General features: G+C 37.5%; 48 protein-coding genes and 3 pseudogenes. 16 read left to right on the top strand and 35 right to left on the bottom strand.

Going from position 1 to position 57,309, the window contains the following annotated elements; translation table 11 throughout:
- Positions 1-105: 105 nt before the first annotated feature.
- The 5 genes from ACFIK4_RS02930 to ACFIK4_RS02910 all read right to left on the bottom strand — a co-directional run bounded on the left by ACFIK4_RS02930 (position 106) and on the right by ACFIK4_RS02910 (position 2,047).
- A complete protein-coding gene (locus ACFIK4_RS02930) occupies positions 106-270 on the bottom strand; it encodes a hypothetical protein (protein ID WP_375613522.1) in 165 nt (54 codons plus the stop codon).
- Entirely contained in the window at positions 258-662 is a 405-nt protein-coding gene (locus tag ACFIK4_RS02925; protein ID WP_375674924.1) for a hypothetical protein, read from the bottom strand. Before ACFIK4_RS02925 ends, ACFIK4_RS02930 begins: the two co-directional genes overlap by 13 nt.
- Positions 659-1,096 carry a hypothetical protein gene (locus ACFIK4_RS02920; RefSeq protein WP_375629745.1) on the bottom strand — a complete coding sequence of 146 codons (438 nt, stop codon included), beginning with the start codon at positions 1,094-1,096 and terminating at the stop codon, positions 659-661. The genes ACFIK4_RS02925 and ACFIK4_RS02920 overlap by 4 nt, the downstream gene beginning before the upstream one ends.
- Positions 1,097-1,178: 82 nt before the next feature.
- Complete coding sequence (locus ACFIK4_RS02915) at positions 1,179-1,667, bottom strand: hypothetical protein (protein WP_375629748.1); 489 nt, start codon at positions 1,665-1,667, stop codon at positions 1,179-1,181.
- 212 nt (positions 1,668-1,879) lie between these two features.
- A complete protein-coding gene (locus ACFIK4_RS02910) occupies positions 1,880-2,047 on the bottom strand; it encodes a hypothetical protein (protein WP_375629751.1) in 168 nt (55 codons plus the stop codon).
- Positions 2,048-2,129: 82 nt separating this feature from the next.
- Between ACFIK4_RS02910 and ACFIK4_RS02905 the strand changes: the two are divergent.
- The 3 genes and pseudogenes from ACFIK4_RS02905 to ACFIK4_RS02895 form a co-directional block, all read left to right on the top strand.
- Positions 2,130-2,567 (top strand): annotated as a pseudogene (locus tag ACFIK4_RS02905) (DUF488 family protein).
- 103 nt (positions 2,568-2,670) lie between these two features.
- Positions 2,671-2,850: a hypothetical protein gene (locus tag ACFIK4_RS02900; protein WP_375674922.1), complete on the top strand. Its 180-nt coding sequence runs from the start codon at positions 2,671-2,673 to the stop codon at positions 2,848-2,850.
- A 125-nt stretch (positions 2,851-2,975) separates the two neighbouring features.
- A pseudogene (locus ACFIK4_RS02895) lies at positions 2,976-3,934 on the top strand (tyrosine-type recombinase/integrase); the annotation flags it as partial.
- A gap of 57 nt (positions 3,935-3,991) precedes the next feature.
- On the opposite strand, the gene ACFIK4_RS02890 reads toward ACFIK4_RS02895, so the two are convergent.
- The 6 genes and pseudogenes from ACFIK4_RS02890 to ACFIK4_RS02865 form a co-directional block, all read right to left on the bottom strand.
- Positions 3,992-4,291: a HigA family addiction module antitoxin gene (locus ACFIK4_RS02890; RefSeq protein WP_375629753.1), complete on the bottom strand. Its 300-nt coding sequence runs from the start codon at positions 4,289-4,291 to the stop codon at positions 3,992-3,994.
- A 17-nt stretch (positions 4,292-4,308) separates the two neighbouring features.
- Positions 4,309-4,589 (bottom strand): annotated as a pseudogene (locus ACFIK4_RS02885) (type II toxin-antitoxin system RelE/ParE family toxin).
- Between the two features lie 204 nt (positions 4,590-4,793).
- Positions 4,794-5,429, bottom strand: coding sequence for a ribonuclease HII (locus tag ACFIK4_RS02880; protein ID WP_375629754.1), 636 nt, complete (start codon positions 5,427-5,429; stop codon positions 4,794-4,796).
- 199 nt (positions 5,430-5,628) lie between these two features.
- Positions 5,629-6,537, bottom strand: a complete 909-nt coding sequence (locus tag ACFIK4_RS02875) for a 4-(cytidine 5'-diphospho)-2-C-methyl-D-erythritol kinase (RefSeq protein ID WP_375629755.1) — start codon at positions 6,535-6,537, stop codon at positions 5,629-5,631.
- A 237-nt stretch (positions 6,538-6,774) separates the two neighbouring features.
- Positions 6,775-7,623: a S49 family peptidase gene (locus tag ACFIK4_RS02870; RefSeq protein ID WP_375612095.1), complete on the bottom strand. Its 849-nt coding sequence runs from the start codon at positions 7,621-7,623 to the stop codon at positions 6,775-6,777.
- Between the two features lie 191 nt (positions 7,624-7,814).
- Positions 7,815-8,603 carry a tRNA1(Val) (adenine(37)-N6)-methyltransferase gene (locus ACFIK4_RS02865; RefSeq protein WP_375629758.1) on the bottom strand — a complete coding sequence of 263 codons (789 nt, stop codon included), beginning with the start codon at positions 8,601-8,603 and terminating at the stop codon, positions 7,815-7,817.
- A gap of 179 nt (positions 8,604-8,782) precedes the next feature.
- On the opposite strand from ACFIK4_RS02865, the gene ACFIK4_RS02860 reads away from it, so the two are divergent.
- The 4 genes from ACFIK4_RS02860 (at position 8,783) to glyS (ending at position 14,904) form a co-directional block, all read left to right on the top strand.
- Positions 8,783-9,859: a polyprenyl synthetase family protein gene (locus ACFIK4_RS02860; protein ID WP_375629760.1), complete on the top strand. Its 1,077-nt coding sequence runs from the start codon at positions 8,783-8,785 to the stop codon at positions 9,857-9,859.
- Between the two features lie 95 nt (positions 9,860-9,954).
- Positions 9,955-11,649 carry a tetratricopeptide repeat protein gene (locus tag ACFIK4_RS02855; protein WP_375612092.1) on the top strand — a complete coding sequence of 565 codons (1,695 nt, stop codon included), beginning with the start codon at positions 9,955-9,957 and terminating at the stop codon, positions 11,647-11,649.
- A 91-nt stretch (positions 11,650-11,740) separates the two neighbouring features.
- Entirely contained in the window at positions 11,741-12,682 is a 942-nt protein-coding gene (locus ACFIK4_RS02850) for a glycine--tRNA ligase subunit alpha (RefSeq protein ID WP_375606430.1), read from the top strand.
- The gene (gene glyS, locus ACFIK4_RS02845; protein ID WP_375638042.1) at positions 12,682-14,904 is read left to right on the top strand and encodes a glycine--tRNA ligase subunit beta; all 2,223 of its coding nucleotides are present in this window, start codon (positions 12,682-12,684) and stop codon (positions 14,902-14,904) included. The genes ACFIK4_RS02850 and glyS overlap by 1 nt, the downstream gene beginning before the upstream one ends.
- 124 nt (positions 14,905-15,028) lie before the next feature.
- On the opposite strand, the gene ACFIK4_RS02840 is transcribed toward glyS, so the two are convergent.
- The 8 genes from ACFIK4_RS02840 to ACFIK4_RS02805 form a co-directional block, all read right to left on the bottom strand.
- Positions 15,029-15,523, bottom strand: a complete 495-nt coding sequence (locus ACFIK4_RS02840) for a F0F1 ATP synthase subunit B (RefSeq protein WP_375638039.1) — start codon at positions 15,521-15,523, stop codon at positions 15,029-15,031.
- A gap of 11 nt (positions 15,524-15,534) precedes the next feature.
- Positions 15,535-16,101: a F0F1 ATP synthase subunit B gene (locus ACFIK4_RS02835; protein ID WP_375612089.1), complete on the bottom strand. Its 567-nt coding sequence runs from the start codon at positions 16,099-16,101 to the stop codon at positions 15,535-15,537.
- Between the two features lie 143 nt (positions 16,102-16,244).
- Entirely contained in the window at positions 16,245-16,475 is a 231-nt protein-coding gene (locus ACFIK4_RS02830; RefSeq protein ID WP_005773968.1) for a F0F1 ATP synthase subunit C, read from the bottom strand.
- A gap of 54 nt (positions 16,476-16,529) precedes the next feature.
- A complete protein-coding gene (locus ACFIK4_RS02825) occupies positions 16,530-17,288 on the bottom strand; it encodes a F0F1 ATP synthase subunit A (RefSeq protein WP_375612111.1) in 759 nt (252 codons plus the stop codon).
- A gap of 7 nt (positions 17,289-17,295) precedes the next feature.
- On the bottom strand, positions 17,296-17,730 hold the full coding sequence (locus ACFIK4_RS02820; protein WP_375612110.1) for an AtpZ/AtpI family protein: 435 nt from the start codon (positions 17,728-17,730) through the stop codon (positions 17,296-17,298).
- A 1,090-nt stretch (positions 17,731-18,820) separates the two neighbouring features.
- Positions 18,821-20,245, bottom strand: coding sequence for a ribosome biogenesis GTPase Der (gene der, locus ACFIK4_RS02815; RefSeq protein ID WP_375674916.1), 1,425 nt, complete (start codon positions 20,243-20,245; stop codon positions 18,821-18,823).
- Between the two features lie 4 nt (positions 20,246-20,249).
- A complete protein-coding gene (locus tag ACFIK4_RS02810; protein ID WP_375612087.1) occupies positions 20,250-20,921 on the bottom strand; it encodes a tetratricopeptide repeat protein in 672 nt (223 codons plus the stop codon).
- Positions 20,922-21,494: 573 nt separating this feature from the next.
- Positions 21,495-23,267 carry an SLC13 family permease gene (locus tag ACFIK4_RS02805; RefSeq protein WP_375613534.1) on the bottom strand — a complete coding sequence of 591 codons (1,773 nt, stop codon included), beginning with the start codon at positions 23,265-23,267 and terminating at the stop codon, positions 21,495-21,497.
- Positions 23,268-23,621: 354 nt separating this feature from the next.
- Here ACFIK4_RS02805 and ACFIK4_RS02800 point away from each other — a divergent pair, with 354 nt between their 5' ends.
- On the top strand, positions 23,622-25,328 hold the full coding sequence (locus ACFIK4_RS02800) for a hypothetical protein (RefSeq protein ID WP_375668505.1): 1,707 nt from the start codon (positions 23,622-23,624) through the stop codon (positions 25,326-25,328).
- Positions 25,329-25,474: 146 nt separating this feature from the next.
- Positions 25,475-26,833 carry a Na+/H+ antiporter NhaA gene (nhaA, locus tag ACFIK4_RS02795; protein WP_375613536.1) on the top strand — a complete coding sequence of 453 codons (1,359 nt, stop codon included), beginning with the start codon at positions 25,475-25,477 and terminating at the stop codon, positions 26,831-26,833.
- 2,628 nt (positions 26,834-29,461) lie between these two features.
- Here the strand turns inward: nhaA and ACFIK4_RS02790 are convergent.
- Complete coding sequence (locus ACFIK4_RS02790; protein ID WP_375638031.1) at positions 29,462-30,718, bottom strand: aspartate kinase; 1,257 nt, start codon at positions 30,716-30,718, stop codon at positions 29,462-29,464.
- 188 nt (positions 30,719-30,906) lie between these two features.
- Here ACFIK4_RS02790 and ubiG point away from each other — a divergent pair, with 188 nt between their 5' ends.
- Positions 30,907-31,650, top strand: a complete 744-nt coding sequence (ubiG, locus tag ACFIK4_RS02785) for a bifunctional 2-polyprenyl-6-hydroxyphenol methylase/3-demethylubiquinol 3-O-methyltransferase UbiG (RefSeq protein WP_375668504.1) — start codon at positions 30,907-30,909, stop codon at positions 31,648-31,650.
- Positions 31,651-31,670: 20 nt separating this feature from the next.
- Here the strand turns inward: ubiG and grxC are convergent, their stop codons facing one another.
- Both grxC and ACFIK4_RS02775 read right to left on the bottom strand, forming a co-directional pair.
- Positions 31,671-31,925, bottom strand: a complete 255-nt coding sequence (gene grxC / locus ACFIK4_RS02780) for a glutaredoxin 3 (RefSeq protein WP_375612081.1) — start codon at positions 31,923-31,925, stop codon at positions 31,671-31,673.
- Positions 31,926-31,972: 47 nt separating this feature from the next.
- Positions 31,973-32,758 (bottom strand): ComF family protein, encoded by a 786-nt coding sequence (locus ACFIK4_RS02775; RefSeq protein WP_375668503.1) that lies wholly within the window; start codon positions 32,756-32,758, stop codon positions 31,973-31,975.
- A 195-nt stretch (positions 32,759-32,953) separates the two neighbouring features.
- On the opposite strand from ACFIK4_RS02775, the gene ACFIK4_RS02770 reads away from it, so the two are divergent.
- Positions 32,954-33,832: a methyltransferase gene (locus ACFIK4_RS02770; protein ID WP_375613540.1), complete on the top strand. Its 879-nt coding sequence runs from the start codon at positions 32,954-32,956 to the stop codon at positions 33,830-33,832.
- 7 nt (positions 33,833-33,839) lie between these two features.
- Here ACFIK4_RS02770 and ACFIK4_RS02765 read toward each other — a convergent pair whose 3' ends face one another.
- Positions 33,840-35,195, bottom strand: a complete 1,356-nt coding sequence (locus tag ACFIK4_RS02765) for an L-cystine transporter (protein WP_375612078.1) — start codon at positions 35,193-35,195, stop codon at positions 33,840-33,842.
- A 962-nt stretch (positions 35,196-36,157) separates the two neighbouring features.
- Between ACFIK4_RS02765 and ACFIK4_RS02760 the strand changes: the two genes are divergently transcribed.
- Positions 36,158-36,448, top strand: a complete 291-nt coding sequence (locus ACFIK4_RS02760) for a type ISP restriction/modification enzyme (RefSeq protein WP_375674927.1) — start codon at positions 36,158-36,160, stop codon at positions 36,446-36,448.
- Between the two features lie 1,123 nt (positions 36,449-37,571).
- Here the strand turns inward: ACFIK4_RS02760 and ACFIK4_RS02755 are convergent.
- Complete coding sequence (locus ACFIK4_RS02755; RefSeq protein WP_375612076.1) at positions 37,572-38,945, bottom strand: glutamate--cysteine ligase; 1,374 nt, start codon at positions 38,943-38,945, stop codon at positions 37,572-37,574.
- A 68-nt stretch (positions 38,946-39,013) separates the two neighbouring features.
- On the bottom strand, positions 39,014-39,757 hold the full coding sequence (locus ACFIK4_RS02750) for a 16S rRNA (uracil(1498)-N(3))-methyltransferase (RefSeq protein ID WP_375612075.1): 744 nt from the start codon (positions 39,755-39,757) through the stop codon (positions 39,014-39,016).
- Between the two features lie 235 nt (positions 39,758-39,992).
- Here ACFIK4_RS02750 and ACFIK4_RS02745 point away from each other — a divergent pair, with 235 nt between their 5' ends.
- The gene (locus ACFIK4_RS02745) at positions 39,993-40,136 is read left to right on the top strand and encodes a hypothetical protein (RefSeq protein ID WP_273790383.1); all 144 of its coding nucleotides are present in this window, start codon (positions 39,993-39,995) and stop codon (positions 40,134-40,136) included.
- A gap of 315 nt (positions 40,137-40,451) precedes the next feature.
- On the opposite strand, the gene ACFIK4_RS02740 is transcribed toward ACFIK4_RS02745, so the two are convergent.
- Entirely contained in the window at positions 40,452-42,332 is a 1,881-nt protein-coding gene (locus ACFIK4_RS02740) for an AsmA family protein (RefSeq protein WP_375638023.1), read from the bottom strand.
- A 316-nt stretch (positions 42,333-42,648) separates the two neighbouring features.
- On the opposite strand from ACFIK4_RS02740, the gene folD reads away from it, so the two are divergent.
- Positions 42,649-43,548, top strand: a complete 900-nt coding sequence (gene folD / locus ACFIK4_RS02735) for a bifunctional methylenetetrahydrofolate dehydrogenase/methenyltetrahydrofolate cyclohydrolase FolD (RefSeq protein ID WP_375629801.1) — start codon at positions 42,649-42,651, stop codon at positions 43,546-43,548.
- Between the two features lie 66 nt (positions 43,549-43,614).
- On the opposite strand, the gene edd is transcribed toward folD, so the two are convergent.
- The 7 genes from edd to ACFIK4_RS02700 all read right to left on the bottom strand — a co-directional run bounded on the left by edd (position 43,615) and on the right by ACFIK4_RS02700 (position 52,026).
- Positions 43,615-45,438: a phosphogluconate dehydratase gene (edd, locus tag ACFIK4_RS02730; RefSeq protein WP_375638021.1), complete on the bottom strand. Its 1,824-nt coding sequence runs from the start codon at positions 45,436-45,438 to the stop codon at positions 43,615-43,617.
- A 55-nt stretch (positions 45,439-45,493) separates the two neighbouring features.
- Positions 45,494-46,246: a 6-phosphogluconolactonase gene (pgl, locus tag ACFIK4_RS02725; protein ID WP_375612071.1), complete on the bottom strand. Its 753-nt coding sequence runs from the start codon at positions 46,244-46,246 to the stop codon at positions 45,494-45,496.
- Between the two features lie 10 nt (positions 46,247-46,256).
- A complete protein-coding gene (zwf, locus tag ACFIK4_RS02720; protein ID WP_375616358.1) occupies positions 46,257-47,729 on the bottom strand; it encodes a glucose-6-phosphate dehydrogenase in 1,473 nt (490 codons plus the stop codon).
- Positions 47,730-47,849: 120 nt separating this feature from the next.
- Entirely contained in the window at positions 47,850-49,133 is a 1,284-nt protein-coding gene (locus tag ACFIK4_RS02715) for an NAD(P)/FAD-dependent oxidoreductase (protein WP_375668517.1), read from the bottom strand.
- Positions 49,134-49,144: 11 nt separating this feature from the next.
- The gene (locus tag ACFIK4_RS02710) at positions 49,145-50,572 is read right to left on the bottom strand and encodes a glutamine synthetase family protein (protein WP_273790377.1); all 1,428 of its coding nucleotides are present in this window, start codon (positions 50,570-50,572) and stop codon (positions 49,145-49,147) included.
- A gap of 455 nt (positions 50,573-51,027) precedes the next feature.
- Entirely contained in the window at positions 51,028-51,264 is a 237-nt protein-coding gene (locus ACFIK4_RS02705) for a class I SAM-dependent methyltransferase (RefSeq protein WP_375668516.1), read from the bottom strand.
- A 414-nt stretch (positions 51,265-51,678) separates the two neighbouring features.
- Positions 51,679-52,026 carry a hypothetical protein gene (locus ACFIK4_RS02700; RefSeq protein ID WP_375668515.1) on the bottom strand — a complete coding sequence of 116 codons (348 nt, stop codon included), beginning with the start codon at positions 52,024-52,026 and terminating at the stop codon, positions 51,679-51,681.
- Positions 52,027-52,494: 468 nt separating this feature from the next.
- On the opposite strand from ACFIK4_RS02700, the gene ACFIK4_RS02695 reads away from it, so the two are divergent.
- The gene (locus ACFIK4_RS02695; RefSeq protein ID WP_375674909.1) at positions 52,495-53,916 is read left to right on the top strand and encodes a coproporphyrinogen-III oxidase family protein; all 1,422 of its coding nucleotides are present in this window, start codon (positions 52,495-52,497) and stop codon (positions 53,914-53,916) included.
- Between the two features lie 10 nt (positions 53,917-53,926).
- Positions 53,927-55,147: an MFS transporter gene (locus ACFIK4_RS02690; protein WP_375674907.1), complete on the top strand. Its 1,221-nt coding sequence runs from the start codon at positions 53,927-53,929 to the stop codon at positions 55,145-55,147.
- A gap of 952 nt (positions 55,148-56,099) precedes the next feature.
- Here the strand turns inward: ACFIK4_RS02690 and ACFIK4_RS02685 are convergent.
- Complete coding sequence (locus ACFIK4_RS02685; RefSeq protein WP_375674905.1) at positions 56,100-56,510, bottom strand: hypothetical protein; 411 nt, start codon at positions 56,508-56,510, stop codon at positions 56,100-56,102.
- Between the two features lie 457 nt (positions 56,511-56,967).
- Positions 56,968-57,120 (bottom strand): hypothetical protein, encoded by a 153-nt coding sequence (locus ACFIK4_RS02680; protein ID WP_375613550.1) that lies wholly within the window; start codon positions 57,118-57,120, stop codon positions 56,968-56,970.
- Positions 57,121-57,309: the final 189 nt, after the last annotated feature.

The following is a 57,309-nucleotide window of genomic DNA, read 5'->3' as shown; positions in this document are numbered from 1 at the left end:
GAAAGTGAGGGAATTGAGTTAACACATCCAGTGATACTTAACAGAGCTATACAACTCAACAGTTTTAAGATTTTCTTCATTATTCCCCTCTTTTAATGGATTTATTTACGATAAAAAGCTCATAAGCCTGTTGATATTTTCTGTCATCGCTTCATTAAAACAACGGTGAACAATATTGAGATGATTGGTTGAGGAAATAATCCCGCCATTCCAAGCGAAGGCAAGGATGGCGGATTGTTGATCATCACAAGAAAGACTTAAGGTTTGCATTCAGGTGCATTTTTATATTTTTTACAATAAGGGCTGTTTAAGCGCTTCTTGACACTGCGCTGTGATATGATAGCACCTGGACGACAAATGGGCAAGTTTTCGGCTTTATGATTTCCACACCAGCCTCCCCCCACATCATATTTATAGCGAAATCCTGCTTGAAGCATGCAAGCATCAATGGTTGCATTTGCATTGTAGCTGAGCTTTCTGCTTTCTGGATCCTTATCATAAGGAGTTGGCATACCACATTCTAATAATGCTTTTGCTACCTCTGTAAAATCTGCTCCTGGCTTCTTCCATGCCCCTATAGAAGATGAGGGAGTTTTAGTAAACTGGCACCCAGCTATACTCAATAGAGTTATCGCACTTAATAATTTTAAGGTTTGTTTCATTTTTTGCTCCATGAATTAATTGAATCAATTTGTATACGGTGAGATGAACCATAATCATGTCTACATGCTCGATCCGCATTTGCATAACAAACATGAGGGCTGGGATAACTAAATAGTACTTTCTTTGCCTCTTTAACTGCGTTACTACCAAAGGGTCTCTGGTAAAAAGTAGCGGGATTTCCACCAAATACTACACCAACAAAATCATCTGTATGGTTTTCCAAGCCGACAGTGGTTTGCTTGCCATCCTTTAAGATATATAACGTATCTGCCATGTCTTGAGTATTATAAGCTGGACCAAAGAAATTAACCATTGTTTCCTTTGCTATACCGAGAACACCATGCTTTACTAAATTATATGATCCATTTCCTGCTGTTATGGTACCACGACTATGGGCATCATCATGCAATCCTGTATTGCCATAAAGATACATTATATCCTGGAATTTCTTGGTTGAATTGGTCAATCCAAAAAAAAAAATCTACCTTCCAGAAACTTCTGAAAAATCGCTATCCCTACTTCCACTTCCCAGTCTTCAGCTTCTGGGAAGTATGTAAAATAAAGGGGACCATGATCATTGTCAGCAAACTGGACAGTATAACGCGCAGCATCATCTGGTGAGGTAAAATACCATTGTAAAACATATGAACCTTGCCATCAGAACCTTTTTGTAAATGTTTTTCTTCTTCTGGTGTTAAATAGTGATACAGAGGTATTTTTCTTCCATAGCTGTCTTTTATATAGTTTCCATTTTTATCTGTTGCATAGAGGACATTGCCATTTTCATCATGCTCAACCTCACCCTCAGGATATTTTTTGACATAGGCGATTTTATAAATTTTATCAAAGTATCCCAATCCTTCATCCGATAAATCATTGATCATATCTACGCGATTATGCACTACCCCCTCAAGCGGTGCGACATCTAGCTGTCCTACTGCTTGGTGGGCTGCTGCGGTGTTACGGTTGAGAGAGCCAATGATTTGTCCAGCATCTTGCCCCATCGCCGTCTGTCCAGTTATATCAGTAAGGATGATACTCCCATCACTGATAGCAGATTTGGTTTCCCCTTCTGCTCCATCCTTGGCTTTGCCGTGATTTAAAACATTTTTGGCAATGTTCTTTATCGTGTCATTCCCAGAAAGACTAAACCCTTGGCTGCTGGCTTGAGCATGCGCACTGTTGGTGATATCACTGGTACTGATACTTCCTGTGGTCAGGCTGTTTTTTCTGCCGAGGCTGTGCTTTCAATAATACCTCCGGTCAAAGTTGTTTTATCTTTAACAGTGATATCAAAACCGCCATCACCAGCTTTAACCCCTGTTTGCTCCACAACGCTGTGATAATCACTGGAGGATTTATCCTTTTGGAAAGAGGCGCTCATAGAGCCCCCACCTATTTACTAAGGAAATAAACGTGTGTAACATCAAACATATTATCATACAGCCTGCTAAAGATGAGAGCTTTTGTTTTTTACCATTGGCTATGAAAGAAAATCCTTTGAGGACTATTTCAATCAACTTATCAAAAATAATATTAAACTTTTGTATGATATTCGTAAAAATCCAATAAGCAGAAAATACGGATTTTCAAAAAGACAATTAGAGAAAGTTGTAAACAACATTGATATTGAATATATGGCATATGCCTGAACTTGGAATTGCCTCTGAAAAACGAAGAAATTTGAAAACACAAAAGATTATGATCGCCTTTTTGAAGATTATCAAAATACAACTCTCAAGGATAATTCTTGTGCAATAAACAAATTATATCAAATTTTTTTAAACAAAAAGCGCGTTGCAATCACCTGTTTTGAAGCTAATGTATGCATGTGTCATAGAGGACAACTCGCATTAGCTCTCATTCCGTTGCCTGATTGGAAATATGAAATTAAGCACATCTAAAAAAATAAATTTGCATATTTTTAAAAAATGGGAGTGCCCATATGCCTCCCAGCGCCCTACCCATTCCTAATAACTTTTAAGTGATGCATGATTCACGCTACGGGTGAATTCTGCGCAAATCAAGGAAAAGAAATATGAACTGACTAATGAAACAATTGAGGTTGGTGGATACATTACACTTTACTGCATCCGTGATTTGAGAGACTTTGGAGATGTAAAGGCAGGTGATCTTGGCGCTTTTATACAAAAAAAAGACAATCTAAGTCATGATGGCAATTGCTGAATAAGTGATGATGCAAAAGTCTATGGTTATGCCAAAGTTTTTGGGGATGCACAAGTTTTCGGTGGTACATTTATTAGTGGAAAAGCTAAAATTTATGACAGTCCATTGATTTCCATCAGAGCAAATATACGCTGGCTATTAAACAAGCGCAAAATGGCATCTCCAAGAAAATAAACAGACTTACAAAAGGCTCTTTCGATTGGTTATTGCATCAGTATTTACAAAGCATGCAATGGCATAATCAATTAGAATCTACTAAAAAGTTAAATATCGAATTCTGAACAATGTTTCTAAAAATATTGCTGATCGTGCACATAAAAGCATAGAAAAACACCACATCCTTGACGCCGTAGACAGAAGGCGAGCTACTCTCGCAGCGGCAAAATATTTTTTGACCTCTTTAAACGATCTCTTTAATTGGGCGGTTGATAATGCCCTTTTAAATAGANATTTTTTGACCTCTTTAAACGATCTCTTTAATTGGGCGGTTGATAATGCCCTTTTAAATAGAAATCCTGCCTTTAATATAAAAGCACCAAAATCTTTAAACAGTGGGGGATTACTGCCATGGCTAGAAGAGGACATAGACAAATATTATCACCATTGGTCACATGGTACACATGAACGCGTCTGGATTGATGTTCTTCTTTATACAGGCTTGCGTCGTGGTGATGCCGTTCGTATCGGCTGGAAAGACGTCAAAGATAATATCATTTATCTCAAAACAGAAAAGAGCCAATTTAAAACAGGTGTTTTTCTTCCTATTTTACCAGAACTAGAGGAAACCCTTAAAATTGGTCCCATAGGTGATCAAACATTCATTTGTGGTAAAGGTGGAAATAAGCTTGTCAAAGAAAGTTTTGGCAACCTCTTTCGTGAAGCATGTAATGCGGCGGGTATTAAAAAATCAGCGCACCGATTGCGAAAATTAGCAGCAAAACGTGCTGCCAATGCTGGTGCTACGGTTTCACAAATGAAAGCGCTTTTTGGCTGGAGCGAAGATAAAATGGCATCCCTTTGTACCAAAACAGCCGATAGAAAACGACTTGCAACAGAAGCAATCAAAAAGCTACAAAAAAGTTAGAGCAATGGGCGGCAGCTAAAAAAACAAACCAAAGCACCATCAAAATTATTAACGAAATCAAAGCGGCGTTTGAGGTGTATCAAAAACAAGAAGAGAAATAGGTGGTTGTGCCTGTTGCTTTGTTTGCCATAAATTATAGTTTGTTTGCATATCCAACCAAAATTTTGCTTTACTAAAACCAGCTAATTCTAATTTAATAGCAAGCTCGGTACTTATAGAAGCATGTCCGTTAATCACTCTTGATAAAGAAGCTCTTGTCATATGGAGATGATCAGCTAATTTTTGTATTGTTATCCCCATTTCTTCTAAGAAAGCTACTTTCAGAACTTCACTCGGATGTGCGGGGTTATGCGTCATTTTTTTCATTCCTCTCATCAATGGTAATCTTGATAATCAACAAGCTCCACATCTGTTCCTATAAAGCGAAAAGTAACACGCCAATTTCCATTCATCCATATAGAATAGTACCCTGTAAGTTCACCTTTAAGAGGGTGTATTTTAAAGGCAGGCGCTCTCAACATTTCAGGCGTAGTAGCACTTGTTAAAGCCGTTAAGATAACGCATAATTTTTTAAGTGATCTGGTCAAATAGCTTTTGTGGAACCTGTTGTATAAAATAATTTTAAGCCCTTATATTTAAAACTCACAATTGCCATTACCGCCCCTTGTCGTATATCATTGCTATACGGTTAATAACAAATAAGAGTTAAGCCCATGTTAGAAATATCTGATTCTATATCTGGAAAAATAGATAGGAATAAGTGATAAAAAGCTTCAAAAAGGTTAGGGATAGACACTCAAAAAACATAATAGAATCAATGAATTATAAAACCCTTTACTCTTGTAGTAAATCACTGATTTTAATTACCTTTTTTACACTCTTTTAGTGGTGCAAAACTATAACGATGTAATCCTATAACTGGTCCATATTTATCAAGAGCTGTACGATGCGCTAGCGTTGCATAACCTACATGCTTCTCTAAACCATACCCTTTATAAACTTGTCCTGTACATTCCATCATCCGATCACGCGTTACTTTCGCAATAATAGATGCGGCTGCAATTGAAACTGAACGCTGATCGCCCTTAATCAATGCCATTGCAGGACAGGACAACTCAGAAGGAATATCACGCCCATCAACAAGGACATAGTGGGCTGGAATGGCTAATCCTATAATACAGCGACGCATTGCTTCTAACGTTGCTTTTCTAATATTAGATTGATCAATTGTACGAGCACAAAGACTGGCGACTGAAACCGCTAATGCACTTTGCAAAATTTCATGATAAAGTCTATTTCGTTGGAAAAAAGAAAGTTTTTTTGAATCATTTAACCCATTAGGAATACGATCTCTATCCAAGATAACGGCTGCTGTTACCACAGGTCCAGCGAGAGGCCCCCGTCCTACTTCATCAACACCTGCTATATGAAAAAAACCCTGTTTTTGCAAATCCAATTCGCACGAAAAATTTGGTTGAAGCGGCAAATTAAACATCTTTGATACATCACAAATACAACAAACATACATCTATTTCTGTAGCCTGATCATTTTTTGCAAGCATTACAGTTTTAAATGGCTCTTCAAACATTCCACGAATTCTTGCACAAAAAATAAAAAAACACATTTCTTTGGTTACCCTCTTTTATTATGTATAATAAAATCATGATAAAATAAAAGCTTTTATATTTATTTATCAAATATTTCCTAAAGTCATGATAGGTTTTACAAACCAATTTGGGTACATTGATTTGATAAAAAGAGCTGCTTGTTGCGCCGTTTGTTTATTTTTAAAAATGCCAAAGCAAGTTGCTCCCGTTCCAGACATACGGGAAAAAAGAGCCCCACATTCATCTAATATAGATAACACTTCAGCTAACTGAGGTGCTATTTTTAATGCAGGAGAAAAAAGATCATTACGCGTTTCTTGTAAAACTTCAACTAATGAATCAACACTCTTTAAAGCGTCTGTATTAATTTTTAAAGAAGGATTATGACGCTTCTCTAACGCTTTAAAAACAGCTTGTGTTGAAATCTCTTGTCCATGATTAACCAATACCATTGCTAATGAACAAGCTTCTTTTAGTCGTATCATCTCTTGACCAATTCCTTTAACCAAAAGCGGCTGCTGATACTCTAATGCACAAAGGCACATGGGAACATCAGCACCAAGAACTAAGCTCATTTTTGCTAATTCTTCGTAAGAGCAATCAAGATTCCACTGCCGACGCAACATGCTGATAACCCCAGCTGCATCACCTGAGCCACCACCAATGCCTGAAGCAACAGGTAATGTTTTTACAAGCCGAAAAAAAGCAGGTTGAGCACATTCCGGAAAAGTCTTATGCATAAAGTCCCTTGCGCGAATAACCAAATTGTCTAAATGAGAAACAAGCCCTTTTGCAAACGACCCCGTCAAAACAAACTGATTATTTTCACAAGGTGCATAGTGTAGACAATCACCGCTAAGACTAAAATAAACCAAACTCTCTATTAAATGATACCCGTCAGCACGTTGCCCTACAACATGTAGAGCTAAATTCAATTTAATAGGTGTAAATAAATAGGAATGTCTTTGGAACGAAGTTTGTACATTTGATATCATATGACGTAATATTCACTTACATAGGGTTCTTTTAAAAATTTCCCCCTTTTACCCATACTTTTAGCACGAGCCCTATAAACAGCTTGGAATATTCTTAATCGTTTTCTAAAAAACAATAAATATAAAGAGTTCTCATACAAAATAAACGACATGTTCTCATTCGTATCATTTCAAGCCTTTTTTCTTCTAGTATCTGTTTTTAGATAAAAATCTCTCTGGCTTGAATGATCCTTTCCATCACAAACCATAACGCTGCCAAAGAGCTCGCTCTTCTGCTGCCATCAATGCACTATCAACGACTGTATAGACCGTATGTGCCGTCACTCCTGAAGGCGTTTTAGGTCCTAAAAAACTTTTTGGAGGCATAATAAGTCGAAGTTTTGCATCATTACCAAAGCGCTCCTTAATAACAGAACGTACATCATTCAATCCATCAACCAGACCAAGCCCAACGCTTTGTTTTCCACTCCAAAACATTCCTGTAAAGAGATTCGAATCATCTGATAATTTTTCAGCACGCCGTTCTTTAACCAAATCGATAAAAGTTTGATGCACTTCAAGTTGGAGAGATTTCAAATGCTCAATATCCGCCTTTTTTTCTGGCTGAAATGGATCTAATGTAACTTTGTTCTTTCCTGCTGTGTATACACGCCGTTCGATACCAATTTTCTTCAAAAGTTCCGGAAAACCAAAGGAAGCTGAAACCACTCCAATGGAACCAACAATTGAAGAAGGATCTGCAAAAATTTCATCCCCTGCACAAGCAATCATATAACCACCAGATGCTGCAATATCTTCAATAAACACAAGAACCTTTTTATTTTTTTCTTCTGCCAAGTCACGAATGCGCTTGAAGATAAAACGCGATTGTACAGGTGAACCACCAGGAGAATTAATAATAAGTGCAACAACCGGTGACTTTTTGTGTGCGAAAGCCTTCTCTAAAAGATTTGCACACCTACTGAGGGAAAGGGTACGAGATATAGATGCTGATGAATCCATAATTGCTCCTTGAAGGCGCACCACAGGAATTTCAAGTTTATCGGAAGAAAAACGGCGTGGAATAAAACTTTTAATAAAATCCATCAAAACAAAATCTCCTTATAAATTAAGAACAATTAAATAGGCAAGGACAACAAAAAGGAAGAACGCGATACCATCCAAAAATGCCAATCAATCCCCACATTACAACCAGAAATATAATTTCATCCAAAGTCAAACCTCCCTAACAACAAAGTGTAGACTTTAAATAATAAACTAAAAAACACAAGATACTATTAGAAAAGTTCCCACAAGCTTATATATCCATTATTAATTGCATCAACTCGGGGTGAAAAAGTATGGTCATTACCTTCATGTATAACCAATGCCGGTAAAATAGATAAAGCTGCTCTGCTTCCTCGTTTTGCGTAAAATAAAAGACGAATTGCTGCTGTCTTTGCACGTGCATGCACAGGAACGATACAAATACCACCAAAGCGCCCTTCTAAAGCACGCAAAATATCTACTAGTGATTGTGGTCGTGCAATGAGCCCTAAGTATCCACCTGGCTTGACAATCGCTGCTGCACTCCGCAACCAATTATCAAACATCGCTTCAGGCATAACATGTGCTTCAGATTTTTGTTGATCAGGTGTCTTGCGATCAGTGGGATTATTAAAAGGTGGATTCATAATCGCAAAATCAAAGCTATTATCTATCAAACCTGCTTTTATACGGGCATTCCCTTTGAAGGTAACATCTGCTTCTAGCAAACAAATTCGGCTAGCAAATTGTTTATTTTGTTTTAGCATAAGCGTTTTTTGAGCATAAGATATCATAAAAGCCGAACGTTCAACTAAGGTAACATGAACTTTCAGACAACGCGAAGCAACAGCTAACCCTGCAGCTCCAGCACCAGCACCTAAATCAACAACCTTGCCCTTTAAATCACTTGGAACCAAACTAGCTAATAACATCGCATCCATTCCAGAACGATGACCATATTTATGGGGTTGAACCAAATAAAATTTCCCGCGGTGAAAACTGTCAATTGTTTCACCACTCTGATTCGCTGCTTTATCCATTTAAAAGCCTAATGCTCACCTTTATAAACTGCATTTTTGCCATTCAGCTGCTATTTTAAATTTTTTATTATTTTATAACAATAAGATTACACTCGCTAAAGAACATTTCTTGCCAATAACATTCCAAGCTAACACTTTTAAACGACATCAAAAGCTTGAGTCAAAACCAAACCCCCTTTATGCTAATGAATAAAGTAAATTTTATATATGTCCATTGCAATACTCTAGGAGTAAACACATTGAGTGCAGCTATCAAACCAAAACAAATAAGAAATAATCAAATTTCTCTTCAACCTCTTGTCAATCTTACTCAAAAAGATATGGATTGCGTAAATCAATTTATTCTCTCTATGGCAAAATCAGAGGTTGAGATGATCCCTGAAATTTCTAACCATCTTATTTCATCAGGTGGAAAGCGATTACGCCCAATGATTACGCTCGCTTCTGCTCATATGTTCGGTTATCAAAGTGACGGGCATATAAAACTCGCAACAGCTGTTGAATTTATGCATACAGCAACATTGCTACACGATGATGTGATTGACGAAAGTAATTTACGACGTGGAAAATCTACAGCACGGATGATTTGGGGGAATCAAGCAAGTGTACTTGTTGGTGATTTCCTATTGGGCCAGGCCTTTAAAATGATGGTCGATGTCGGTTCCATAGAAGCGCTCTCTGTCCTAGCCAACGCTGCTGCAATTATTGCTGAAGGAGAAGTTATGCAACTTTCTGCCGCAAAAAATATAAAAACCAGCCCTTCAGAATATCTCAAAATCATCGATGCAAAAACAGCAGCACTTTTTTCAGCAGCCGCTGAAGTAGGACCCATTATTGCTGGCTATGGAAATAAAGAGCGTTCTTCATTACGTGAATATGGAACATCCTTAGGTTTAGCTTTCCAATTAATTGATGATGCACTTGACTATAGCGGTAGTGCTCAAAACTTAGGAAAAAATATAGGGGATGATTTTAGAGAAGGAAAAATCACAATGCCTGTTATTCTCGCATATGAGCGTGGGAATATGGTAGAAAAAGATTTCTGGAAAAAAGCGCTTGAAGATGGCAATAATAATGATGAATCCTTCGCACACGCGCAACACTTAATGGAAAAGTATGATAGTATCACAGATACAATAGAACAAGCACGCATCTATGGAAAATATGCAATTGATGCTCTTGTTCCCATGAATGAAAATCTTGCTTATAATGCTCTCGTTGAGACTGTTGAATTTTGTATTGCGCGCGTAAACTGAATTCTTTGCAAGAATCGCAGTATTTCTCAACAAAATAATGAGATATGATCTATAAACAACACCATCAATTGATTATCTTGAAAAGGATTAGCTCCATGTGCTCTGCAACGGTATCTCGACTTTTTGCCCTCTTTATCGTGGGTATCATGCTGATGCCATCCCTCACCTACAGTAAAATAAGTGCAGCAACTCATACAAGCTCATTTACAGGTGCTTATTTAGCTGGACGGGTTGCAAATCATGAAAATAAAACAGAACTTGCTATCAATTATTTTAAACAAGCACTGGTTTATCAACCTGATAACATTGAAACACAAAAAGAGCTCCTTGAAGCTATGCTCTCGGTCGGAAACTTTAAAGAAGCTGTCCAACAAGCCCAAAAACTCAAAGAGAACGATGTTATAACTCCCTTTGTTTCCTTAACTTTGTCAGTAGAAAGTCTCATCAAAAAAGATTATAAGAATGCCAAGGCTCTTCTGAAATTAAAGGAACTTCCTACGTCCAATAATCCAATACCTGAACTCATCGGCGCTTGGATTACATTTGGATCTGGACAAAAATCTCAGGCAATCGATGATCTTAAGAAACTCAAAGGTCCTGTCTGGTATGATCTTTTTATATCTTATCATCTAGCACTTATGAGCGACCTTGCAGAACGGCCAAAGGATGCAAAAAAATATTTCATTAAAGCACTGAGTAACAAACAGGGAACTCTTATCGCTCCTAATACTTATGAGCGTATTATCATAGCCTATGCCTCATTCCAATTGCGCCATAATATGCGCAACCAAGCTCTTCAAACAATCCAGCATGGCGAACAAATGTTGTCAGGTCGAGAAGTCCTTAAAAATTTTCAAGAAAAAATTGAAAAAAATTCTTTCTTAGAGAGAGTTATTAAAACACCTCAACAAGGAGCAGCCGAGGTATTATATAATTTTGGAACAGCCCTCAACTACAAAAACTCAGGGCGAATTGCACGTATTTTTAAGCAATTATCTTTCGCCTTATACCCTCAAAATGACGCAACACTGTTTCAGCTCGCACACATTTCTGCTAAATTGAACGATCCACATCAAGCAATTAAACTTTATCGCGCTTTATCCCCTAAATCTCCTTATTATAAAGATGGACAACTTCATCTTGCATTCCTTCTTGCCAATAACAACAATTACAAAGAAGCAATAAAATTACTCACATTGTTAAATAAAAAATTTCCCAATGATCGTAATATTTTGATAACGCTCGTTGCTTTTTATATGCAGGACAATAAATTTCTTGAGGCCATTAAAACTCTAGACTACGCTATTACAAAGATAAAAAACTTTCAGCAGGACGATTGGAAACTCTTTTATCAGCGTGGTATTGCTTTTGAACGTTTAAAGCAATGGCCAAAAGCAGAACTTGACTTGCGAAAATCACTTGAATTTTTCCCAAATCAACCGCAGGTTCTTAATTATTTAGCCTATTCCCTTGTGGAACGTGGTGAGAAGCTTGAAGAATCGCTCCGTATGCTACAAAAAGCCTCTGCTTTACAAGCTCACAACAGTCATATTCTCGATTCTTTAGGGTGGGCTTATTATAAACTAAAAGAATATAATAAAGCAGTGCAAATATTAGAAAATGCTGTCAGATTACAACCTGAGGACCCAACACTAAATGATCATTTAGGGGATGCCTATTGGAAAGTTGGGCGTAAACGTGAAGCAATCTTTCAATGGAACCACGCAATTGACGGAAAACCAGAAAATTCTGAACAAATTCAAGAAAAGTTGAAATTTGGTTTGCAATAAACGATGCTTAACCATAAACCACATGAAATAATAAATAGAGAAACTAAAATTACTTTGTTTTTTGTTTAGTTCAATATAAAGAGTATAAAGCGTGAAACTGCCTGAACATCTTAACCCCAAACGTTCTTTTCAGGGACTAATATTAACTTTGCAAAATTATTGGGCACACTATGGGTGTGCAATTTTGCAACCTTACGATATGGAAGTCGGAGCTGGGACTTTTCATCCAGCAACAACATTACGCTCTCTAGGACCACGCCCTTGGAAAGTTGCTTATGTCCAACCCTCTCGACGTCCAACAGATGGCCGATATGGTAAGAATCCAAATCGTTTACAACACTATTATCAATTCCAAGTGCTTCTCAAACCCTCTCCGCTCAATCTACAAGAACTTTATATAAAGTCGCTACAAGCTATCGGGCTTGATACAAAACTGCATGATATTCGCTTTGTTGAAGATGATTGGGAAAGTCCCACTCTTGGTGCTTGGGGGCTTGGATGGGAATGTTGGTGCGATGGAATGGAAGTCTCTCAATTTACTTATTTTCAACAAGTGTGCGGCATTGAATGCGCTCCAGTTTCAGGGGAACTCACATACGGTCTTGAGCGTCTAGCGATGTATATCCAAGGGGTTGATAACGTCTATGACCTTAACTTTAATGGTTTGGAGGGAGAAAACAAAATAAGTTATAGAGATATTTTTTTACAGGCAGAACAGGAATACTCATATTATAACTTCGAATTTGCTGATACAAAACTGCTCCATCAGCACTTTATCGATGCAGAACGCGAATGCAGCGCACTTCTTGATGCTGGAAAACCAAATAAAGAAAATGTATTCCATCGCTGTGTTTTTCCTGCCTATGATCAATGTATTAAAGCGAGCCATATCTTTAATCTTTTGCAAGCACGTGGCGTTATTTCTGTAACCGAACGACAAAATTACATTCTTCGCGTTCGTAATCTCGCGCGCCGTTGTGGGGAAGCCTTTTTACTCACAGAAGCTGGACAAATATATACTGGAGAAGCCTAATGTCTGATCTTCTTCTTGAACTTTTCAGTGAAGAAATCCCCGCACGTATGCAACGAAAAGCTGCTGCTGATCTTAAGAAATCTGTTACAGATCAACTTGTGAATGCTGGATTGATCTATGAAGCTGCTCGTGAATATTGGACACCTCGTCGGCTAACATTGGACATACGCGGACTTTCCACACGCTCCAAAGATGTCCATGAAGAACGCAAAGGTCCCAGTATAAAATCACCACAGCATGTAATTGATGGTTTTCTACGTGCAACAGGATTAAATGATGTTTCTGAAGCGCATATTGGACATGATGATAAAAAAGGGCATTTTTATATTGCTAAAATTGTTAAAAAAGGTCGAGCTGCAGAAGAAATTATTGCCGATATTTTACCGGATATTATCCGCAACTTTCCGTGGCCGAAATCTATGCGTTGGGGAAAAGATTCAGCACAAAGTGGTACTTTGAAGTGGATTAGACCTTTACAAAACATTCTTTGCATCTTCGGACCAGAAATTGGTGAAACACATGTTATTCCGTTTACAATTGGTTCTCTTAAAAGCAATAATTTAACTTATGGTCATCGTTTCTTAAGTGATGGAGAGCCATTTCAAGTGCGCCGCTTTGATGACTATGTTACTCAACTTGAAACCCATAAAGTCATTCTGGATGCCGAAAGACGAAAGAATATTATTTTAGCTGATGCCCAAAATCTCTGCTTTGCAAACGGTTTAGAACTGGTTCAAGATAATCCCCTCCTAGAAGAAGTTGCTGGTCTTGTTGAATGGCCTGTTATCCTGATGGGTGATTTTGACAAATCATTCCTTGATATTCCTCCAGAAATTATTCGCTTGACCATTCGAGCCAATCAAAAATGTTTTGTCACCCGCAAACAAGGAGAAAAAGTAAAACTTTCTCATCATTTTATTCTCGTTTCTAATATTCTTGCAAATGATGAAGGCAAAGAAATTTCGAAAGGAAATAGTAAGGTTGTCCGTGCCCGTCTTTCTGATGCACTTCATTTTTGGCAAACCGATCAGCATGATTTGCCTGATCTTCAACAATTGGAATCTTCTATAAAAAAATTTGAGCTTGATATAAAAAAACCTCTCGATCAAAGAATGGCGCGACTTGATCATTTGAATGTAACCTTTCATGCTAAATTAGGTACACAAGGTAAAAGAGTAGAACGCATTGCTACACTCGCACAAGAAATTGCCCCTTTGATACAAACAGATCCTCTTTTAGCAAAACGTGCAGCCATCCTTGCAAAAGCTGATTTGCAAACAGAAATTGTCGGAGAATTTCCTGAACTACAAGGTGTTATGGGGCAAAAATACGCCCTTCTTCAAGGGGAAGATCCTCGCGTAGCTGTAGCAATCGAAGACCATTATAAACCTCAAGGACCAACAGATCGTCTTCCACAAGAACCACTAGCTATAACCGTTATGCTCGCCGACAAAATTGACATGCTCGTTGGCTTTTGGCTCATTAATGAAAAACCAACGGGCTCAAAAGATCCCTATGCGTTAAGACGAGCAGCATTGGGAATTATTAGGCTTGTACTTTCGCGAGATTGGAAAATCAATCTTATGCCGCTGTTCCAGTTAGCAACGAATCTTTTCTTACAACAAAAAAATAAATATGAAATCTCTCAAAGAGAAAATTCACAATTGCAGAATCTGCTTCCAGAAAAAACAGAATATATTTTATCAGATCTGTTATTCTTTTTTCATGACCGTTTGAAAATCTATCTAAAAGAGGAAGGCGCTCGTTACGATGCCCTTGAAGCCGTTTTAAATAAAGATTCTGATGATTTTTTATTGGTTGCACGTCGTGTCGAATCGCTTATCGCTTTCATCAATACCCACGATGGAATGAACTTTGTAGCCTCTGTAAAACGTACTGCCAATATTCTTGAAAATGAATTTCAAAAAAGCACAACAATAGCGAATGAAATTAATCCTGAGCTCTTTGTCGAGAAAGAAGAAAAGCAGCTCTATCATGCAATCTGTGAAGTAGAAAGAAAGGTTCTTGCTCCCATCAATGCAACAAATTTATCATTTGCACTCAGTGTGCTAGCGCCACTTGGAAAATTGATTGATATATTTTTTGAAAAAGTATTGGTGAATGATAAAAAAACTGATGTTCGTGCTAACCGTCTTGCTCTTCTCAAACGCACTCACATTGTTACACAATCGGTTGCAGACTTCTCAAAACTTGTCATTTAAAATCAAAATACCCTATTAACTGATAAAAACAATGAAGATAATTTTTTCTTTTTTATGACTTTTATTAATTAATATTGAGAAAATTATGCAACCAAAGAGACTGTTCTTTATCTCTCAAATATCATTAATTAAGATATGTTTTCATTTTGATAAATGATTCTTTCTCAAGAGACTCTTTGATAAGTTCATCTGCCTTGTTAGAATCTATTTCCCTTGCAATAAGGGTACCTGCTGTAGAAATTGCCAAATCAATCGCCGATGAAGAAACCATGCGTATTGCATCCGCTTCTGCTTGGGCAATTTTTTGTTCTGCCAATTTATTGCGGTTTTTTACATATTCTTCTGCTTTTGCACGGGCCTCAGCAATAACGGATTCAACTTCATGCTTTGCTGCTGCAATAATTTCTTGCGCATCTTTTTCTGCTTCTGCATGTTTGCGTTGATATTCAGCCAATATTTCCTGTGCCTCTTCACGAAGACGCAGAGCCTCATCCAGTTCATCTTTGATACGTTTCGCGCGCGCATCAAGATGGTGTATAACCCTCTGTGGAATTTGGAAATAGACTAAAAGAGCCAAAAAAAGAACCAACCCAACAAATGCCCAAAAAGTATCAGTCATCTTTGTCTTCCTCAATAATCCGCAGTTTTAACAACTGAACGAACAGCCTCTTTGCTGATATCAACGTCAATCAATTTTTTCACAATTTCAAGAGCTACTTCTTCAGCGATAGAACCAACATTTTGCATCGCTTTATCCCGAATTTTTGCTATCTGTTTTTCAGAATCTGCGAGTTTTTTCTCTAGACTCTCTTCAATTTCTTTCCGTTCAAGTTCTGCCTTTTCTTTTAATTCTTTACTAGCTACCTGCGCTATAGCCTGCGCGTTCAAACGCGCTTCTGCTAATTTCCGCTCATAAGTTTCAACAACAATGTCTGCTTCTTGCTTCATGCGCATTGCCTGATCTAAATCAGATGCGATTCGATCTCGCCGTGTTTCAATAACACCGCCAATACGTGGTACAATTACACGGGAGATAAAAAGATAAAACAGTCCGAAAGAAATTGCCAACCAGAAAAAATGCGAACCAAAATGCACAAAATCAAAAGGCGGAAACACACGATTTGCATGCTCTGCTACCTTTTTAATATGTTCTATCGACGTTTCAGTGTTCTGTGCATAAGCGCTTGAAACAAACATCTTCTTTCATCCTTTAAATAGCTTATTAAAGCCCTCTATAACCGATGATAACTGATAAACATCTCTCTGGCATCTCTCTAGTTAAGAGCCTAAAAGGGTAAATCTTTCCTCATGCAAGAACAGACATACCCTTTTGATAATGATTAAACCCCAAAAAGAAGTAATAAAGCAATGAGCAATGAAAAAATTCCCAAAGCTTCTGTTACAGCAAAACCAAAGACGAGACGTCCAAACTGACTATCTGCTGCTGATGGATTTCGTAATGCACCAGAAAGATAGCTACCAAAAATATTACCAAGTCCTAAAGCTGTTCCAGCCATACCAAAGCAAGCAAGACCAGCGCCAATATATTTTGCTGCAAGCACCATTTCCATGTTATTCTCCTTTAAAGCGAAATTGCATTATTCGACGGAAAACCGCCAGTTCTATTAATGTCCTGGATGAATTGCATCATTAAGATACATACAAGTTAAAACCGTAAAGACGTAAGCCTGAAGAAATGCGACCAAAAACTCAAGAGCAGTAATTGCTACAGTCATAATAAGCGGTAAAATCGAACCACCCACACCTACAATTCCTACCCCAATCATTGAAACAACAAACCCAGAAAACACTTTAAGCGTAATATGACCAGCAAGCATATTCGCAAAAAGACGAAGAGAAAGACTAATTGGACGGGAGAGAAAAGAAATAACCTCAATCATTGTCACCAGAGGTAAAACCACAACAGGAACTCCACTGGGAACGAACAGTTTCAAAAAACTGACCCCATGCTTATAAAAGCCATAACCAATCACCGTCAAAATTACCACCATTGCTAACGAAAACGTGATCATGATTTGAGACGTAACCGTATAAAAATAAGGAAAGAGACCAATAAAGTTAGCAACCAAAATAAAAGTAAACAGAGAAAAAACTAAAGGAAAAAACTGCATTCCCTGCACACCAGATGATTCCCGCAGAGTCGATGCTACAAATTCATATGCCATTTCCGAAAGAGACTGCATCCGCGTTGGAACCAATCCACGACTCGATGATGAAATAAAGAGAAAAATAGAAGTTACAACAACCGTGAGAACTGTAAACAATGATACATTTGTAAACGATAAATCCATATTTCCTATGGAAATCTTAATCAGCCTTAAAACCTCAAACTGATGAATAGGATCTGGAGCGTGCGCTGTCACTTCAACCTCATTTATCGGACCTCTCATTGGCCCCTTTATTTTGTTTATCTTGGCGCAATACGCCTTTTTTTCCTAATTGACTGGAGGAAACATACCCCACAGACCGAAGAATACTCAATACACCAGCAGCAAATCCAAAGAAGAGAAAAAATACCAATCCCCAAGGCCATGAACCTGCTAACTTATCAAACCCCAACCCCAAAACAATACCAACTATAATACTTGCCAGAAACTCACTGGAAAGCTTAATTGCACCTGCCATCCTTCCTTGTGATTTTTCCCGCTTATTCCTATGCTCCCGCTTCTTTAATGCTTGCTTGCGCACTAAAGCTACGCTTAAGTTCCTACTACGACATTCCAAATCCTCTGAATGAAGACACTCTCCTTGCTTTTCCTCTTCAGCCTCCTTACGGCTCATAACGGGTTTCTCGCCCATCGCCATCATTGGCTCCTTAATTAAAAAGCAACGTAAGAATACATTTCATAAAACCGTGTGCATCATATTGTTCCCGAATTTATTCGTCAAGATACTAAAAGAAATCTATCACAAGTTATCGTATAAATTTTATTGCAGAAATAACGTATTTCTCAATTTACATGCTTTCTTAAAAAGATATTCCAAGCACCTAAACCGATTTCACGACAGCACCCGTGAATGTATAACGAAAAGTTCACGTGAATAATATAAAACTCATAGAACAACCATTTTTACACTTAACAAAAGGTGTAAACCAATACCATCTTATTTTCCGACTCCCAATGTTATATCAGTCCTAGTTTTGAAAGAGAACATAGAAAGCTAAAAACAGTATGAGAGCGTTGGTTTTCTCCTTTTATTCGAATAAACTTGCACTTTTTATTTTATGAAAATGAAATAATCAATGGTTTCTATATGATCCTATTCGCAAAGTATTTTATATACGCCATTACAGGCCTCATCACGAAATGAGCTTGAGGGTATTAAGAGAAGGTCCTTTAAATACAAGATATTAATAAATCCAAAATTTCAAATAGATTAAGCCAATAGAACACAATAAAATTTAAATACGATTACCATACTACTTTATACAATTTTAATCCACTTTTATGAATTTCGCTCTTTACAATTGAATATCCGTAGATTCAGCAAATATTTTTGCTTTTTATTCAGACAAACTATCGTAAGCAAAAGCGCTTATTCATAAGCTTTATTTTTATGAAACGATAATCTAATGCTGCTTTTCAAACAAGCATCATAATTACATTCCCCTACCCTCATATTGCATCTATTCTTGCACTTTAATGACCCATTAAGAGGATTATGTACTCTTTCTTAAATACTCCCTATTAAACTCTTCTCATGACATGCAAATAAATGATCTTTATCAAGATGAGAGAACTCTATTCAATAGCGCTCATGATAAATGATTATCAATAAAATTAAAACTTTAGCAAATAAAACTTTTTCTTTTATGAAAAGAACGATCATTTAAAAAACTTATTTTTAAGATTCTTAAGTATAGATTTCATTCACTTAAAAAATTAAAGAGTTATCATTTCTTCTTGGAACGTGTCGCAAAAGGATTATCAGAGGCTCGTAATGATATGCGAACGGGTATACCAGACATATCAAATGTTTCACGTAACCCATTGACAAGATAACGCAAATACGACTGAGGCATACTTTTGGGGCGCGAGCAGGAAATCATAAATCCAGGAGGACGTGTCTTAACCTGTGTGATGTATTTAACCTTAAGTCGACGTCCAGAAACCGCAGGAGGTGGATGATGTGCCACAACAGTTCCAAGCCATTGGTTCAATTTAGCCGTCGAAATGCGACGATTCCATACACGGTGCATCATCATGACATTTTCTATCAGTTTATCAATCCCTTGACCATATTGTCCTGATAAAGGAACAGCTCTCAAACCACGAACTTGAGGAAGAAATCGCGCACATTTTTCATGCAAATCAATCAATGTGGTCTGACTGTTTTCAATAAGGTCCCACTTATTGAAAGCAATAACTGGAACACGCCCTTCACGAATCACAAGATCAGCAATTTGTAAATCCTGCTTTTCAAAAGGTATCGTTGCATCAAAAACAATGACCACCACTTCTGCAAAACGAATAGCACGCAAAGTATCTGCAACAGATAGTTTTTCTAATTTTTCTTGAATTCTCGACTTTCGACGTAAACCTGCAGTATCAAAAAGTTTAATATGACGACCACGCCATTCCCAATCTACAGAAATAGAATCACGCGTGAGTCCTGCTTCTGGTCCTGTTAACAATCGCTCTTGTTTCAACATACTATTGATAAGAGTGGATTTTCCTGTATTGGGACGCCCCGCAATTGCAATCCTAATGGGCTTACTTTCATCGTAAATAAGCTCTTCTTCTTCCAAATCCTTTACATCATCACCAACAGATGCAGGTTGTATCATTCTATCTTCTTCTTTGTTGTTGCCAAAAACATGCTCTGACCCAACAGCATCTATAATTGCATCACGCAGATCACTAAGTCCCAAACCATGTTCAGCCGATATTGGGCATGGCTCCCCCAAACCTAATGACCACGCCTCATACTCTCCTCCTGTTGCCGCTCTTGACTCAGACTTATTGGCAACAAGCACAATTGGCTTTCCTGATTTGCGAACCAATGAAGAAAAATTTAAATCACTTGGTGTTATTCCGCTCTTTGCATCAAATACAAATAAAATAAGATCCGCTTCATCAATTGCAACTTTTGTATGAGAACGCATACGCCCCTCAAGTGTATGATCACCTGCTTCTTCCAGCCCAGCCGTATCAATCACATCAAAACGTAGATCTTGAAGTTTTGCCGCATGAATACGCCGATCACGTGTTACACCAGGCTTATCATCAACCAAAGCCAATTTTTGCCCAACCAAACGATTAAATAGTGTTGACTTCCCAACATTGGGACGACCAACGATAGCAATGGTAAGGCTCATCGATTTATTCCTTATTTGCCTTGCCCTCAGCTTGTATAAGCTCAAGCATCATTCGAGCCCGATCTGTTATTTTTAAACCCAAAGAACCTTCTTCAGAAATTTTCTTAAAATAATAAACCGCCTCATCCATTTTATCCGCCTTATAAGCAGCTAAGCCTAAAGCTTCTCTTGCAGACATACGCATAGGATCGGTATCACTTGCCATATCTTTGATGCGCTTTTCAACATCAGCTAATGTCCCTGTATCAACCAGAATATAAGCCGCCCGAATTTTTGCAACTTTCTGCAAAATCTGCGGTGCTTTCTCATCCGCTGCAACAGAATCAAAGATCTCCACTGACTTAATAATATCACCTTTCTCCATGAGTAAAGAAGCCTCACGTAAACGAGCAAGAAAAGGATACCCCCCAAAATGAGAGGTTTTAACAGTTTCTAATTGCTTTATCGCTTTATCAAAATCACGTGTATCCGCAAGATCAAGACTCTTTACAAATGCATCACCAATATAACCAGCTTTCTTTATTTGTGTATGATGATAAACTTGATAAGCAACTATCATGAATATAAAAAGAACAGCCGCTCCAATAATTGAAAAACCATACCGTCTCCAAAAAGCAAGCGCCTTTTCCTGACGAAATTCTGCATTCACTTCAGCAATAAAACTATCATACGACATATATCATACCTTGAAAAAAGTTACTTCACCTGTGCTTTTACGCATAAATGGATAAAGATGGTAGCCCTAATTAACTAAAAATCTTTAAATTGCTCGTTTATTTATTTTAAATCAACATGTAGCCAATTCAATCAGATTTTTGCAACAGTCTTAATCGAAAATGATGTAAGCACCCTGTTTGTTCACATTACAGCTTTTACATATTATGAAAAATTCACTGCCTTAATATTTATCATGATTGCCTATCATCTCAAGCGAACTTTCTCTCCATTATATAGAGGAATAATCTTTTAAAGTCTTCAACCGCAATCGTTGGTTGTATTGGATTATACAATTATAATAGAAAAACCAATTCTTGAAAAAACTTGAATAAACAGTAAATTTCCATGAATATCTACTAAAACCAAATAGATAAATTTTTATCTGTATCAAAAATACCGAAGCGCCATGATTACAGTGTGGTATAATTCCAAATCTTCAGTTAAAGCTCTTTATATAAAGTATATCCCTTCAACTTATCTTCATACGATTAACAACCTTTTATAATTGATTCTTAAAGTTTCTAAAAATATCCTATTGTAAAGGCCAAACCCACATAAGCATTGGAACAGCAATAATAACGATCAACACCGCCAATGGAGCACCTAAACGTGGATAATCACTAAAACGATATCCTCCTGGCGCCATCACGAGCATATTACTTTGATGTCCAATAGGTGTAAGAAACTCACAGCCCGCACCAATTGCAACAGCCATCAAAAAAGCTTCAGGCTTATAATGAAGGGAATGAGCAAAACTTGACGCAATTGGTGCTACCATCATCACTGTTGCTGCATTATTCAAAAATGGCGTAACCAACATAGCTGTCACCAACATAAGCGCTAAAGCACCGGATGGCGGGAAAAATATTGCCAATTGGCTCAGCCATTGACCAATGAGATCCGTACATCCTGTTTTCTCTAACGCTTCACTCACTGGAATAAGAGCCGCTAATAGCACTAATATTGAGCCATCTAATGCCTGATACAGATCACGCGCGGGCAAAACACGAAAGATCACCATTGCAGCAGCAGCAGAAAAGAAAGAAAAAGCAACTGGAACAATATGAAAAGCTGTAAAAATAATTGCTATAAATAAAACAGCTAAAGAGATGAAACCATGTCGTAAATTTCCAAACACAATATTTCGTTTTGCTAGGGGCAAGCATTTCAATTCTCTTAATAAATTTGGAATAACTGCATCCTGTCCTTGCAAAACAATCACATCTCCAAGATGGAAAATAATATCATCAAGTCTTCCCCGCACCCTTTCATGTTGACGACTTAACGCAAGCAAATTTACATTATAGCGATCAAATAAGGAAAACTCTTTCGCACTAATACCGATAAGAGGTGAATTATGGGTAATGACTGCTTCAATAATATCAATATCACTGTCCTTATCACCTGCAACAATAGTTCGCCCCTTAGAAAACTCTAAACGAGCAGAATTCATCACGCTATCTAACCCTGTATGTGATCCTTCCAGCAAAATAATATCATTTTCAGACAAAACAAAATCTGGTAATGGTGAAATAGATACTTTGTTTCTGATGATTTGAATCACCATAACATCACCACTTGATGGCTTAACCAAATCAACAATATTTTTTCCCACAATCGGTGAATTTATTGGAATATGTACTTCTGCAACATAATTACGAATATCAATGGCATCATCAAATGATACACCTGAACGCACACGCACAGGCAAAAGCCAATAAAAAAGAACCAAATATACAACACCAGCCGTCGCAACAACCGCACCAACTGGTGTAAAATCAAACATAGTAAAAGGTGTTCCTGCTAAACGTTCTTGCATCGCTGAAATAACAACATTGGGAGATGTTCCTATCTGTGTCATAAGCCCCCCCAACAAAGAACCAAAGGCCATGGGCATCAAAAAGACAGAAGGAGAAACCTGAGAACGACGTGCAAACTGAAAAGCTATCGGAAGCATAATCGCCAAAGCACCAATGTTTTTAACAAACATTGATAATACGACAACAGAAAGAACCAAAAACGCTAATTGAAGACGCACCGATTTCACGTCTGGCCATATCCGTTGAATAATAAATTCCATTATACCAGAGCGAGATACAGCCGTACTGACAACAAACACACTCCCCACGATAATAACGATATCATTACTAAAACCGCTAAAAGCTTCCTTCGGACTGACAAGACCAAGGGCACAAGCTATTAATAAAGTACAAATAGCAACAAGATCATAACGAAATCGATCCCAAATAAAAACAACCATCATGAGACCAATGATCGAAAAAGCCATTATTTGATTTTCTGTCATAACACTTACCTCTCCCCATTAAATTATAATGAACAAGAACATATTTTTTATGTTTTAAATATTCCTATAAACAGCAGCAAGATAAAAGCAGACATCGAAATATTTTAGGATAATTTTAAAGTGATAAAAAATTATGATGCGCATAAACTTGCCTCTCCTTATTATGCGTGCTTTTCTATAAAGTGCTGAACCCAAAGAAAATTGATAAAAGTTGATAAAGCTATATTGCAAAAAAGATGAGAATAACTCTAATATAGAGAGTAGATAATTGTTGAAACTGGTACACGCTATATTTAAACCTTTGTCGTTGCTTAAAAGAATTTATCTTCACTCTCAATTCAAAGAGTGATAAAAATGAAAGAAGAAAGAATGGTCAATCTTAATAGTGGGTATCAAAGTAACCTCAGATATTGGCTCACTTGCATTATTGGATTTGTTGCTATCTTGGCAATTATAATTGTTGGTGGATTTTATATTGCAAAACCCTATCTTGACAGTTTTGTAAGAAAAGAAATAGCCCGTCATTCCATAAAAGCCGAAACATCTGAAGTAAGCATTCTAGGTAAAATCAATTTGAAGAATGTGACAATACCTGTTCCAGCTGGTACATCACTTAAAATTGGTGCCATTTCTGCCCGTCCTCCTCTTTCCTTTATTCCCGGAACTTTTACATTTTATAATGTTGATTTAAAGTATAATAATATTCATGTGCAAATTCCCCAAATTTCCCTTCGGAATGTATCCTTAAAAGAAAAAGATAGAACGATAACATCACGTCTTTTACAATCAATGATGCGTATTGAGCTTTCCTCAATTATTGCTCCCAATATACAACTTTCTATAGAAAATAAAAATAACCGAACAGAAACGGTTGAAATCAAGAATTTCCAGCTTTCTGATTTTAGAAATAACCATATCCATTCAGTTAGTATCAAAAATATGGATCTTAAAACGATCGTAGCAAATGGTGCCAAACAGATGCAACTTATGGCTAAAAGTAATACAATAAAAGCCCATGATATCGACATCAACTATGCCTACTCTATCATTTTTGGAAAAAACAATGCTCTCAATCAAGGTAAAACCGTTACTGGCCCCATTTCTTTGAATAATATAAGTGTCGATATTTTTGAAGAAGCAGAAAAAAACAGCTCTTTCTTCCTTGGGCAGTTTAAAACATCTGGTTTAAAGATGAAACCGCTTGAGCAAACTCCTGAAAAATTAATCAAAGCTTATCTTAATGCAAGAAAAGAGAATAATAAAATCGCTGAAAAAGTAGCACAAAATGGTCTTCTTCTAAACATACTGCTCGCCATTACCTCAGCGGATGCCAAAGTTGATAATATCACCGTTGATATACCGCAGTTGAAAGCAACGCTCGAATCATTCCAATTCAAACCAAGTTTGTGGAAACAACCTATCCCTAAAAAGCTTTTTCTTTCTCTCAATAACCTTTCCGTTTTACCTAAAAAAATGAATGAAAAAGACTTAGAGTTCTTCAAAAATCTGAACTTTGAGCGCTTTAATGTTTCAGGAAAAATTGATATTTCTTACGATGAAAAAAAACGTATGCTCTTTCTTGATACAATGTCTTTCAATATGAAAAACGTTGGATCTGGGAACATCTCGGCTAAGGTTATTGATGTTGATGAAAAGCTTTTTTCTGGTCAGAAAAATATAATGATTGCTGCGTCTCAAGACCTTGGCATCAATGAAATTGATATACAATATACGGATGCAGGTTTCATTGATAAGCTTTTTTCTTATCTTGCGCAAAATCTTAATGACAGCCAACATGATCTAAAAAAGGAACTTTATGACGATTTCTATCTAATGATGACGCAGACCCCAAAAATTCTGCTAAAAAATCATGACGAAGCAGAAAAAATTTCAAAATCCTTAGGAGAATTTGCTAAAAATCCACAAACATTGATCGTTAAAATTAAAGCAAAAGATAATAAAGGTCTCGCAATAGTTGATCTCGAATCTGCTCTACAAAATGATCTATCTAAGGCTTTAAGCAAAGTACATCTCACTATTAAAAATGAAGCGTCGCGTTAAACATTTTGTGCTTTAAACATGATGATCTTGTCTATAAATTAAGAACTTTATTCCTCTTTTTTCTTTTGTATGATACAGAAGGTATCATACAAAGTCATTTATACAGAGAGTATAGAATCTAAAATTGACGATGCTTGGAGTTGTTCATGTCTGATTTATCTTCAAATCGCCTGCCTAATCGCGCTTCTCGTGTCACTAATCAAGCGCTTTCTGCTATCGAGCGTTTTCTCCATATTGAAGCTCTTAGTGGTGTTGTTCTTTTATTAGCTGCTGCTGCTGCACTTATTTTTGCCAATTCTAAATATGCTGCTTTCTATGAATCTTTTTGGCATACACCTCTTGGCTTTAATTTGGGTCATTTCACTCTTTCATGGGATTTACATTTCTGGGTTAATGATGCCCTTATGACTATTTTCTTTCTCGTCGCAGGAATGGAAATTCGACGCGAAATTCATGAAGGGGCTCTTGCCGATTTTAAACAAGCAATCTTACCAATTGTTGCTGCAATAGGGGGCGTTTGTGTTCCTGCAATTATTTACTTTATCTTCAATTTTAACGAGGGACATATCCGCGGTTGGGCTGTGCCAACAGCAACAGATATTGCTTTTGCTCTAGGTATTCTTGCTCTTCTAGGGAAAAAAATTCCCTCTAATCTTCATATTATTCTTCTATCATTAGCAATTATTGACGATATTATCGCTGTTCTTATTATTGCTTTTTTCTACTCAACAAACATTGATCCTAGCGGTTTAATGATTGCAGGAGCGGGTATTGCTTTGGTACTATTTTTTCAGTGGATCGGGCTTGCATCAGCATGGCTTTACATTTTACCTGGTGCAATCATTTGGTGGGGTTTAATGGTAACAGGCGTTCACCCATCGCTTGCTGGCGTAATCTTAGGGATGATGACTCCCGTTCTTCCTACCCGTACTCTTGTAGCGCCACTCACCATGCTCAGTAACGCTATGCAAATTCTTCAAGAAAAAAATACAAAAACAGATCTGCATCATATTTCAACAGCATTGAAAAAGATGCGCAAAGGACAACGGGCCATGATCGCCCCAGTAACACGTGTTCAAAAAGCATTGCATCCATGGGTTGCATACGGTATCATGCCAGTTTTTGCCTTCGCAAATGCAGGAGTAAGTTTTGCAAACTTTGATCTTTCTTCTGACAAATCATTCTTGATTGTTTTGGGTGTTGTCATTGGTCTTTTCATCGGTAAGCCTCTTGGTATTATCACTGCCAGTTATATAGCTGTAAAATCAGGGCTATGCCGCCTCCCCCCTCATATGACCTGGACAGGCGTTTTACTCATTGGTTTTTTAGCAGGAATTGGCTTTACAATGTCTATTTTTGTTTCAATGCTCGCTTTTAAAGATATTATTCTGCTTGATGCGGCAAAAATTGGGGTCCTTTGTGGCTCAGGTTTATCTGCCCTTATCGGTCTGGGATATGGATTTATTTATATTAAGCGCAATAAAGGAATTTCTCATAGTTCCTAACAAACTAACTAAAAATACATTTTTATGCAGAACTTTTAAAAAGCGATTTCGCTCATTTGTTGGGTTCGGACGATATTTAATGTAAAAGCTGTTGTCTCGCCTCATCTTTACACTTATGAAGGAGAAAACTAACATCATCATACTATTTACGAGCCTCTAATGTTACAACACCTTTGACTCTTAAGAAGACTTATAAGAGATATTTTTATTCCTTTCTTCAATATTCTTTTACTCATGCACCGGCTCCACTCATGGTGTGCACAAAAATGATTTTAATTGTTTCAATATGAAAGGCTTCGTGGTTTCAGAAAAGCTGCCTTTCGTCGGGACTATTATTCACTATAAAGAAAAAATTAATTATTATAAATCAATATCTTATGTTTAATCATACGAAACAGATAAGAATAAGCAAAATTCAATAATCAGTTAAGTAATTCCATGGTTTATTTTTTTCCAATAAACTACCCTCCTCGTTACTGATTTTATTGCGGTATTCTAAATAACTTTAATTTTTATCTTCTTAAAAGCACATTATTTTTGGATAAAAAATATTTGATTTATCATTATAAATCTTGAATGGAGTCTAGATATCGTATGATTTCCTCATTTCAAATCTGTACATGATGAATCAATCAAGACTATTCTCTTACACGTCACAAGCCGAGGAGAAGTATGGATTATTTGAAGAAAGAAATAAGAATGCTTCATCATATCCATATAAGCGCTGTTCAACAGGAAAACTAAAAATTAAATGATGACGACCAGCTGACACCTTTGATCTAAGTAAAGGAGATGGTGGTCCCCAATAAACTTTACGTTAGCCATCCACAGGCGCCATAATGTGGGGGGGGCGCCCTTGGGGAGAGAGATATTTCTTCAAAACAAGCGCGTAAATTGGCACTATAATAGCGTTTTGTTTTACGTGAAAGGCATATAGATTTAAATAACGCAAATAAACAAAAACGTGAACCAATGTGTAATATCCATTATTTAAAAGATATTGCTGTCAATACCTTTGAAAATTGTAAAGCAGAATTAAAAGGAAGTTGTAAAATGGAAGTTGGTTTTCACTTTTATGGCTTCATCTCACCCAATTAGGTTTTATCTCCATTTCAGAAATTACCCCACCAGGTATACGCAACATCCTTATTCCTATCTGGCATACAAAAACAGGAGTTGCTCGTAGGCCCCTTATCCGTCTCAATATACCATCAAATATGCATCTGCACTGACATTAGATATTGATACAGGTAACAAAAAACAAAAGATTTATTTGGAATAACAACGTCATAACATCACTACTAGATTGACAATGGAGTGGAAAAATATTCCCGTTTTTTATCATCGACACATCGCTTGTCTCACTCCATGAAAGAATTAAACTTGAAGCATGCTTCCACAGGGAGCACTCTAGTTTACGTAATTAACTCGCGGGAAAAAAGAAAATCCTAGTCATTTAGACTATTCTAAAACATATGATTGGTGGAAAAATAGAGCATATATATCGTTGTTCTCCCCTTTTTCCGCTCTTATTTGATATTTATTTTCTTTTTGTTTAAAGAGCACGCTCTATATTTCTTGATATCATAAAATACTCTTCATAGATAATTTAAAAAGCAATATTTCCGAGACTTTCAAATTGTACAACGCCACATAAAATACAAGAAGGGTAAAATAATATGGCTATATTTCTCACAAGAAGAGTTTTGCTTACAAAGACCACCATTTGCAAAATATGTAAACATGATAAGAAACTAGCACGATATACTGAAAAAACGAAAGAATGTATTTCATGTGTGATTGGCAGTATGATACAGAAAATACTTATAATAGAGTAGTTAAGGGAAGAAAGTTAACCTAAAGAACATATGGAGATATCAAAAACTTTGAAAATCTTAATCATAATTCAAAAAAGAGAAATAGACATGAAAAAAATTTAAGTAATAAAATCATAAAAGCAACACACTGTAACATTATCATTAATTTTGATCTATATTTACATGATTTTATGAAAAGTACTTCTGAAGAAGCTATAAACGCATAAGATATAGTAATTTTATAACTTATAGTGCAACATAAATATTATCTATAGAGATATATTTTTTTATTGCCTCGTAATACGGAAAAAATTAAATTTTCAAGATATACGTAAAGTCATAAACAATCATTTGATGACAAACTAAACATCTCTAGAAAATACATCATCAATTCTATTTTGGTAATTCCGTCACTAATCTAATGAGCTCTAATTTCTCTAAGATTTATAATATTAAATCTGTATTGACGGGGCTGTCCCTCATGTAACATGCATCTTTTGAATAAACGCAGTGCATTGTTCCTTAGTTCTATTAAGGCTTATCGTAAAGTCTTCTCCATCTCACTCTATAGGCTCTAAAACGTTTATAGACGGCATATTTTATATCCCTTCTTAAACAGTTTTTTACCCAAACATCTTTCTCTTGTAATGTATAAGTGACCATTTTAAATTCATCATGAACAAGTTTAAAATGAGAGAGTCCTGCTGTATTAAATATTCCATTTAAGTTAAAATATAAATATCCTTAACAAAAATTATTAATATATATTAAAGCTTTACGTTATTGAAACTCTGTTGAAACTAAAAAATACTTATCCCTTATCAAGTGCATAAACAGCATGTAATGTTCTAACCGCAAGTTCAGTGTAAGCACTATCAATCAAAATAGAAATTTTAATTTCTGAGGTCGTAATTGCTTGAATGTTAATACCCTTTTCAGCCAAAGCCTTAAATGCTGTAGCGGCAACACCTGCATGGCTACGCATTCCAATACCAATCACAGATACCTTGGCGAGATCGCTTTCAAACTGGAGAACATCAAATCCAATTTCTTTGCGATTCTTTTCAAGAAGTGTAACGGCTTTTTCTACATCTGATGATGGTACAGTAAAAGTCATATCAGTTTTTGAGCCATCTTCAGAAATATTTTGCACAATCATATCAACATTAATGCTTTCTTCAGCCAAGGGACCAAAAATTGCTGCCGAAATCCCTGGACGATCGGCAAGCCGACGAAGGGAAATTTGTGCTTCATCCTTAGCAAAAGCAATACCAGTAACATTTTGTTGTTCCACAATTTCATCCTCATCGCAAATAAGTGTTCCAGAAGAACTCATTGGATCCTCCATGCCTAACGCATCAGGATCCTCAAAACTTGAACGCACAAAGGTACGAACCTTATGAACCATTGCCAATTCAACAGAACGAACCTGTAAAACCTTTGCACCAAGAGAAGCCATTTCTAGCATTTCTTCAAAAGCTACTTTTGGTAAACGACGCGCTTTCGGCTCTATACGTGGATCCGTTGTATAAACACCATCCACATCCGTATAAATATCACAGCGATCAGCTTGTACAGCAGCGGCTATAGCAACAGCACTTGTATCTGATCCCCCACGCCCTAAGGTAGAAATCCGGTTATCCGGAGATAACCCCTGAAAACCAGCAATAACGGCAACCTGACCTTCCTGAAAACACTCGATTAAAAAAGATCCATCAATATTAGTAATACGTGCACGGCCATGCGCATTGTCTGTATGAATAGGAATTTGCCAACCAAGCCATGAACGTGCATTCACCCCCATTTCTTGAAGTGTCAAAGCCAACAAACCTGACGTAACCTGTTCACCAGAAGCAACCACAACATCATATTCACGAGCATCTCTATGCATAGAGGAAGCACCACTTGTCCACTGAACAAGTTCATTCGTTTTACCAGCCATCGCAGATACGACAACGGCAACCTCATTGCCTGCATCAACCTCTCTTTTGACATGCCTTGCAACATTATGAATACATTCAATGTTTGCTACAGACGTTCCACCAAATTTCATGACAATGCGCGCCATTAATAACACTCTTACCTTTACATCTCTTATCTCAAACAGTAATGAGAATTAGATGCTGTATCAACTAACCATTTTCTCGACATAGCGAATATCTATCATTTGTGCAAGTTTCATTATGATTACATTAATTTCTCTTGACTTTGTATAAAATCTACTTGACCTGATCATTAAAAATAAAGGAAGGCAACATGATCGATGAAACACAAACAACTATTGATCAAAGTGAAATTGATCATTTTTCACGTATTGCTACAGAATGGTGGAATCCACAAGGAAAATTTCGACCTCTTCACCAATTTAACCCAACACGCCTTGCTTACATCAGAGAAAAAATCTGTTTAGAGTTTAATCGTGACCCTTCTTCACTTACGCCCTTTCACAATTTGAAAATTCTTGATATTGGCTGTGGAGGAGGCTTGTTATCTGAACCAATGGCACGTCTTGGTGCTATAGTTGTAGGCGTTGATGCTGCACAAACAAATATTGAAGTCGCAAAAACCCATGCTGCTCAAAATGACCTTTCCATTGATTACCGTATCACTACGGCAGAAGTACTTGCCAATGAAGGAGAAAAATTTGATATCATCCTTAATATGGAAGTTGTTGAACATGTCGCTGACGTTAATCTCTTCATAGAAGCTACAGCAAAAATGCTGAAACCACAAGGGGTGATGTTTGTCTCAACACTCAACCGCACATGGAAAGCATGGGGGCTTGCTATTGTAGGCGCTGAATATATTCTACGTTGGCTTCCTAAAGGAACCCATGATTATAAAAAATTCCTAAAACCTCTAGAACTTAAAAATTTCTTATCAAAAAACGCTCTGACTGTCATTGATGAGATAGGTATTACTTATAACCCATTAAACGACAGCTGGAATCGCTCAAAAGACATGGGCGTTAACTATCTCCTTCTTGCAAAACGGTCTTAAGAATATGTAATTTACAAATATCATATGCCTTGTAATAAAGAATTGAGCTTTCCCTCAGCCTCTAAAGCATAAAGATCATCACAACCGCCAACGTGATAATCACCTATGAAAATTTGTGGAAATGTATTACGTCCATTTGCACGCTGTACCATTTCTTGGCGAAGGGATGTGGAAGCATCAATATCTGTATACTTTACGCCTTTTTTATTAAGCAAATCACGTGCTTTTGTACAATAAGGACAGTTAGGGCGTGTATAAATTATTACCTCTTTCATAGTATTATCCTCCAATATTTTTTAATAATATTCATTTTAAATTCCTCTTAAGAAGAGGGAAAAATAGAATCTTCTTTGAGAACACGCGAAAATGTTAGCACATCAACCTGTCGTGCACCTGCATCTTTTAATGCAGCAGCTGCTGCTGTAACTGTTGCACCCGTTGTAAATACATCATCAATCAGCAAAACAGAACATCCTTTGAGATATTTTTTAACTTTATGCGAAACCTTAAAAGCATTTTTTACGTTAAGTTTTCTCTCTCTCGAAGAAAGACTAACCTGCGGACGGGTATGCCGACAACGAACAAGCCAACTCGGTTTTAAAAGCTTTTTTTGTGATGCTGCAATGTAACGTGCAAGCTCAGCAGATTGATTATAACGCCTCTCCCAAAAACGACGAAAATGCAATGGAATGGGAATAATAACATCACAATCATCAATAACCTCGCGTCCAGCAAACATCATCCAATTGGCCATAAATGATGCCAATTCTATATGATCACCATATTTTAAGCGCGTTACTAAAGTTCGTGCAAGCCCTTTATGAACAATGACTGAGCGAACACGTGAAAAAGGATGGGAATTACGGAGTGCTTCACCACTAAGAAAACCATCCCCCATATCACAAACAAAAGGAGTCCCCATAACAGGACAATAAGGTTTTGTGATAAATTGAAGATCTTTCCAACATTCGGAGCAAATCGTACCATAAGTAAAAACATTTTGCTTACATCCAGGACAAATTGGTGGATAAAGTATCGTTTTCAAGCGTTCAACGAACTTACTTAGTATATCTCCGCTATTTAACGCCGCTTCTCGAAAATACAACATTATAAATTTAGGCTTTTACAAGTTTCCCTCAGAACAAAAGTTCCTTTGTATTTCCTAAACTTATAATTTTAATTCCTTTAAAAACTCTTACCTTCTATAAATTTATTTCTTTCATATTATAAACTTGACAGAGCTTGCACAAATAATGAACCTTTTCAAAATATATTCTTTCATAGATCGAAAGTGTTCTACAATATGTCGCATCCTTTAATTTTTGATCATAACCGCATTGAACAATTCCGAAAACGTGCCTTTCAAAAAGCAAAAAAAGGATGTGACTTTTTACTCTCTCACATGGCAGAAGATCTCTATAAACGCCTTAGCACTGTTGATCGCCTCTTTACATTAGCTCTCGATTTACACAGCCATACAGACCTTGCTGCGCAAGCTTTAATGAAATCTGGAAAAGTTTGTTCCATAGAACGCATTGAGACCGATCCGCTTTATCAAAGCCATGATAAAAAATTTCATTTACGTCATCGAGAATTTCTTGATTTACCTCAAAGTTACTGTGACCTTATTGTTTCACTTCTTTCATTACAATTGACCAATGATACCCCTGGTGTTCTAAGCCAGATAAAAAATACCCTTAAACCAGATGGCTTATTTCTTGCTGTTATGGCAGGAGCTGGTACATTAAGAGAATTGCGCGAAAGCCTGCTGCAAGCTGAAAGTGAAATTTATGATGGAGCAAGCCCTAGAATCTACCCTTTTGCCGACATTCGTGATGCAGGCGCTCTTTTACAGCGTATTGGCTTTGCCCTGCCTGTAGCAGACGTTGAAGATATCACAATACGTTATAATACAATGTTTGACCTTATGCACGATCTTAAAGCTATGGGAATGCAAAATGCACTCATCAATCGTTCACGACGCCCTGTATCCAAACGTTTTTTTCTCCGCGCAGCTGAAATCTATGCACAACGATTTAGTGATCCTGATGGACGTATTCGTGCACATTTTTCTTTCATCTGGCTCTCTGGTTGGGCTCCTCATCCCAATCAACAAAAACCGCTACAACCTGGTTCAGCGCAAATATCTCTTACAGATGTTTTACAGCCCCAAAAAATATAATCTAAAATTATTTTTTAAAAATACTTTTATCTGTTGTCCGTAATATTTGACTGGTGACCGTTCCAGCTATCATTGAATCGCTCACGTTTAGAGCAGTCCGTCCCATATCAATTAGCGGTTCAATAGAGATAAGTACAGCAACCAAAGTAACAGGAAGCCCCATAATTGGTAACACAATCAATGCAGCGAAAATAGCACCTCCCCCCACACCAGCAACACCAATAGAACTCAACGTTACAACACCAATAAGCGTAGCAATCCAAGTAGGATCAAGAGGATTAATACCCATAGAGGGTGCAATCATGGTCGCAAGCATCGCTGGATAAAGACCAGCACAACCATTTTGTCCAATTGTTGCCCCAAAAGAAGCTGCAAAACTCGCAATGGATTGTGGTACACCTATCCACTGTGTTTGCGCTTCAATATTCAAAGGAATACTTGCAGCACTTGAACGACTGCTAAAAGCAAATGTTAAAACTGGTAAAACCTTTTTGAAAAAACGAAAGGGATTAATCCCAGAAATACCAAGCAATACACCATGAATTCCAAAAATTAAAATAATACCGACATAAGAGGCAATGATAAAAACCAGTAAATTTAAAATATCTGTAATACGCGATATTGCTCCTACTTTCGTCATAAGTGCAAAAATACCATAAGGCGTCAAAGCAATCACAATACGGACTAACCGCATAATCCAAGCTTGTGCCACTTGAATAAATAAAAGCGCTTTTTCTCCTTTTTCTGGCTCATCTTTCTTTAAAAGAAGAACCGATGCACCTAAAAATGACGCAAAAATCACAACACTAATAATTGACGTACGTTTAGCTCCACTCAACTCAGCAAATGGATTTTTAGGAATCATAGACAAAATCATCTTTGGTATATTCATATCTCCAAGTTTAGAAATATGACCTTCAAGAAGAGCAGAAACATTTTGCCCTTCATGCACCAAACCATCGGTTGTTAATCCAAAAAAATTAACCACAAGCACACCAACCAATGCTGAAAGAGCCGTTGTAAAAAGCAATATTGAAATTGTTATTATACTCATCTTTCCAACAGCATAAACAGAATGTAAATGAGCAACTGCTGAAACGATAGAGATAAAAACCAATGGCATAACAATCATTTGCAACAATAAAATATAGCCCTCACCGACAATGTTAAACCATTCAACGGATTTCAATAAAGTGCTTTCACCCTCTCCATAAATAAACTGCAAAACACTTCCAAAAATCAAGCCAAGGATAAGCCATAGCATAACACGTAGTGAAAGACTCCATTGCATTTTCTTACTTTGAGAAACCAACAATAAAAAAATAACAAATAGAAATAAATTGACGAAAAAATTAAATGTCATTGTCTATGCTCACTATTATTATGGTTGACATAAATAATCTGCATAATTCAAAATCAATGCATGATATTTAAAATTAACCTATAAAGCTTACAAGGCTTTTACAAAATCATTATTTTTTTAATTTATAGATTAAAAGAGAATTTTTTATCTACTAATAACTGTTTAAAGAAAATAAATAAAATTATTTTCTTATTATTTAAATTTTCACTCTCATAAAATAGTTAAAAAAGAGAAATATAAGCAGCATTCATTGCATCTTAATACTGAATAATTCCAGCATATCTTATCCTATAAATCTCCTTACCTCTCTCTTTTTCTATTTGAACTGAAGCGAGCTTTCCAAGCAAGGATGAATTAACAATCCAACATTCATGATTTTTCTAGAAAATACACCAACAAGCTACTTCTGCTCATTTTATGGACTGCACTCTCAATAGCTTTGATCAGCACTTCAAATATAATTATTTTATTGAAAATACTTTTTATATATTCTTTCTTTGCTCTCAATGAAAGCTTTTTTATTTTTCAAAACTCTTTTTATAGTCATAAAAAGTCTTTGAAATACAACATGTTGATTTATAATCATAATTTACTGTTTTGCATATTAAATGAGAGTCCCGAATAACGTAAGATTCTCTCATTTCAAACCTGTTTATCTTGAATCAATCAAAATCATTTGCTTGCACGTCACAAGCAGGGCTGGCGTATGAGTAAAAATGTATAAGAAAGGAGTAGAAAGACCTCTTATGAAACATCTTAATGCAAGAGCTGCCGCAACATTGGAGGGCGGAGCTTGAGCAGAAAATATAAATAATATGATTGCTTTTTATAATAGCGCAGTAAAACGTTTTAACGATACCTATTCATATACTGATCGAACAACACGTGCACGTGCTATAGATAATTTTGTCACTTTAGATATAAAAAAGATAAGTTGGAGTTATAATGTTACGCAATAACTAATAAGAGGAAAGGTTTTTGAATTTGAAGAGGCATGCCTCATTCAGAGTTCATATCATCCTTTTACGCAACAGTGGTTTTATTATAATCGGAATCTCAACGATGGAATTTACCAAATACCTCGTATAGTCCTGATAGAACAAAAAGTTGAAAATAGGATGATACAAATTACAGGCATAGGAGCACGAAGCGTTTTTTCTGTATTGATAGCTAAGAATTTGCCTAATCTAGATGCAATAGATACAGGTCAATGCTTTCCACGGTATCTTTATAAAAACGTTGAATCTCTGTAACTGTTCATGATGAAAAACAATCCCATTTGTTTGCAAATTCAATAAAGGAAAGAAAAACATCTGGTTTACAGAGGCGTGATGCCATTACGGATGAAGGACGAGCACATTTTAAAGCTGCTTATCCTAGTGGAGCATAACAAAGACGATTACAAATTTCTAGATAATGAAAACAATGGAAAAGACTGAGGATATATGATTACAATGAGAGGCTTTAAGCCTACAAATATTATAAATTTTATGAATAGTACAGTTTAAAGCATTAAAAGCAGTCTTACAGTAGATTTACAATGTATGGGGATAATTAATTGCCTATAATAAGTTGCGCTCATACTGATAAAGATTATTCTGCTATAGAAATGTTGTGCTTTTTTGAATTTTTGTGCGTATTCAAACACTCATTCGTTACAAGCTCAATCTCTTTATCTCGTGCCTCTTTATCAAGAATAATAGTATTTTAATATAATACCCCTTTGCATACAAATAGTTATTTCTTATCTATGAATAGCTTATAATTTCATATAACTCTATGAAGATAATATTTTTTATTTATCAATATTTAATGATGTAATTAACACATTCATTATATATAATAATCTTTATTTCTATCTATTTACATAATATATTTCTTTTTTTTATAAAAATAAAATTGAGTTATACATACATAGATCTATCGGTATTTTTTCTACTGTCTTTTTAGCGCACTGAAAGATTGATATCATAATTTTTGTATAATAAAATGCTCTTTCATATAAGCATTGTATATTGAATTATAATAATTGACTATTAACCGCAAATTATATTTTTTTATCCCTTTTAAAAGTGAAAAATATTATTTTCAGACCTATTCATAAGTAGATGAGCCAAGTGAATAAAAAATGTTTGATAATAAGCTTTATCTCTTATGAACTATCTTTAGTACAAAGGGACAACATTACGATTACGGAAATATCGTGATATTATTGGGTATAAAAATCACACTGCCCAAGAGATTTTTGTATTGTATCCTTTCCGTTATGAGAAATGTTAAAAGCAAGGTAGGATATGCTCTCTAGAGCAAATGAGTGAATGAACCACCACGGTGATATGCATTTTTAAAAAAGTAGGAAGTATCTTTGCTTCAAATTTAATAGGCACATTCTAAAAATAAAGGTTCTACCGACTCATTCCAAATAGAATAGTAATGGGACAAAAATTTTTCAGCATCTGTTTGTCCCATTGCAACAACCTCTTCTAGAGGATTAAGAAAATTTGTTTCATCAAAACCATTCGTATCATACTGTTTGCGATTTTTTAAGCCTTTGCGAGCAATAGCGAGAGCTTGACGTGCTAACTCTAAAAGAATAGTTTGACGAAAAGGAGTTCTTAACCCTTCTTTAGGAACGCGTTGGCGCAACTCTAAAACTTCTTCAAAACACCAATCTTTTGTCAAAGCCTCTGCCTCATTAAGTGCTTCCCTATCATAAAGAAGCCCAACCCAAAAAGCCGACAACGCACAAATGCGCTTCCAAGAACCACAATCAGCTCCCCTCATTTCTAAAAATCTTTTTAAGCGGACTTCAGGAAATAACGTTGATAAGTGATTAATCCAATCTCCCATGTTTGGAATTGAATTTGCAACTTGTCCTTTTAATGCTCCATTCATAAACTGACGAAACGTTATGTGTGTACAATCATAATAACGACCATCCCGCACAACAAAATACATTGGAACATCAAGGGCCCATTCAACATAATCAGCAAAACCAAAACGCTCAGAAAATACAAAGGGCAGAACGCCTGTCCTCTGATTATCCGTATTACGCCAAATTTCAGAACGCCACGATAAAAAGCCATTTGGGCGCCCTTCTGTAAAGGGCGAACTTGCAAATAATGCCGTTGCAATGGACTGTAACTTCATGGATACTTGCATTTTTCGCCGCATATCACTTTCAGATGAAAAATCAAGATTAACCTGAACTGTTGATGTGCGATACATCATATTAAGACCATTATACCCCACTTTAGGCATATAATCAGTCATAATCTGATAACGTGATTTAGGCATTCGCGGCGTTTCAGCTAAAGTCCACTTTGGACTAGCTCCAAGACCTAGAAAACCTATACCTAATGGTTCTGCAATTTTTTTGAGAAGAGTTAAATGCTCCATCAACTCGTAATATGTATGGCTTACTGATTTTAATGGTGCACCAGATAATTCAAATTGTCCCCCAGGTTCCAAAGAAATGGCTCCCTGATCAACTGATCCTACGAGCCCAATAATATTCTCTTCATCTAAAATAGGTTTCCATCCTAAGGCGCTTTGCATCCTCTCTAAAAGCGCTCGGATTCCCCTCTCTCCTTCATAAGGAACAGGGTGAAAACCATCTCTATAAAACGGAAATTTTTCATGTTCTGTACCAATGCGCCAATCATCTTCTGCTTTATAACCCCCTTGGAAATAGCTAACCAAAGAATCTAAGTTATAAATTTCACTTTCATCAGTTATATCAAGCGCCATAACTTACCGTATCCTATAATTGGTATCATCATCTTAAATAAATTGTTTAGAATGATTTTACAGATTTCTCAATCCATTGCCCAATCCCCCACGGTAGCATTAAGAAGAGCCAAAGCAGCAACAGCGGCAGTATCAGCGCGTAAAATACGCGGACCTAGTGATATTGGAAACACAAAAGGATGTTTTTTTAAAAAGCTCCGCTCTTCTTCACTAAAGCCACCTTCCGGTCCAATAAGAATACCAGGTGTTGTAACGTCACGCTTTTTAAAAGAAGGTAATGGATTATGCAATTTATGCTCTTCATCACAAAAGAATAAAGGCTGTGTCTCATCCCACTGTGCTAAAAGTTCTGCTAATGATAGAGCCGATACGCATTTAGGAAGAGATAAAATTCCACACTGTTCAGAAGCTTCAATAACATTGGCTTCCATACGCGCCATATTGATACGCGTAGCCTGCGTATGATGCGTTATAACAGGCTGCAAAATCGATACCCCCATTTCAACAGCTTTCTGCACCATATAATCCAACCGCGCATTTTTGAGTGGAGCAAAGCAATAAATAAGATTGGAATGCGTCGTTTGTAATCTTTCTTGATGGATAAGCTGAACCACAACAAATTTTTTCTTAACAGTGATGAGTTTAGCAAGCCACTCACCATCCTGTCCATTAAAAAGTAAAATTTCTGCTCCTTCTTTCATACGCAAAACATGCATAAGATAAGAAGCTTGTGCCCCCTCTATCTTTATTTCTTCATTCAAAGCCAATGTCTGTCGGATAAATAATCTTTTAAGTTTATAATTTATGCGCATAAAAATTTTGCCAATGCTCACTATCGTCATCGAGAAAATGAAGAAAAATATATAGCAAAAAGAAAAAATTATATCTATAGAACTATAATATATTAAAGAATTATAGAGTTTTTTTAGCTTTATGAGATAATAATAGGAACTTATAGATCCTTAAGTGATTCTGCTTTCATAAAAGTTTAAATAATGCACCATTCATCTTTGCATTCAGTCATTGATGCATCCGTGGAGGAAAAATATGTCTGCTAAAAAAGCTACAATTATTACGATTACAACCCTCTTAGCCTTTATTTTGATTACAGTGGGAATTGGTTCTGTTGGAGCCGACGGGAAGCATACAATTACCAAAGATGGCTATGGTATTTCTTCTGCGATTCAATAAGCACTGGCCAACATCCTCCTTAAAATTTTAATGTTTTTTAGCAATTTTTATAAGATTAGCACCGATATTATGAATCTCTTGTATTTGAAAGATTCCATAAGAAGGTTTTTTATTCCTCTCTTCAGTCATTTATCTATACCAACCTCACTTATTATGACGGTGAGGATGGTTTTTACTGCTTCACGACGAACGGATTTAAAATGAGAGAATCTTCCGATAATGGGAGCTCTGATTTAAATTTAAAAGACAATTTTAAGTTGCAAAAAGACGAATTACCATTATAGGATAGAATATTATACAGATGAAAAACGATACTCAATCTGCGTTAATATCTTTTGTAACCCAAAAATCGCCATGATTTTGTCCTTTAGAGCTTAGAGAAAATGTAAAAGGCCATGCAAGGCTATTAGCAAGACATTGGACATCTTTACATAAAGTTTCTGATCTATAGTTTTTGCGTAGTTGTGCCTGTAATATCAGTTCATTTTCCTTCCCTTGCGCAATAGCAGTTGCAATGATTCCTTGAATGGATAAGCTCAAGTCTGCTGTACGCATTAATGACTCTGTTACCTTCATCATACCTTCTGAAAAGCTTGTCTGAATATCCCAGTGATCAAATGTTGTTGAAAAAGTATCATTATTCATTAAAAGAAATTGTTGTTTATTTGAAAGTCTTGTTTGTAATTCATTCAGATCATACCCTAATAGCCGACCAGAAGACATCTTCAGTGTTAACTCACCCTGCATTTTCGTAAAAATTTCTGGCCAAGAATCAGCAAGTGTTCGTACCGTTGCAGTAAAATTCGTTTTGCTTTGTATAAATGGAATAAATCCCAAGATTTCTAAAGTCTCCTGCATATCAATAGAAGCACCTGAAATATTTCCTCCAATACGCACTTTCTGTCCAGCTGAAGTAACTTCAATATTACTTTGCACAGATCCACCAAAAATATTCGCATGTCCAAGATCAAAAATACCATGACCATCTCTTATTTGTATTGCAGCAGCTAAATTTGTGAGTGAAATATTTCCTATTTTAGCTTGTGGCGCAGAAAGTCGTATATCCACGCCAATACAATCAAAAGTTCTCATGTCAAAGCAGGCATTTTTCTTTTTACCTGAAAAAAACATTGAACCCAAGAGGCTAAGGTCTAGATTATCAAAGGCTAAAGAGCCCATGACATTTGGTACATAATCTTGAAAATCGAGTTTTAAAGCTCCTCGCGCATTGGCTTTCCCCATCGTAAATGTAACATTGTTCATTTGGATATGCATTGGCTGCGCTAAAAAATGAGATTCCCATACAATGGGTATTTTTAATTTATGTCCCCAAAACTGATTTCCACCAACCCAAGACAATGTCTGATTCCATCCAGGAGAACGCATTGACACTTTTCCGTCAAAAATATAATATTCAGATAATCGAGCCTTTCCTGTAAAAGTTATTCCCCCACGTACAGAATTGAGACTTGCCCTAATATGACTTTTGCCTCCAGCAAGAAGCAGTAATGCTTGAGAAGCATCAAGTGATAATTTTGTAAACTCTCCGCGCCAACGCGCATCTGCACGTAACCGTACTTCCTGAGTTGATTCCGGCCAATCTAAAGTTGCATTTAATCCTGTTATTTTTTCTGCTACTCCTGAAAAACTATCGTGATACACAAGAACACCATTTTTAATGACAATCCGTCCAAAAGGTTGTTTTAAAAGGTGCTCTATCTCTGGATGCTCAGGATTATGTTTTAATATTTCACGCGTATTACGTATTGCCACCCCTAATGCACCTTGTGAGCGAGAAAACCGATCAAAAAAATCTGCTATTGTTTTAACAGGCTTTTCCATAACAAATTGAGGACGCATAATCCGCGTCTCTGAAAAAGAAATATGTCCCCAAAGAAGATCGACGACAGAAAGATCAACTTCTATTGATTCAGCTTCCATTAATGGCGCAACATCATCCATTTTTGATGTTAAAGTAACGCCAGAAAGAAATGCTTTAGGATAAGGAAAAAGATGTAACCGCGGTGGATCACGCAATTGCACATTGTAACCCGTCCATGCACTTAAATCCTGCGCTAAACGAATACGAATCGCATCTGTAGAAATAAGATAAGGTAAAACGAGAATCCCCACTCCAAATAAAAAGATAATTGTAATAAAAACTCCGCTCAAAAATTTTATTATTCTGATGCGCACATTATCCCTCTATACTTATCCCCCTATAACAGATTAAAAACAAACTTAAATGATCATAAAAAGTTTTTATAATCCTATAATTCACTATATCCACTTTGTATCTTCATTATTTTTGTTCTTTATCCAAAATTTATTCAAACAGCAATGTTGCTGCTTCTTTATAAAGCAATTATTTAAAAGTCTTCAAAACTATAAATCCACAACATTATAAAACCATTCTTACTGTTCTCATATGAATATTGCTATAAAACTCTATCGTATTATTAGAAAATGCTTTACAAAAAAAAACAAACAGCCTTACCGAAAGGATCTCTGAATGAATAATATTATCGACGGAAAAAAACTTGCTGAAGAGATTATTGTGAAAGTTAAGGCCGAAACAGCAAAGCTCCGCCATCACTATAATATACAACCTAGTATCGCTGTTATTATCGTTGGAGATGATCCTGCAAGTCAAGTATATGTCACCTCAAAAAATAAAAAAGCCGAAGAATGTGGGTTTCTTTCAATCAAACATGTCGTTTCCAAAGAAACGCAAGAAAAAGAACTCCTTCAACTTATTGCAACATTAAATTCTGATCCCAAAATTCATGGTATTTTGGTACAGCTGCCTCTCCCTGCTCATATGAATACAAATCGCATAACACAAGCCGTTGCTTTCCAAAAAGATGTTGATGGTTTTCATTATATTAATGTAGGAAAACTCGCGGCAAATGCACTTGAAGATGCAATTATTCCCTGCACTCCAGCTGGTGCCATGATGATGATTGAACAACACTGTGGACGAGATTTATCTGGACTTGATGCTGTCGTTGTTGGACGCTCTAATATTGTTGGAAAACCTATGGCTGCCCTTTTAACAGCAGCCAATGCCACTGTGACAATTGCCCATAGTCGTACCCGTGACCTTGATGATGTGTGTCGAAGCGCTGATATTCTAGTAGCAGCTGTAGGCCGCCCACAAATGATTAAAAAAGACTGGATAAAAGATGGTGCAATTGTTATTGATGTCGGTATTAACCGCGTTGCTGCACCAGAAAAAGGTATAGGGAAAACACGTCTTGTTGGTGATGTCGATTTTGAAAACGTAAAAGAAAAAGCTGCTGCGATCACCCCTGTTCCAGGAGGCGTTGGACCAATGACAATTGCCATGCTTATGGTTAATACACTCAAAGCCGCCGCGCGATCACACAATCTGCCGATACCAAAATTCTAAAAATTGTAACAATTCCTTGTATATGGTTTCATTGTATATGATTCAGCTTATTTATTTTTGCATTTTTCATGTCATAAAAACAGATGCCCCTTGATCTGCACGATTAACGGATTGACGAAAAACATGAAAAAGTTCGCGTCCAACACCATGTTCGTTTTTTGAAAGATCCGGAGGTATGATTTTTCGCGCGTTAAATTTTGCTAAATCCTCCAAAAGAGTTAATTTACCCTCATGAGCATCAAGAAAAACAATATCACCATCCTGCAAACGTGCAATGGGGCCATTATCCACTGCTTCTGGTGTCACATGGAGAGCAGCAGGAATTTTTCCTGACGCTCCTGACATACGCCCATCGGTTATCAATGCTACCTTTTGACCGCGATCTTGTAAAACGCCTAAAATGGTTGTTAATTTATGAAGCTCTGGCATACCATTGGCTTTTGGTCCTTGATAGCGAATGACAGCGATAAAGTCTTTATTATGCAACACTCCAGATTTAAAAGATTTTTGTAGTTCCTCTTGATCATTAAAAACAAAGACTGGTGCTTTAATCTGCCAATACTCTGGTTTAACAGAGGAAACTTTTATAATAGCTGTTCCCAAATCTCCTGATAAAACACGAAGACCACCATCAAGCTGAAATGGCTTTCTCCACCCCGCTAACACCTTATGATCACCACTTTCCTTAAGAGCCGCTTCACGCACCACATGACCATCAGCAGAAAGCTTTGCTTCAATTGCATAAGCATTGAGATCTTTACCAAAAACCGTAGAAACATCTTCATGTACCAAACCTGCCTCGATAAGCTCGCGAATAATAAATCCCATTCCCCCCGCAGCGTAAAAATGATTAATATCTGCTAAACCGTTAGGATAAATGCGCGCTAAAAGAGGCACAACGGATGAAATTTCTGCAATATCATGCCATGTCAATTTAATACCGCAAACAGCAGCCATAGCAATCAAATGAATCGCATGATTGGTAGAACCTCCTGTTGCATTTAATCCTACAATGGCATTCACAAAAGAACGCTCATCAATGATCATTCCAAGTGGACTATAATGATCACCAAGATCTGTCATTTCAAGTACACGTTTCGTAGCTTCTTTTGTTAAAGCATCACGCAACGGTGTATTCGCATTAATAAAAGAAGCTCCAGGCATATGAAGCCCCATCATCTCCAGTATCACCTGATTAGAGTTAGCTGTTCCATAAAATGTACATGTTCCTGGCCCATGATAAGAACGTGCTTCCGATGCTAGAAGTGTTTGGCGATCTATTTTATTTTCCGCGTAAAGTTGACGTATCTTTGCTTTTTCATCATTACCTTGACCACTTGTCATAGGACCAGCAGCTATAAAAATTCCTGGTAAATGACCAAATGTTAGGGCACCAATCAATAAACCTGGCACAATTTTATCACACACCCCAAGATACAATGCTGCATCAAAGACATCGTGTGATAAGCTTATAGCTGTTGCCATTGCAATTACTTCACGCGAAAAAAGGGAAAGCTCCATCCCCGCATTTCCCTGCGTAACACCATCGCACATCGCGGGAACACCACCTGCAACCTGTGCAACACCACCAACCATACGGGCCGACTCTTTAATTAAGTGAGGAAATTTTTCAAAAGGTTGATGTGCTGAAAGTATATCGTTATATGCCGTGATAATACCAATATTCCCAACGATATTTCCCTTCAAACGCTCTTTATCTATTGCACCACAAGCAGCAAAGCCATGAGCCTGATTGGCACATCCTAAAAAACTCCGTTTGGGGCGATGAACTTGTGCTTTCGCAATACGATCTAAGTAAATTTCTCGTGTTGATCGAGAACGTTCATAAATTCTTCGTGTAACTGTGGCAATTGTCTTGGAAAGTGCCATATTTCTCTCCCCCTTTCATTGTTTCTTCCCCTCATTCATTGAGAGAGATTACGTTTTATTCACTTTGTGTCACATATTTTGATTCACTTATTTCATTTTCTGCAGGCGACCAATAAACCTGAACGAGATGAGGGGAATTACGCAGAATTGCCCGAATAGGCATTTCTATTTCAGACCCGTCTTGACAAGCTTCTTCAAAACAATCGCGTTTCTGAAAACCTTCGAAATGGAGAATAATACAACGAGATTGCATAATAACTGGCAAAGTTAGTGAGAGTCTTGGCTCAACAGCACTCTTAGCATGAAGGGGTAAAACAAGTGCTTGTGTTCGTAAATCAAGCGCTTGCTTTAAACGATCAGCATCAGGAAAAAAAGATGCCGTATGTCCATCCTCCCCCATTCCTAAAACAACAACATCAAAGGGTTTAGGCAAAGTATTAACACGACTCGCCGCTGAAAAAGCAGCAAGTTCAGCAGTAATTGTTTTATGATAAAGCCCTACAAAACGTGCTTTTTCGGCAAAATTTTGTAACAAATGACACCGTACCATATGTTCATTTGAACGTTCCTCGTGTGTAGGAACAAAACGTTCATCGACCAAAGTGATAATAATATTTTGCCAATCAATATCCGCTTTTGATAAATAATGAAAAAACAATTCTGGTGTTTTACCACCAGACACCGCTAAAACTGCTCTCTTGCGCTCAAGAACAGATACACTAAGCTCTGCGGCTACTCGATCTGCTAATGCCAAAGCTAAAGTCTGAGGGGTTTCAAAGTCTAAACGATCAATATTCATTCTATACATACTTATTGCTCTAAACTAAATTGTTCCATATACGTCCATCACGTTCCATGAGGCTCATCGAAGCAGACGGACCCCACGAACCAGCGTTATAACTGTGAACAGGCTGTTTTATTGCTTCCCATCCCTCAATGATTGGATCAATCCAACGCCAAGCAGCCTCAACTTCATCACGACGCATAAACAGTGTTTGATCTCCACGAATAACATCCATTAATAAACGTTCATAAGCATCAGGATTACGTTCAGAAAATGCGGAAGCAAAACTCATGTCTAATGGAATGTGACGAAACCGCATACCGCCATAACTTGGATCCTTAATCATCAACCATTGTTTTACACCTTCATCAGGTTGGAGACGAATTACAAGCCGATTAGAAAAAATTTCATCTAAATCCACATTAAAAATATTATGAGGAATAGGTTTAAAAACCACAACAATTTCAGACATTCGCGTGAACATGCGCTTACCTGTTCGTAAATAAAAAGGCGTATTAGCCCAACGCCAGTTATCAATCTTAACCTTAAGTGCTACAAATGTTTCACTCTTACTCACTCTTCCTAGATCATCAAAATAAGACTCTACCGATATACCATTTGATAGACCAGAAAGATACTGCCCACGTACAGTATGCTGCCCTACATTATGGACATCAAGCGGTGTTAAAGAATGTAAAACTTTAAGTTTTTCATCGCGCACAGCATTAGCACTGTTGGTAAATGGTATTTCCATCGCAACCAAACAAAGTAACTGTAGCATATGGTTTTGAACCATATCGCGTAGAGCACCAGTGCTTTCATAGTATTCTGTACGCCCCTCTAACCCTAAAGATTCAGCAACGGTTATTTGAACATGATCAATATAATTGGAGTTCCATAGCGGTTCATAAAGTGTATTAACAAACCGCAATGCCATTAAATTTTGAACAGTTTCCTTCCCAAGATAATGATCAATGCGAAAGATCTGCTCTTCATTAAAGGCGCTTGCAAATACATCATTAAGTGAAATAGCTGTTTTTACATCGCAACCAATTGGTTTTTCAATGATAATCCGTGTTTGTGCTGTCACCAAATTATTTTTTCCCAACTTCATCGCAATATCAGCAAAAAGTGACGAACCAACAGCCAAATAAAAAGCTCGAATATCTGCTGAATCTTGTGACAGAAGGAGGGCTAAATCCTTCCACCCTCGATTTGAGGTAACATCAACAGAAACATAGCTTAAACGTGCAAGAAAACGATTGAGTTCTGTTGAATTGAGATCTTTTGGATGGATATGTTTTTCTAAAGAAATGCGAACAAAATTTTGATATTCTTCACAACTTAAGAAAGTGCGCGAAACCCCAATAATACGTGTTGGCTCACTGAATTGCCCAGCACACTGACAATGATACAAAGCCGGCAAAAGCTTGCGCAACGCCAGATCACCATTGCCACCAAAAACAATACAATCAAAGGAAGAAACTGGAATAATTTTACGCACCATGAACTTGTTTATTTTTCTATTCGATTATGAAATCCCATATCACTTATAAAAGCTTTCATCATTAAAGCAGACAGATACTAAATAAGCCATTAATTTTCTTCATTTCAAGCAATGTTTACATTAAAGGCGATCCAATAAAGAAAACCAACGCATTGCTAAAAATATAAGCGGATAACGCAAAACGCGTCCCCCCGGAAAAGATGAAATCTTTAAGTCTTGGAAATAGGAAAAACGTTCATATTTTCCAGTTAACCATTCTGCGTATAATTTTCCCACGAAAGGAGCCAGCATAACGCCATGCCCTGAATAACCACCACAATAAGTCATCCTTGAGAAAAGTTGGCGAACATAGGGCATGCGTTCAACTGTGATGGCAACCGTTGCTCCCCACCGATGGCTTAAATTGATAGAATGTAATTGAGGATAAATTTCAACAATTTGCCGTTTTATACGTTCATCTAAATTTAGAGGATGCTTATTATCATAACTTTCTACACCACCAAATAAGAGACGATTATCAATGCTTTTGCGAAAATAGCGAACCATAAAACGGGAATCATCAACCGATTCCCCCCCTATAAGAATTGAACTATGCTTTGGTAATGGGTCCGTTGCTCCAATATAAGAGCGAATAGAAACAATATTTTTCTCAATAAAACGCTCCAGACCAAGTTTATACCCATTTGTTGCAAGTAAAACATGCTCTGCTGTTACACTGCCTTTTTCTGTTATTACTTTCCAATGTGCTCCCTTGCGCCTTATGGTCGTTACTTGTGACTTCTCATAAAGCTTAGCACCAGCATCTTGTGCTCTTTTTGCCAACCCAATAATCAATTTTAAGGGATTTATATGACCGGTATCCGCATCATAAATACCACCACAATAAAAAGTTGATCCAAGTCGCTCAAATGTTTCAGCCTTATCCATAAAAGTAAGCGCGTGATAGCCATAACGCTGCATCGCCTCAATATGCCGTTGATAAGAGAGAAGCTCACGCCTTTTATGAGTTACAGAAAGCTGTCCTCCTATCAAATCACACGGACAATTAGGCATTGCGCATAAAGCTAAAATATCTCTTTTAGCTTCTTCTGCCAAATCAAACAGAGCCTTACTCCGCTCAAAACCATACTTTTTTTCTAATGTTTCTACCCATTGCCGTTGCCCTGTTCCCAGCTGTCCACCATTGCGCCCTGAAGCACCATCACCAAAACGTGATGCTTCAAATAAAACAACATCTACTCCAGCCTTGGCTAAATGATAAGCAGCCGAAAGACCCGTAAATCCGCCTCCAATAATGACCACATCACACTGTCTGTTTTCACAAAAAGAAGGATACGATGGACGTTCTCTTAAAGCATCTTCATACCAAGAAATTCCTGGAGAAATTGAATTATAATCAATCATCGTCATAAAATTTAAACATTCAGCAGGAGATATTCACGCTCCCACGGACTGATTACTTCCATAAAAGTTTCAAACTCTTGGCGTTTGATTGCAGCATAAGTACTGACAAACACATCCCCTAAAATAGCACGTATCACTGTATCTTGTTCAAACAAATTGACTGCCTCAATGAGTCCACGCGGCAACTCAATATTATCAGCGTTTACATTATTTGTCGCTGGCTCATCCGGCTCAATTTTTTGTTGCAAACCAATAAGACCACACGCTAAAGAAGCTGCAAGAGCTAAATAAGGATTCGCATCTGATGAAGGAAGTCTATTCTCAACACGTCGCGCTTGAGGAGCAGAACGGGGAACTCGAAAAGCTGTAGTACGATTATCATATCCCCATCGCAAATTAACAGGAGCCGAATTATCAGGGACAAGACGTCGATAAGAATTCACATAAGGTGCAAGCATCACAAGTACCCCTGGCATATGTTTTTGCAATCCACCAATAAAATGGCGAAAACAGATACTTTCTTCACCATTTTCCTGTGTAAAAATATTCATACCGGTTTTCTTATCAACAACCGATTGGTGAATATGCATAGCAGAACCCGGCTGCCCTTGAATGGGTTTTGCCATAAAAGTTGCATACATATTATGTTTTAGTGCTGCTTCACGAATTGTTCGTTTAAACATAAAAACTTGATCCGCTAACTCAATAGGATCACCATGACGTAAATTAATTTCAAACTGACCTGCTCCTTCTTCATGAATGAGGGTATCAATTTCCAATCCTTGTGCCTCTGAAAATTGATAAATATCATCAATCAAATCATCAAATTCATTAACACCAGCAATGGAGTACCCCTGTCCACCACCAATTGAACGCCCAGAACGACCAACCGGTGGAACTAACGGATAATCAGGATCGGGATTTTTTTGTACCAAATAAAACTCAATTTCTGGTGAAACAACAGGGCTTAAACCCATTTTTGTGTAAAAGTGAACCACCGTTCGTAAAACATTGCGTGGTGTGTAATCTACAACCTGACCATTTTGATACACAAGATCACAAATCACCTGTGCCGTAGGAGCATCTTCCCATGGAACAATGCTTAACGTAGAAAGATCAGGCTCAAGGCGTAAATCACCATCTGCTTTAGGATATTCAAAACCATGACCATCTTCCGGATAATCCCCTGAAATTGTTGCCATAAAAACTGCTGAAGGCAATGCCAATGATGTTTCCGATGTAAATTTTTTAGAAAGCATCATCTTGCCCCGTGGTACCCCTGCTTGATCAGGCGTAATACATTCAATATCCTCTACCTTACGGAAAGCAAGCCATTGTGAAACTTGTTCCCAATTGTGCACACCACGTAAACTTTTGAGAAAACGAGAAACAGGTTTAAAATTCTTACTTTTCGTTTGTTTACCATTTTTTACATCCATAACATACCAACTTTAAAAACAATCAAGTCCTATTCTTATTGTATCAGCCCATGCATAAACGACACGAAAAAAAATTATCAACTGATATTTTTGAAGAATACTATAAGATCCATCAAGGTAAAAGAACTTTGCGCTCAAAAAGCTATCCTATCATCATAGTGAAAAAATTGATATTGCACGCGATACATCGGTGCGAACCTTCTCCTTATATAAAACAGCGAGAAATACCATATTGTACGTAACCTAATTCCGATTCAAATAATCATATATAAGCAAACATTGGCGAGAATAATAAAGGCGAGATATTTAATTTCCTTTTGGTTGTAGCAATGCTTAATTAAAAGAAAAGAAACTTTTCTTTTAATATGAAGCAAGTTTTGTAACTCTATTGTTATCCACGTAGAAGTAAACACCCTAGGATGGTGAATAGCCTTTACAGCTGTGCTTACAAATACTCACCCCGCCGTAATATGCGTAAATGTATTTTCAGGATAAGACATACGCTCAGCATTTCCAATATGAAACTTAACCATCGCCTGCATAATAGAGCTATCAACCTTGTTCTGAGCGGATGGTACAAACTCTGCACTTATATCAATTTCCACCGCTTGACATTGCTCTTCGCACACAATATTTAGAGCTGAGAATCCAGTAGAGCATACCAAATCCAATAGATAGGAATTTTTGCTAATTGCGCCATGCGGGATCCAACATCTGATAGTCTCCAGCCCACTAGGAGATGTGTTATTTATATCTAAAAAGCCAAAAAATCAGGATATGAGAACACAATAATATCAATTTCCTTTGAACTAAAGTCCTTCATCGTCGATCTTCCACCATCGTAAATTTTTTTTGTATCAGTTGCTTTCACATACTTTGACTTCTGACCTAGTGATACTGTGCAGATTGAGTACACATCCCCAGAGCCCAGATTGTAATTAAGTTCGTACCATTCTGCTCTTTTATAGAGCTAATATTTGAAAATAAATAACCATAATCTTTAGATATAACACGCCTAGGTTCAATAATTACCGTAAGCTTATGTAAACCACAACCCAATTGTGATAATGCCTCATAAATTTTACGAGGGTATTCGTCATTGATCGTCATGGCATCGCAGAACGCTGTGGAAGTCGGATATCCCCGCCTAAACTGATAAAACTTTTTTGATCCTTCAATGCGTAAATATCCTTTCCAGCCTTAGTTAAGGTGGATACTATTAACTCAGTCGAATTCAAATTAGAGCCCACATGAAAAGGCGCCCCATTAAGCCTAATCCTATTGGATTCTAGCAAAGATAATGCGGCACGTAACTCCGCCGCAGTCATACCAAAACGCGATCTATCCCCGTTTGCCAGTACATGGCACAATCTCAATGAGATTTTAGGTAGTATATCAAAATGGCGTGCAAGAGTGATGATGTCATGTAATTCGATAATATTATCACACTGGATATTTATATGTTTTCTAATAGGATAACTCTATCTCTTCTCGAAGTTTTACAGGGATATTAAAAAATGTATCTCTACCTTTAAAACCATCTTTTTGCGCTAATGATATCTCATAACCAGACGCAAATTCCAAGTCCCAGCAACATAACAATGATGCCCCGCACGTCCATTAAAATACCCTGCTTTTTCTCGCCCTAGGCATCCATAGCCCGACCACGTAAAACAGGATACCAATTGCAATATCAGACCATAAGGCTGCAAGAGAAAGTTCTTTTATATTTTTATCTTTACATTGCCTCTTAAACAAGCTCATCTGTTCATATAATGAGTTATATGTATAATACATATAACTTCTACAAAAGGAGGATTCATTATGTTCCGTGAAAATCTTTGGTAATACACTCGGATAATTGGATCACCAGTCGCCCGTCAATAATATAGTGCGCGTTAAGAAATTGGGGGAGATAAGCTATGCAACTCGTGGATCATCCTTTTGTGAAATTCGATCAACTCAAGCTGATTTACAACTTCACATATCCGTTATTTCGCACTATTTCAAATGAATTTTACGATTACCTAGACTTTAATAAACTAGCGCACAGTAAGCAGATTCCACAAGCGCATACTATTTCTCTTTATTTGCATATTCCCTTTTGTGAAACCATCTGTTCCTTCTGTCCCTTTCAGAAAGGGGCCTACAAGCACGTTAAGCAAATCGAATCTTATATGTCAGCGCTTACCACAGAGATCAGAAACAAAGGAAATTTCATTCGCTCGCTTAGAGGGCCCATCCGCAGCATCTATATAGGGAGCGGCACACCGTCGCTTTTGTCTGCAGATAATATCCGCCACATCGGAAAAGTATTGCATGCCGAATTTGAGCTCTCTTCCTTAACTGAGCTTACACTGGAAAGCGAACCGAAGAGCGTCACACGTGATAAACTTTATGCTGCCCGTGAGATCGGCGTTAACCGGATCAGTTTCGGTATACAGAGTTTCATTGAGCGTTTCCGATCATTGTTTAACCTCACCTCAACACGTGAACAAATCAACAATACCGTAGCTTGGTCACAAGAGATAATTGGACATGTCGGTTTAGACCTACTATATGGCATGCACAGCCAGCAAGCCGAAGAACTATTATACGATTTGAAGCAAGCCAGCGAGCTTCACCCTGAAACCATCAACCTCTATGCAATTAACAATCTGGCTATCACGTCGCAACTGCATAAGTCTTACGCACAAAAAGGGCTAAAGCCATCCAGCCTACAGCATCGACAGATGCTTCGCTTATTTAGCGACATCGTTATGCGCAGCTGCGGCTATGCGCCGTGTAATGGGCATTCCTATATCAAAATTGCCAATAACACTCCTCTAACGCTCGCTAAAACGAGTTCAGCTAATTATTTCCGCTATCACAAATATTTGCATGGTTATCATGACGATTATGTGGTTGGCTTCGGGGCGTCAGCAATGTCGATTCTCGGCTCACTCGTCACACGAGCCAATCCCAGTCGAAGCGGATACATTACCGACATACAACTTAAAGGCAAATCCAAAGTATACTACAATTGGGTATCAGCAGAGCAACAAGCCTCCAAGGCTTTGTGTATGAGGCTACCTTATAACGGTTATGCCAAAAAAGAAAGAATTGACTGGACCGCACTCCCCTCTTTCGTATACAATAACCTACAACAGCTCATAGGTGCAGGTCTCATCGCAGAAAGTGATAACAATCTCCAGCTGACTCAGCGTGGTTGGCAATGGTATTCCAACCTTATGTATTTTCTTCTACCTCAGGCAGATAGGAATATCTTGGACGGCTATGTCTCAAACATGCTGAATACAACCGCCGTACTTGATGGAACAGTGGAAACCTGTGTGGCATCTTAAGGAGAACAGAATGTTCACGCTTTTTTCCAACAAGAACATACGCTATTTTTGCCTAACCGTTAGTCTTCTCGCCTTACTCAGCGGTGCTTTGCGCACTGCCATCCCGCTATTAGCAAGACAATCTGGATATGGCGTAGTCGGAGTAAGTTGGGCGCAAGGTCTCTTTTCATTAGCGTGGCCAATTTTCGGCATCCTTGCAGGCGCTTTACTTGATCGCTGCGACAAAATAAAACTTGCTACCACAGCTCTCCTCATCTTCATGCTACTGCATATTGTCCTGTTCATACTACTTATGATACAGATTGCTCCAGCCGAACAAATTTTCTTCTATGCAACCATTGCTGGATTCATCGTCGTTTCTGCCGAAGCTTATATAATGACGATTCCACCACTTATCATGGAGGGAGAGCGATTGATGACCTTCTACTCTATTGTCTTGTTTTTAGATTTCGGGGTCTCCTATTTTCTTGCCCCTGTCATAACAAGCAGCATTTTAGCGCATAGCACACTGCTATTTCTCGGCCTGTTAATCGTGCTTTTTATCGCATTGATTTTTACCGCTCGCCATGCTGTTCCGACATCGCCAACACCTGATAAAGAAAACATCACTTTCCGTTATATCATTGCCGGCTTTCGTTTCATTTTTTCAAATCGGCATCTTACCTCCCTTACATTACTCACATTCTTTCTATCGGTGGTATTTGGAGCATTCCTAACCTCATTCATCTTCTTCGTTACCGACAGTCGGTATCTGGGCCTACATAGCAGCCAATATGGCGTGATGTTTGCAGCCTACGCGCTTGGAACAATGGCAGGAGCCCTATTTGCGCCGCGTATACGCTATGCACCGGTGCGCCTAGCTGTTCTCACTGACGGTTTAGGAACGGTTGTCTTGCTGCTGATTCCAGCCTTTTCAAAAAGTGCTGTCGTCGTATGGGGCGTCACCTTTATTGCTGGCGTTGGAGCAAGCTTATGGTTTATTGGTGTTACCGCCTTCAGGCAGCGCCTCACACCAAAGCAACTTCTCGGGCGAGCTAATTCTGTTTTTCGGGTGATAGGCTATGCTGGAACGCCGGTCGGAAGCTTTTTGGTCGGCGTCCTTGGTTCTTTTATATCATTGCAGTTTGCTGCCACCTTTATCGCTGGACTACTATTGGTAGCTATCGCGATAACGCTTCCATTTCTTTGGCAGGCTGATCATATAGACACCCCCAACCCTGCCACGAGGTAACAGCTGCTTTTAAAAAAAGACACGGTCGAAAAAGGCACACATACCCTATTACGCAATCAATTGATCTATTCTTTGGACGAGAAAATTATCACCATAATGGCTGATAGAGCCAGCGGCGCTATAGAAGCAGCCAAACAAACGCTAAAGACAAAACAGCCCCTTTACGTTGCATTGGGCGATGATCCAACGCCTATATGAAGGATGCAGAGAGCTTATAGCGTACGGAGCGCGATTCTTAACTAAAAACTCCGCCCTAGCAATACCCCCTTATACTCCATCCATCACTCGCTGGACATCAAATACCTCACCCCTTTACTGCTCCTCAAAATACATTTTGCTTCACTTACGCGCCGTATTCTTCCTTTGTAATTAAAAGAGCATCCCTCCTTTCCTCATTTAGGATCTCTGCCTACACAATGCAGCAACAGATGCGACCATATATGCAATCACGCCTTAGAACCTGCATAGTAGAAAGCTTAGTTCGAGAGATTCATAAAGCCTATATCCCAATAAATTTTCCACCCAATCCACCTTTTAAAAGGGCGGCTTTATATAAACCGTTAGAGCAAGCTATGAAATCCTTAGGTGTATTAGAAATAATTGACGGTTTTTACCTCAGACCAATGTTGATTGACTTTTACTCGTGCATATACGCAAGCAGTGCTACTCTTTTCTTAGATAGAAAGGACATAATCGTTACCATCTGACCTATTATTGTTTGAAAATAAAGAAAAAGTATCAGTGCAACTGATGATATTGAAGAGCTATCTCATTATGTAGCTGTACTTAATTACGGCATTGGGAAGCTAGTCACGTAATCACCCCCTTCTGCGCGCGCCTTCTGCATGATATTCATAAGATTTTATTATGCGGTAAACGCGGTACGTCCAAAAGCCTTGGCGAATTTCGCAAAGCACAAAATTAGCTTGGTGGTACACAACTAAAGACAGCGTCATTCGTGCCGCCCACTCCTACCACAGCCCCCACTCTCTCTACCACCATCCCCCCCCCGCTTAGAATCGCGCCAACTCATCACCAGTGCCTCGTTAAACACCACACCAGTCTCAAGGGCGGTAAAATGCGCCTTGCCGCATTTAATCTTCAGCATTTCTTTAAGGCGCAAATCAAAATCGCTATTCGTTCCTTTTGTTTCCAGTACAAAATAAAGCTTTTGTTCGCCATCCCTCTCTAAAAAAACCGCCCAATCAGACGTATAAGAACCAATGGGAATGGTTATTTTAAAACTTCTTGGCAGTTTAAAAAACAATCTTACATCAGAGTCATTATCGAGATTTTGCGCAAACTCTTTCTCAATACGGCTCTCACAAATCACATGATCATAAACACTTTTCTCATTGACCACCGCCGGCCATATGATAGCCTTTTCCGACCTAATTTTACAGATGTGGGATCAATCTTATTATGATGCGCACATCCAGAGATTATTTTATCCTCTGCATTAGAACCAAAAACATGAACAATACGCAGAGGCTTCGGTAAGAAGGCCAACCGCTCAATCTCAATCTACACGAAAATGCATGTGCAGGCGAATGCCCCCCATAATATGCAATATTTCAAGCCCGTCCATAGTGGTACCCCTTTTAAAAATTGTGCCTATGGCTTATAATAATCTCCAAAATATACATTTAGCCCTTGTCTGAAATAACTCAATTTTGGATTGATGAGAACGAAAACGCGCTGCGATAATCACGTTGTTCAGCCCTCATGACCGGCAAAAGGGCGCCAATATTCCTGTACCACCAACGACTAACTAACGGTATTTCTTATCATTTTTGATCATATCCTCCACCCTTATTATTTTAAAATTTATACATTTCATCAACAAGATGTGCGCAGCAAGCCCGTACATCTTCGCTGTTCAGTCTCCATGTACGGCCTGCGTTCTCAGACACAAAATCATCTTTAGCCGAAGCAACTTGATATTGCAGAGCTTGTCTATAAAGCGTATGCACAACTGGTACCCCATAAACATCGTATAGTATATAAAAAACACAATAAAGTCAATATGTTGTTTGCAATTATTTTATATGAATCTACTTAAGAATCCATACTTTTATACGTGATTCATTTGACCATTTTTTATATAAGATTGCCATGGATGAATAGACTGTAAAAAGCAAATCATGATGCAAATATTATAA

Origin of the sequence: Bartonella sp. AP9QHHD (assembly GCF_042195625.1) — a bacterium.
Lineage (GTDB): Bacteria > Pseudomonadota > Alphaproteobacteria > Rhizobiales > Rhizobiaceae > Bartonella.
This window is presented reverse-complemented; position numbering and strand designations above follow the sequence as displayed.

Coding starts and splice junctions, on each gene's coding strand:
- ACFIK4_RS02750 (WP_375612075.1), bottom strand. CDS start 39,757: ATGCGCATAAATTATAAACTTAAAAGATTATTTATCCGACAGACATTG.
- ACFIK4_RS02775 (WP_375668503.1), bottom strand. CDS start 32,758: ATGTTGTATTTTCGAGAAGCGGCGTTAAATAGCGGAGATATACTAAGT.
- der (WP_375674916.1), bottom strand. CDS start 20,245: ATGAGCCTTACCATTGCTATCGTTGGTCGTCCCAATGTTGGGAAGTCA.
- ACFIK4_RS02695 (WP_375674909.1), top strand. CDS start 52,495: ATGCAACTCGTGGATCATCCTTTTGTGAAATTCGATCAACTCAAGCTG.
- ACFIK4_RS02715 (WP_375668517.1), bottom strand. CDS start 49,133: ATGATTGATTATAATTCAATTTCTCCAGGAATTTCTTGGTATGAAGAT.
- ACFIK4_RS02930 (WP_375613522.1), bottom strand. CDS start 270: ATGCAAACCTTAAGTCTTTCTTGTGATGATCAACAATCCGCCATCCTT.
- ACFIK4_RS02860 (WP_375629760.1), top strand. CDS start 8,783: ATGCTAATGAATAAAGTAAATTTTATATATGTCCATTGCAATACTCTA.
- ACFIK4_RS02805 (WP_375613534.1), bottom strand. CDS start 23,267: ATGACAGAAAATCAAATAATGGCTTTTTCGATCATTGGTCTCATGATG.
- ACFIK4_RS02820 (WP_375612110.1), bottom strand. CDS start 17,730: ATGGCGATGGGCGAGAAACCCGTTATGAGCCGTAAGGAGGCTGAAGAG.
- nhaA (WP_375613536.1), top strand. CDS start 25,475: ATGTCTGATTTATCTTCAAATCGCCTGCCTAATCGCGCTTCTCGTGTC.
- edd (WP_375638021.1), bottom strand. CDS start 45,438: ATGGCACTTTCCAAGACAATTGCCACAGTTACACGAAGAATTTATGAA.
- ACFIK4_RS02915 (WP_375629748.1), bottom strand. CDS start 1,667: ATGGGGCAAGATGCTGGACAAATCATTGGCTCTCTCAACCGTAACACC.
- glyS (WP_375638042.1), top strand. CDS start 12,682: ATGTCTGATCTTCTTCTTGAACTTTTCAGTGAAGAAATCCCCGCACGT.
- folD (WP_375629801.1), top strand. CDS start 42,649: ATGAATAATATTATCGACGGAAAAAAACTTGCTGAAGAGATTATTGTG.
- ACFIK4_RS02880 (WP_375629754.1), bottom strand. CDS start 5,429: ATGTTTAATTTGCCGCTTCAACCAAATTTTTCGTGCGAATTGGATTTG.
- ACFIK4_RS02925 (WP_375674924.1), bottom strand. CDS start 662: ATGAAACAAACCTTAAAATTATTAAGTGCGATAACTCTATTGAGTATA.
- ACFIK4_RS02855 (WP_375612092.1), top strand. CDS start 9,955: ATGTGCTCTGCAACGGTATCTCGACTTTTTGCCCTCTTTATCGTGGGT.
- ACFIK4_RS02810 (WP_375612087.1), bottom strand. CDS start 20,921: ATGTCGTATGATAGTTTTATTGCTGAAGTGAATGCAGAATTTCGTCAG.
- ACFIK4_RS02865 (WP_375629758.1), bottom strand. CDS start 8,603: ATGGATAAAGCAGCGAATCAGAGTGGTGAAACAATTGACAGTTTTCAC.
- ACFIK4_RS02755 (WP_375612076.1), bottom strand. CDS start 38,945: ATGGCGCTTGATATAACTGATGAAAGTGAAATTTATAACTTAGATTCT.
- pgl (WP_375612071.1), bottom strand. CDS start 46,246: ATGTATAGAATGAATATTGATCGTTTAGACTTTGAAACCCCTCAGACT.
- ACFIK4_RS02890 (WP_375629753.1), bottom strand. CDS start 4,291: ATGACGCATAACCCCGCACATCCGAGTGAAGTTCTGAAAGTAGCTTTC.
- ACFIK4_RS02875 (WP_375629755.1), bottom strand. CDS start 6,537: ATGATATCAAATGTACAAACTTCGTTCCAAAGACATTCCTATTTATTT.
- ACFIK4_RS02690 (WP_375674907.1), top strand. CDS start 53,927: ATGTTCACGCTTTTTTCCAACAAGAACATACGCTATTTTTGCCTAACC.
- ACFIK4_RS02765 (WP_375612078.1), bottom strand. CDS start 35,195: ATGACATTTAATTTTTTCGTCAATTTATTTCTATTTGTTATTTTTTTA.
- zwf (WP_375616358.1), bottom strand. CDS start 47,729: ATGGTGCGTAAAATTATTCCAGTTTCTTCCTTTGATTGTATTGTTTTT.
- ACFIK4_RS02910 (WP_375629751.1), bottom strand. CDS start 2,047: ATGAGCGCCTCTTTCCAAAAGGATAAATCCTCCAGTGATTATCACAGC.
- ACFIK4_RS02770 (WP_375613540.1), top strand. CDS start 32,954: ATGTCGCATCCTTTAATTTTTGATCATAACCGCATTGAACAATTCCGA.
- ubiG (WP_375668504.1), top strand. CDS start 30,907: ATGATCGATGAAACACAAACAACTATTGATCAAAGTGAAATTGATCAT.
- ACFIK4_RS02710 (WP_273790377.1), bottom strand. CDS start 50,572: ATGGATGTAAAAAATGGTAAACAAACGAAAAGTAAGAATTTTAAACCT.
- ACFIK4_RS02790 (WP_375638031.1), bottom strand. CDS start 30,718: ATGGCGCGCATTGTCATGAAATTTGGTGGAACGTCTGTAGCAAACATT.
- ACFIK4_RS02830 (WP_005773968.1), bottom strand. CDS start 16,475: ATGGAAATGGTGCTTGCAGCAAAATATATTGGCGCTGGTCTTGCTTGC.
- ACFIK4_RS02835 (WP_375612089.1), bottom strand. CDS start 16,101: ATGTTTGTTTCAAGCGCTTATGCACAGAACACTGAAACGTCGATAGAA.
- ACFIK4_RS02920 (WP_375629745.1), bottom strand. CDS start 1,096: ATGTATCTTTATGGCAATACAGGATTGCATGATGATGCCCATAGTCGT.
- ACFIK4_RS02800 (WP_375668505.1), top strand. CDS start 23,622: ATGAAAGAAGAAAGAATGGTCAATCTTAATAGTGGGTATCAAAGTAAC.
- ACFIK4_RS02745 (WP_273790383.1), top strand. CDS start 39,993: ATGTCTGCTAAAAAAGCTACAATTATTACGATTACAACCCTCTTAGCC.
- ACFIK4_RS02870 (WP_375612095.1), bottom strand. CDS start 7,623: ATGGATTTTATTAAAAGTTTTATTCCACGCCGTTTTTCTTCCGATAAA.
- ACFIK4_RS02840 (WP_375638039.1), bottom strand. CDS start 15,523: ATGACTGATACTTTTTGGGCATTTGTTGGGTTGGTTCTTTTTTTGGCT.
- grxC (WP_375612081.1), bottom strand. CDS start 31,925: ATGAAAGAGGTAATAATTTATACACGCCCTAACTGTCCTTATTGTACA.